Below are 57,177 nucleotides of genomic sequence, written 5' to 3' on the forward strand. Positions count from 1 at the left end.
GGTTCATCACCGGAACCGCCCGGGCGTAGGCCCGAGCAAAGCGCGGATGCTGCGGCGTCATGGGGCCGCCGATCCGGCACCAAGTAGGAACTCCAGCAGCACGCGGGCGTGGTTGACTTCAGGATCCCTGGCGCCGTAGAGCAGCGTCACACGCTTTTTCCCGGCGGCCACCTCCAGCAACTGCTCCACGGCGGGATTCTGTTCCAGTTCGGCGCGGTAAGCACGGCGGAAGTCCTCGAATCGCTCCTGCATATGGGCAAACTCAGTGCGCAGCGGCGTCGAGGGCGCTATTTCCTTGAGCCATAGATCCAACCGGGCCCGTTCTTTGGATATCCCTCGCGGCCAGAGCCGGTCCACCAGCACCCGGCAGCCGTCGTCGTCGGCCGCTTCGTCATAGATGCGCTTGATAGCCAAAACATCCTTGAGTTCCGTCATGGCCCGCATGCTACGGCACCCCCGCGTGCCACGGAACAAAGGGCGCCATGAAACAATTGGGCCATGGCTGATTCAACGCAGGGTACAGACACGCCCACCACCGCCCCCATCAACGTTCCCGACAAGCCGGCCCTTGAAGGCCTTGAGGCTGCGCTGACGAAGCGCTGGCTGGACGAAGGAACCTACAAGTTCAATCCGGACACCACCCGGGAGCAGGTCTATTCGATCGACACTCCCCCGCCTACGGCGTCCGGTTCTCTCCACGTGGGCCACATGTTCTCGTTCACGCAGACGGACGTCCAGGCGCGCTACATGCGCATGACCGGCAAGAACGTCTTCTACCCGATGGGCTGGGACGACAACGGCCTGCCCACCGAACGCCGCGTGCAGAACTACTACGGCGTCCGCTGCGATCCCGCCATCCCCTACAACGCCGATTACCGTCCCCCCGCAGAGCCTGCGAAGAATCAGCGCGACTTCGACGTCGTCTCCCGGCAGAACTTCATCGAACTCTGTGAAGAGCTTGCGGTTGAGGACGAAAAGGTCTTCGAGAACCTGTTCCAGACCCTCGGCCTCTCCGTCGACTGGGACCTGACCTACCGCACCATCGATGACACCTCGCGCGCGGTGTCCCAGCGCGCTTTCCTCGCGAACCTCAACGCCGGCGATGCCTACATGGCCGAAGCTCCGACGCTGTGGGACGTGACGTTCCGTACCGCCGTCGCGCAAGCCGAGCTGGAGGATCGCGAGGTTGCGGGCGCGTACTACCGCTACCCCTTCTTCACCGCCGACGGCGAGAAGATCTACATCGAGACCACCCGTCCGGAACTGCTCGCGGCGTGCGCCGCTTTGGTGGCAAACCCCGACGACGAGCGCTACCAGCCGCTGTTCGGCAAGACGGTCACCTCTCCCCTGTTCGCCGTCGAACTGGAGGTCAAAGCGCACCCGCTGGCCAAGGCGGACAAGGGCTCCGGCATCGCCATGGTCTGCACCTTCGGCGACCTGACCGACGTCACCTGGTGGCGTGAGCTGCAGCTGCCCACGCGCGCCATCATGGGCCGCGACGGCCGCATCATTGCCGAGACACCTGAGTGGATCACCACTGAGGCCGGCAAGGAAGCCTACGCTGCGATTGCCGGCAAGACCGCGTTCTCCGCCAAGGAAACCGTGGTGGATCTTCTCACGGCTGCCGATCTGCTGGACGGCGAACCGAAGAAAATCACCCACCCCGTGAACTTCTTCGAGAAGGGCGATAAGCCCCTCGAAGTTGTGACGTCACGCCAGTGGTATATCCGTAACGGCGGGCGGGACGAGGACCGCCGCGAACGGTTGATCGCACGGGGACATGAGATAGATTTCCACCCGTCCTTCATGCGCTCCCGCTACGAGAACTGGATTTCCGGACTGAACGGTGACTGGCTTGTTTCGCGCCAGCGTTTCTTCGGCGTGCCGATCCCGGTTTGGTACCCATTGGATGCCCACGGCAACCCGGACTACGCGAACCCGATCGTGCCGTCCGACGAGTCCCTCCCCGTGGACCCCGCAGCGGACGCAGCCCCTGGCTTCGACGAGTCCCAGCGCGAGCAGCCCAACGGCTTCATCGGCGACGCCGACGTTTTGGACACCTGGGCCACGTCTTCGCTGACCCCGCAAATCGTGGGTGGCTGGAGCCGTGACGAAGAGCTGTTCGGCAAGGTCTACCCCTTCGACCTCCGCCCGCAGGGACATGACATCATCCGTACCTGGCTCTTCTCCTCCGCCGTGCGGGCCGATGCCTTGCAGAACAGCGCACCGTGGAAGCACGCGGCCATCTCGGGCTGGATCCTGGACCCGGACCGCAAGAAGATGTCCAAGTCCAAGGGCAACGTGGTTGTTCCGACCGATGTCTTGAACGAGTTCGGTTCCGACGCCGTCCGCTACTGGGCTGCCTCTGCCAAGCTTGGCGCGGACACCGCCTACGAGATCGCGCAGATGAAGATCGGCCGCCGCCTGGCCATCAAGCTGCTGAACGCCTCGAAGTTCGTGCTGAACCTCGGTGCCACGGAAAACTCGGTGGTCTCCTCCACGGACCTTTCCGTTCTGAGCAATCCCTTGGACCGGGCGCTCCATGGCACAACTTTCCGATGTGGTGGCCCAGTCCACCAAGGCCTTCGAGAACTACGACTACGCCCGTGCCCTCCAGATCACCGAGTCCTTCTTCTGGCAGTTCACGGATGATTACGTGGAGCTCATTAAGGACCGCGCCTACGGTGCCGCTGGCGAAACGGAGCAAGCCTCTGTACTCGCGGCCCTCGCTACGACGCTCGATTCACTGTTGCGGCTGTTCGCACCGTTCCTCCCCTTCGCCACAGAAGAGGTTTGGAGCTGGTGGCGCGCAGGTTCGGTGCACCGCGCTGCGTGGCCGGCAGCCGTGGAAATCGTCGACGGCGACACCACCATGCTGGGCACCGTCGGCAATGCCCTGAGCGGCATCCGCAAGGCCAAGTCCGAGGCAAAGGTCAAGCAGCGCACCGAAGTTCTCTCTGCCACCATCAGCGCGTCCGAGTCCTTCGTTTCGCAGCTGGAAGCCGGACTGGGAGATCTGAAGGCCGCAGCCAACGCACAGGAAATCTCGTTGGTAGCCGCTGAAGGCGAACTGACCGTGAGCGACGTGGTCCTCGCACCTGCCGAGGAACCCGCACAAGCCTAGTCCTGAAATTTAGGGGAGTTCTGAATTATTTCGGGCAGCCCTTGATTATTCCGGGCAAAGGGGAAGCCCCATCAGCGTTTAGCCGTTGGTGGGGCTTCGACTCTTCGGCTGTCCGGTGACGCCTTGACAGTCTGGCGGAATCCTCGGACTTTCAGGTCTTCCTACCTCGTCACTGGTAGCTTGTATCCAACTTTGCCGAAGGCTGCGTCAGATGCATATCACTGAATCTCTGGTTTCCGTGTCCCTCTTCTTTCGAAGTGGGTAAGTTCTATTCTTGACCCGGATCCGGGTCAGCACAAGCCCTCCTCGGGAACTACTGGCCTGTAATTCGGGGCCTCATGGAATGCCTGTCGGGGTTCTGGCTGCCGGGTGCTTGTGGCACAGTGTTGCTATGCCAGAACTTCCCGAGGTGGCCGGGCTGACTGCCTTCCTGGGCAGGACCCTTCTCGGTGCCAAACTAACGAAAGTCCAGATCACTTCCTTCGCCGTGCTTAAGACGGCCGATCCGCCCTATTCGGACCTTGAGGGCCGGAAAATCGTCGGAGTGGGACGTTTCGGAAAGTTCGTCAGCCCTGGACGCCGAAGGGATCCATTTCATCTTCCACCTCGCCAAGGCCGGTTGGCTGCGCTACACAGAGCACCCCCCATCCACCCAGCTACGGCTGGGCGGCAGCAATATTGCCGCGAGGCTCAGCTTCACGAAGGGTGACGGATCAACGCACGTCGGCGTGGACTTGACTGAAGCCGGCACGAAGAAAAGCCTGGCCGTGTATGTGGTCCGCAACCCCCTGGATGTTCCCGGCATCGCGACCCTTGGCCCGGATCCGCTGAGCCCGGAATTCACCGCCGACATTTTGTCCGGCATCCTCGCCACCAGCGCGCAGCAGATCAAAGGACTACTCCGGAGCCAGAGCGTGATCGCGGGCATCGGCAACGCCTACAGTGACGAAATCCTCCACGCTGCAAGGATTTCGCCTTTTGCTATTGCCAAGTCACTGGATAGGGAGACCACCCAGGTCCTCTACGATTCCATCGAAACTGTCCTGGGTGAGGCCGTCTCGGCAGCCGTCGGAAAGGCCTCGAGCGAGCTCAAGGACACCAAGCGATCTGCCATGAAGGTTCATGGCAGAGCGGGGCAGTCCTGCCCGGTGTGCGGCACCATCATCCGCGAAGTGTCCTTTGCCGACACCGCGTTGCAGTATTGCCCGGGCTGCCAGACGAACGGAAAGATCCTCGCAGACCGCAGGACGTCGCGTTTCCTGAAGTAGCTCCCGTTTCCTGAATTAAGCCGGGCTGCTGTGACGAAGGAGCCAGGCCTAGTTGAATTCAGGGCTTTCCGTGCGGCTCCGCTTGAGCTCGAAGAAATGCGGGTAACCGGCCAATGTGACGGTTGCATCCCAGATCCGTCCGGCTTCTTCGCCTCGGGGAATTCGAGTCAGGACCGGACCAAAGAAAGCAGTACCGTTGACCGCCACCACCGGGGTGCCGACGTCCTGGCCTACTAGGGAGATGCCGGCTTCGTGGCTGGCCCGCAGCTGGACATCATATTCGTCGGAATCGGCAAAGCGGGCCAAGTCGGAAGGCAATCCTGTTTCCGCCAGTGCCTTCGAAATGACCTCAGCGAAGTCCTGGATGCCTTCGTGGTGGATGAGCGAACCCATCGCGTCGTACAGCGGCTTGATGAACTCGCTTCCGTGCAGCTCGCTTGCAGCAATGATGACGCGGACCGGACCCCAGCCGCCCTTCATTTTCTCGGCGTATTCGGCCGGCAGGTCGCGGCCCTCATTGAGCACGGAGAGGCTCATGACGTGCCAGTTGGTCTCGATGCCACGGACGTCCTCTACTTCACCAATCCAGCGGGATGTCACCCAGGCGAAAGGGCACAGGGGATCGAACCAGAAATCAACCTTGTTGGCGGTCTGCTCGGGCACAGGAATCTCCTTCAGATAAGACGTAAGGGGGGCACGGTCAACCCGACGGGGTGGGTCAGGCACCGATTATTCCAACTGCAGGCTAAGCAGACTTATTCCGCCGCTTCGCCACAACCTCGTGCGCGATCATGGTCGGTTGGCCCTTTTTGGAGACGGCGTCGGCGGTGATGACAACGCTCGCGATGTCGTCGCGGCTGGGCAGATCGAACATGACGGGCAACAGCACTTCTTCCATGATGGCGCGCAAACCACGGGCCCCCGTGCCACGTTCAAGCGCCTGGTCGGCAATCGAGTCCAGGGCGTCGTCCTCGAACAGGAGCTCCACGCCGTCCAGCTGGAACATCTTCTGATACTGCTTGATCAGGGCGTTCTTGGGCTTGGAGAGAATTTGAATGAGCGCCGAGCGGTCAAGGTTGGACACTGTGGTGATCACAGGCAGGCGTCCGATGAATTCCGGAATCAGCCCGAACTTGAGCAGATCTTCCGGCATCACCTCGCCGTAGCTGTCCACGTTGTCCTTGACTTCGTTGAGCGGGGCTCCGAAACCAATGCCCTTGCGGCCGGACCGTGAACCAATGATGTCCTCAAGGCCGGCAAACGCGCCAGCCACGATGAACAGCACATTGGTGGTGTCGATCTGGATGAATTCCTGATGCGGGTGCTTGCGTCCGCCCTGCGGGGGTACCGAGGCAACCGTGCCTTCGAGGATCTTCAGGAGGGCCTGCTGCACGCCTTCGCCGGAGACGTCCCGCGTAATGGACGGATTCTCGCTCTTACGCGAAATCTTGTCGATTTCGTCGATGTAGATGATGCCTTGCTCGGCCTTCTTGACGTCGTAGTCTGCGGCCTGGATGAGCTTCAAGAGGATGTTTTCGACGTCTTCGCCCACGTACCCGGCTTCGGTCAGGGCGGTGGCGTCGGCAACGGCAAAGGGGACGTTCAGGCGGCGAGCGAGAGTCTGGGCCAGGTAGGTCTTGCCGCAACCGGTGGGGCCGATCAACAGGATGTTGGACTTGGCGATCTCCACGTCCTCGTGGTGTCCGCCTTCGCCCAGCCCGGTCTTCGGCGCGTGGCCTGCCTGGATGCGCTTGTAGTGGTTGTAGACCGCGACGGCGAGGGAACGCTTCGCGGGTTCCTGACCGATGACGTATTCCTGGAGGAAATCGAAAATCTCACGCGGCTTGGGCAACTCAAAACTTCCCAGATCCGATACTTCCGCGAGTTCCTCTTCGATGATCTCGTTGCAGAGTTCGATGCACTCGTCGCAGATGTACACGCCGGGCCCGGCAATCAGCTTCCGAACCTGCTTCTGGCTCTTTCCGCAGAAAGAACACTTCAGCAGATCGGTGCTCTCGCCAATCCGAGCCATGTGGGATTCCCTTCGTTTCATGCGGGTGGTGCAGCCCCGCACCTATCTGCCATTTTCAGAAGATCGCAGCGGGGGCGCCACCATGACAACTTCCACTGTAGGACACAATGGGCTGCTTGGGTTGAAACAGAACGCCGATGCGGTCCATATTTCTGAACCGCATCGGCGTCGAGTTTTGGCCAGCTACCTGGCGATCGCTTGGGGCTTGATCTTGCGGGAATCGAGTACCTGGTCGATCAATCCGTAGTTCATTGCTTCCGCGGCGGTAAGGATCTTGTCGCGCTCGATGTCGTTGTTGACCTGCTCCGAGGTACGGCCCGAGTGGTGGGCCAGCGTGTCCTCAAGCCAGGTCCGCATCCGCATGACTTCTGCTGCCTGGATTTCGAGGTCCGAAGCCTGTCCGCCCTGGCCGCCGGACAGTGCCGGCTGGTGGATCAAGACGCGGGCGTTCGGCAGGGCGAGGCGCTTGCCCGGGGTACCCGCAGCAAGCAGCACGGCTGCGGCACTGGCGGCCTGGCCCAGGCAAACGGTCTGGATCTCCGGGCGGATGTACTGCATGGTGTCGTAGATGGCCGTCATGGCCGTGAACGAACCGCCCGGGGAGTTGATGTACAGGGTGATGTCGCGGTCCGGGTCAGTGGACTCGAGCACCAGAAGCTGGGCCATGATGTCATCGGCCGACGCGTCGTCCACCTGGACGCCGAGGAAGATGATGCGGTCCTCGAAGAGCTTCGTGTACGGGTCCTGGCGCTTGAAACCGTAGGGCGTGCGCTCCTCGAACTGCGGGAGGACGTAGCGGCTGGACGGGAGATTACCGGCAGACCATCCAAAGTTGTAGTTCATGTCAATTGCTCCTGATCTGAATGTTTCTGGTGCCGGTTAGTTCTCGGAGTTCGAGGCGTTGGCTGTGCCACCGCCGCCGGCCACCGAACCTGCGTGTGCGGCGATCTTGTCAAAGAACCCGTACTCAAGGGCGTCGACGGCCGTGAACCACTTGTCACGGTCGTTGTCCTTGAGGATGGTCTCGACAGTCTGCCCGGTCTGATCGGCGGTCAGCTCGGCCATGACCTTCTTCATGTGCAAGATCAGTTCGGCCTGGATCTTGATGTCCGAGGCCGTGCCACCGATGCCGCCGGAAGGCTGGTGCATCAGGATGCGGGCATTAGGTGTGGCGTAGCGCTTGCCCTTGGTGCCCGAGGACAGCAGGAACTGGCCCATGGAGGCCGCCAGGCCGGTGGCAACCGTCACGACGTCGTTCGGGATGAACTGCATGGTGTCGTAAATGGCCATGCCAGCCGTCACGGAACCACCAGGAGAGTTGATGTACAGGTAGATGTCCTTCCCCGGGTCTTCGGCCGAGAGGAGGAGGAGCTGGGAGCAGATCGCGTTGGCGTTCTCGTCACGGACTTCAGATCCGAGCCAGATGATGCGCTCTTTCAGCAGGCGGTTGTAGATGTAGTTGTCCTGGGCCGCTGGATCGACGGTTGCCATCGCTGGGTGCCTCTGCGTGCTGTGACATAAGTACTTACCTCTCGCTGGTGACAGGGCCATTGCTGAACTTGCCATCCCTGATCTTCACTACTTGGACACTAACCGTTTTCGATGGCGATTTGTTCTCCCAAATCGCACTGTTCGCTGACGGCGCACGATTGCGGAAGGGTGCCGCTTTCGACGCCGGCAGGGCTTAAACGAAGCCGCCCCCGGATCAAAGGATCCGGGGGCGGCTTGAGATGAAACTAGAACTTCACTGCTGCCGGGTCATCGCTCGGAACGACCGTAGCTTCTTCAGCTTCTTCAGCTTCTTCTACAGCTGCAGCTTCTTCACCGGCGGGGCGCACGAAGTCGCTGAGGTCAACCTTGTTGCCTTCGGAGTCGACAACCTCGGCCTGACCGAGGACAACCGCGAGAGCCTTGCGGCGGCGGACCTCGGAAACCATCATGGGAACCTGGCCGCTCTGGTCGATGACCTGGGCGAACTGGTTCGGGTCCATGCCGTACTGGCTTGCCGTGCTGACGATGTAGTCGATCAGCTCGTTCTGGCTGACGCCTACCTCTTCCTTGTCGGCAATGGCGTCAAGGATGATCTCGTTCTGGAAGGCGCGGGCGGTGTTCGCCTTGACCTCAGCGCGGTGTTCCTCGGTGTCGTGGTCGCCTTCGCCGTGTGCGTTCTCCGGGTTGAAGTGAGCTTCGAGCTGCTCTTCAACAACAGACTCCGGAACCGGAACCTCGATGAGCTCGACGAGCTTGTCAAGAACCTTGTCGCGGGCTTCGACGCCCTGCTCGACAACCTTGGATTCAGCAGCCTGCTTCGCGAGGTCTTCGCGAAGTTCGGCGAGGGTGTCGAACTCGGACGCCAGCTGGGCGAAGTCGTCGTCGGCCTCGGGAAGCTCGCGCTCCTTGACAGTCTTGACAACGGCCTTGACCTGCGCGGCTTCGCCGGCGTGCTCGCCGCCGACCAGAGTGGTGTCGAAGATCGTTTCCTCATCGGCGGAAAGGCCGGTGACGGCCTCGTCCAGGCCTTCGAGCATGGTGCCCGCGCCAACCTGGTAAGACAGGCCAGTGGCAGAGTCGATCTCTTCGCCGTCGATCGTGGCGGTGATGTCAATCGTCAGGAAGTCGCCGTCGGCGGCCGGACGGTCAACGGACTTCAGCGTGCCGAAGCGGCCACGGAGTTCGTCAAGGGCCTTGTCGATGTCGGCGTCAGAGGACTCGGCTGCAGCAACCTCGACCTTGATTCCGGCGTAGTCCGGCAGTTCAACCTCGGGACGGACGTCGATCTCGACCTGGAACTTCAGTTCGCCGTCGGTCGAGGACGGGTCCGGAACCTCGGTGATCTCAACCTCGGGACGGCTCAGCGGGCGAAGGCCGGCTTCCTGAACGGCGGCCTGGTACCAACCGTTGAGGCCATCGTTGATGGCGGTCTCCAGGACGTAGCCGCGGCCAACGCGCTGGTCAACCAGCTTGGAGGGAACCTTGCCCTTGCGGAACCCGGGAACCTGGATCTGCGAAGCAACGGTCTTGTAAGCGGCATCGATGCTCGGCTTCAGTTCCTCAAAGGGAACCTCAACGTTGAGCTTGACCCGCGTGGCGGTGAGGTTCTCGACAGCGCTCTTCACAGTCTAAGTACTTCCTGGTTTTGTGGGATGGGGTTCTGCCGCGTCCCGGATCGGGACAGGCACACAGAGTCGGGGTGACAGGATTTGAACCTGCGACTTCCTGCTCCCAAAGCAGGCGCTCTAGCCAAGCTGAGCTACACCCCGTTGAATGCACAGGACAGTCTACGGGCATCGCGCCCGAGAATGCACATTTGACACTTGGCCCCTGAATTAGGTTTAGTTATATCCGGCTTGAACAGCCGCCGGAAAGATGCACGGAAGACCTTCAGGGGTTCATGCGCTCTTGCCCGGGGACGTAGCTTAATGGTAAAGCCTCAGTCTTCCAAACTGATTACGCGGGTTCGATTCCCGTCGTCCCCTCCAGAACCAAGAAGGGCCCCTCGCTGAGGGGCCCTTCGTGTTTAACCTTCGGCCCAGGCGCGCTCCCTTCCTGACCTTCTTCGAACGAAATTTCTCCCGACGCGCCGGCGACACGCCATTTGGCGGGCCTGTTCTGATTCAAAAAGGGTCAGGACGGGAGGCCTCGACGGGCACGGCACCTCGTATTTGCACGCCAGCAGCCTTCAGTTCTGGCAACCAGGACACCAATAGAGCTTGCGCGCGCCGATTTCAGCCATCTGCACGGCTTCACCGCACCGCCGGCACGGCTGGCCCTGGCGCTTGTAGACAAAGTGCGCCTCGCCGTCGAGCGCTCCTGCTTTCCCACCGCTCCACACCGAAGAAGGCGTCGTAACAATCCGGCCGTCCCGGACGCCGTCGCTCATGGCTGCCGCGGTGTCTTCCCACAGGAGTCCGGCGGTTTCCGGGTCCAACGAGGAGCCCTGGAGTCCACGGATCGACCCTTTGGCGGAACAACACTTCCGCGCGATAGATGTTGCCCACTCCGGCCAGGACCGACTGGTCCATCAGGAGAAGCCCGACGGCGGTCTTGCGGCGCCGTATCCGCCGGATGAACTCCCCGCGGTCGCCTGGAAGGTTGTGAAGGGGATCGGGCCCGAGGCGCGCCTGGATCGCGGCCGCCTCTGCCTGCGTGATCGCAGCACACGTCGTGGCGCCCCGCAGGTCCGCCCAGCCATTTCTTGAGACAAGGCGAACCCGGACTGCACCCACTGGCTCGGGCGGTCCCGTGTAAAGGTTTTCCACGGCGCCCTGAGCCGGGTCCTGCAAAAATGTCTCGCGTTCGCCGATCCGCCGCGGCGCCCCGATGCTCGAGGCCCCGCGGAAGGATGCATCGCCGCCAAAGTTCCATGCGCCATACAGTCCCAAATGGACGTGCAGAAGCACGGCATGGTCAAACCGGAGGAAGAGTTGCTTGCCGTGAGCCGCCGCCTCAAGCAACTCATGGCCGTCCAATAGCGCAGCCCCCGCCGCGAAACGGCCCTGCGGGCTGGAAACCTCCAGCACGTGGCCGGAAAAGACATCCCGGAACTGACGTGCCAGGCGATGGATGGAATGCCCTTCAGGCACTATGCAACGATTTCGCCAGTGTTCTCATAGGTGGCGATTTTTCCGATGCGGCGCACGTGGCGTTCGTCGTTGCTGAACGGTTCTTCCAGGAAGGCCTCGATCAGTTCGGTCGCTTCCTCGACGGTGTGCTGGCGGCCGCCGACGGCAACCACGTTCGCGTCGTTGTGCTCGCGGGCCAGTTTCGCCGTGGACAGGTTCCAGGCCAATGCGGCCCGGGCACCCTTAACCTTGTTCGCGGCGATCTGCTCACCGTTGCCTGATCCGCCCAGGACGATGCCCAATGCGTGAACGCCGGCCTTTTGGTCCGCAACTACGGCGGCCGCAGCGGTGATGCAGAACGAAGGGTAGTCGTCGAGGGCGTCGTACACCTTGGGGCCGTGGTCAACGACGTCGTAGCCTTTGGCCGTCAAGTGGCTTACGAGGTGGGCGCTGAGCTCCATGCCAGCGTGGTCCGTGGCAATGTGGACGCGGGGTGTGGTCACAGGAAGTCCGTTCAGTCTGGCTCGCGAACGCGGCAAAGCCGGGCGCGGCGGTGAGGGATGCGGTTCCTAGGTTACTAGGGTCGGGCCGCTGCTCACCTCCTAAGACGCGGGCGGCTGCTCTCCGCGCTGGGCGCGCGCCGCAACCCTGTTGAGGATTCCTGCGAGCCGGTCCGCAGTGGCGGAGGTTCCAGCGCTGAACGCCACCCTGCGGCCGCTGACCTGCCGTACGACGACGGCGGGTCCGCTGCTCACGAGCATGGCAGTGGCTCCTCCGTGGTGCCGGAGTCCCCAGCCGCCAAAGTCAGCGGCCCTGACTTCCTGTGCAGCCGCTCCGGCGATGTCAACGGCCGGGACGGTCAGGACCTTCAGCACACCGGCGACAAAAATCTGTACCCCGCCGCGGTCTGCGCGAACCCGGACGAAGAGGAAACACGCACCGATGACCGCGGCTGCGGCTACTAAGGCGCCAAGCCACGGGACCGCAATGGCAATCAACATGGCGGGAAACAAGGTGGCCACGCAGATCATCACGAACACCGAGCTCCTCGCATGAACCCAAAGCAACATTGAATCCTCCGCGAGCGCAGGGTCTTCCCTCAGGATCCGTTCGCTCTCGAGTGCGGCTTCGTCCTCAGGCGTCCAGCGGGGGTCAGGCTTGAAAGCAAGCATCATGACGACGCCCAAGGGCAGCGCGGCCCCGGCACCGAGGGCGAGCACCGTGGCATCGACGTGGGAACTGCGGGCGTCAGCAAGGCCCGTTTGCCCCACGAGGCCGGCTGCCAGCACGGCGGTGATGAAGAGGCTCACCATGAGCCCCAGCCCCATCATGAACCGGCGCATGACTACAGGCCGGGCAAGGGGTGCCGCTTGGAGAAAGACCAACCATCCTGTCAGGACCATGAGACCGGTTCCACCGAACACGTAGGCGCCGAACGGGGCGAAGCTGGTTCCGCCGTCGGCGTTCCACGCAATGGCGACAGGATCCGGAAGATTGTTGCGCAACATCAGCGCGCAGACCGCAAAGGCGGCAGCCAACAGCAGCGGAAATGCCACAGCAAAGCGGAGTGCCCGGAGATCCAGCGAGTCGCGCATCTTTCCCATAATCCAACGCTACCCCCGCCGGGCGACACTGTGACGGCGCCTCCTTGCCAAGCCGGGATCCAGTGAAAGAATGACTTCACAGTGCCGGCGTTGGCTGAAGTCAGCCGGCTTCTCGCAACCCATTCTTGGAGGCACCACTTTGCCAGGCCTGAACCTGACGCGCGCCGAAGCTAGTCAGCGCGCAGAATTGCTTACCGTGACTTCGTATGACGTCACCCTCGATTTGACGAAGGGCGCCACGGTTTTCGGCTCCACCACGGTGGTGAGGTTCTCCGCCGTCGAGGGTTCCTCGAGCTTTATCGATGCGATCACTGACACCGTCCACAGCGTGACGCTGAACGGCGTCGAACTTGATCCAGCCGTTGTGTCCGACGGCGTGCGCATCCAGCTGCCGGAGCTCGCCGCCGAAAACGAACTCACGGTGGTTGCCGATGCCCCCTACATGAACACCGGTGAAGGCCTGCACCGGTTCGTGGATCCGGTGGACAACGAGGTCTACCTCTACACCCAGTTCGAGGTGCCCGATTCCCGCCGCATGTTCGCTGTGTTCGAGCAACCGGACTTGAAAGCAGCGTTCACTTTCACCGTCACTGCGCCCTCTCACTGGGACCTCATCTCCAACTCCCCCACTCCCTTGCCGGTGGAAACCACTCCAGGGGACGACGGCGGCGCGCGCTCCGTCTGGAATTTCACCCCCACCCCCCGAATCTCTTCCTACGTCACGGCGCTGATCGCAGGACCGTATCAGTCAGTCCGGGGCAAGGTCGCCAGCTCGGATGGCCGGATCATCCCGTTGGGCGTCTTCGCGCGGAAGTCCCTCATGCAATACCTGGATGCGGACAACATTTTCGAACTGACCCGCCAAGGCTTCGAGTTCTTCGAGGCCCAGTTCGGGTTCCCGTATCCCTTCGAGAAGTACGACCAGCTCTTCGTCCCCGAGTTCAACGCCGGGGCGATGGAAAACGCCGGCGCGGTGACGATCCTCGAGGGCTACATCTTCCGGAGCAAGGTCACCGATGCGCAGATCGAACGCCGCGCAATTACGGTGCTGCACGAACTGGCCCACATGTGGTTCGGGGCCCTGGTCACAATGCGCTGGTGGAACGATCTCTGGCTCAACGAGTCGTTCGCTGAGTACATGTCCCACCTGGCCGCCGCCGAAAACACGGAGTTCGTCCGGGCGTGGACCACTTTCGCATCCGTTGAAAAGTCCTGGGCATATCGTCAGGACCAGCTGCCCACGACGCACCCGATTTTTGCCGAAATCAACAATCTCCAGGACGTCGAGGTCAACTTCGATGGCATCACCTATGCCAAGGGAGCTTCCGTCCTGCGGCAGTTGGTTGCATGGGTGGGCCCGGAGCAATTCATGGCCGGCGTCCGTGAGTATTTCAAGAAGCACGCTTGGCAGAACACCGAGCTGGTTGACCTCATGACCGAGCTCGAAGCGGCCAGCGGCAGGGACTTGAACCAGTGGGGCAAGCTCTGGCTTGAGACTGCGGGGGTCAACACGCTCGCTCCCGAGCTTGACGTCGACCCCAACGGCATCATCACCTCGTTCTCGATCCTCCAGACAGCTATTGACGAGCAGCCCGTCCTCCGTCCGCATCGCCTCGCAGTGGGCTTCTACAACCTTTCGGCCGAAGGAAAACTTGAGCGCACCCACAGGGAGGAGCTCGACGTCGACGGCTCCCGTACCGATGTGGCCGCCCTGGTCGGGATGCCGCGCCCGGACCTGATCTTGCTCAACGACGACGACCTCGCCTACGCGAAGGTCCGCCTCGACCCCACATCCTTGGCCACCGCGAAAGACCACCTGAAGGACTTCGCCGGGAGCCTGCCCCGCACCCTGGTTTGGGGTTCGGCCTGGGATGCGGCCCGCGACGGCGAATCCCCCGCGAGGAGCTACGTCAGCCTGATCCTGGCCAACATCGCCTCCGAGACCGATTCTTCCGTTATCCAGACCCAGCTCCGCCAGCTGGCGACGACCCTGACGTACTACGTCGCGGCAGAACACAAGGAAGCGGCCACAAGGGCGGCCGCGGACAAGCTGTGGGAGCTTTCTTCCGCTGTTGCCGCTGGATCGGACGCCCAGCTCCAGTTCGTGAAGTCCTTCGCGCTGCTTGCCGCCAGCAGTTCCCAACTGGACACTGTCGAGTCGCTCCTGGAGGGTGCGACCGTCCTGGAAGGCCTCTCCGTCGACCAGGACCTGCGCTGGGAACTCCTCACCTCCCTAGTAGTGGGCGGCCGCCACGGGCAGGCCCGGATCGACACCGAACTTGAGCGTGACCACACTGCCAACGGCCAGAATGCAGCTGCCTTGGCGACGGCAGCACTGCCCACCGCCGAGGCGAAAGCCGATGCGTGGAACAAGATCGTTGCTACCGGCGAGCTTTCCAATGCCATTCAAAGCTCCGCAGTCACGGGTTTCACGCGCGTGCTGGACGCCTCCCTGCTGGAGCCGTACGCCGAAAAGTACTTTGAGGCCGTCCCTGAGATCGTCGCCAACCGCACCCACGCGCTGGCCCAGCAAATCGTCGTCGGACTCTACCCGGCGCAACTGACCACGCAGGCCACGGTTGACCGAACGGACGAGTTCCTGGCCGGCTTGCCGGCGGACAGCAACGCCCTGCGGCGCATGATGCTCGAAAACCGCGACGGCGTAGCCCGCGCCTTGAGGGCCCGCGAAGCAGACGCTTAGGCACCATCGCGTGACTCACGGTGAGGCGCCGGTTCCGCATTTCCTGGAACCGGCGCCTCACCGCGTGTTGGCCGTTATCAGCGCCACTAGACTTTCCACATGAGCCCTGGACGAACACCACTATTCACTGACCGTGCGCTGGACTGGAAATCTGGGCAGCGGCACTTCCACCTACCGCGGCTATAGCAGGGACCACGACGTCGAGATCCCCGGGTTGCCCGTCCTGAAGGGCTCCTCGGACCCCACCTTCCACGGCGACCGTAGCCGGTACAACCCCGAGCAGTTGCTCCTGACCGCCTTGTCCCAATGCCACATGCTTTCTTTCCTGCATGTGGCGGTTAAACACGGCGTGGTGGTCACGGACTACGTGGACCACGCGGAGGGCATGATGCGGCTCAACCGGGACGGCAGCGGCCAATTCGAGAACGTCACGTTGAAGCCGCAGGTCACGGTTGCCGATCCCGCCCACGTCTCCCTCGTGGACGAACTGCACCATGAAGCCAACCAGGTGTGTTTCATCGCCCGCAGCGTCAATTTTCCAGTCCTGCATAAACCCAGCACGACGGCGGCTGCTAGTTAGGGGGACCGCTTAGGGTTCCCGCCCGCCTTCACGGCGGGTTCCGTCAGTTCGCTGGCCGCCCGTAGTTGTTCGACCAACAGCTGTTCCCGCCCGGCAGTCAGGCCTGCCTTACGTCCCCTGCCCAGCCCGCGGGCCCGCTCGTCATCCAAAGTGTCACCCAGGGTTTCCTGCCAGGGACGCAAAGCCAAGCCGTGGGTGCGCGCGGCGGCATTTGAGCGGGTCGAAAAGCCTTCGTAGCCGGGCGGCAGCCAAAGCGGAAGGGAGTCGGGACCGGACCAGTACTGCACCCCGTGCTCCGCGAGCCAACCCGCGTCCGCCACAACCGTCTCCCCCAGCACCCCGGCCTGACGCCGTGATTCGTCGATGTATTCACCAAAAGGAACCACATCCCCGACGGCGTTGAAGGCACCCGTGAGTCCACCTTCCGCCGCTGTGAGTACCCAGGCCGCAAGGTCCCGGACATCGATGACCTGGGTGGGTTGGTCCGGGATGTCCGGCAGGAGCGCGGGATCCTGGGAGCCCGCAAAGCGTGCGGGCCAGTAGCCATACCGGTCTGACGCGTCATCCGGACCCGCAATCAAGCCGGGCCGGACAATGAACGCCATCGCCCCGGCGACGGTCAACGTCAATTGCTCAATAGCGGACTTCGACTCGCCATAGCTTTCGGGCGTCGCTGGAGTGCCCTCAGGCAACGGAGGGAGCAACTTTGCGTCCTCATCCGCTCCCGGTGTTGAATGGTCTGCGTAAACAGAACAGCTGGACACGAAGGTCCAATGGGCCGTCCGCGCACTCAGCGCTTCCAAGGCCTGCCGAGCTTGCTCCGGATCACGGGACACGTCCACTACTGCGTCCCAGTCGCCGCCCAGCCCGGCGTAGGCAGGCGCACCTTCGGTGCTGTCGGCGCGGACCCACGTGGCGCCGCCGGGCGGTTCGCGGGTTGTACCGCGTGCCAAGCACGTGACCTGATGCCCTGACGCGACGGCCTGCCGTGCAATTTCAGATGACAAGAAGGCTGTTCCGCCCAGAATCAGAATGCGCATGCAGCCACGCTACGGCGATAGGGTTGAGCGTGGACAGACTGTTCAGCGCCCGGCGAAAAAGGGGCCGGCGAACAATTGGATCCAGTGAGGAGAACCGCCGCAAATGTATATGACCCAGTCGACCGATACCATCGTGGCCGACGCAGCCAAGATCGATTACGCGTCAATCTTCGTGACAATCGGCATCGGACTGTTGTTCTGGGTCGTGGCCCGGTTCATTATCCTGCGGATCGCGCGCAGCGTCGCCGAGGGCACCACGCTCTTCAAGAAAGCGCATTTCCGTTGGGTCCAGCCTGCCTTCCGGGCCCTGGACCATGAACGACGCGCCCAACGGGCCCACACCATCGGCTCGCTCCTGACGAGCGTGCTGAGCGTGGTGGTGGTGGTCATCGTCATCATCTACGTCCTCAAATACCTGAATGTGGACATTGCCCCGCTGCTCACGAGCGTCGGTATTCTGGGTGTGGCCATTGGCTTCGGAGCCCAGCAGCTCATCCGCGATTTCCTGTCCGGGATCTTCATCACCATCGAGGACCAGTTCGGGATCGGCGACGTCATTGTGACCACCGAGGTGATCGGCACCGTTGAATCTGTGGGGCTCCGCATCACACGGCTCCGGGCCGAAGACGGCGCCATCTGGTACTTGCGCAACGGCGAGATCTTGAGGGTGGGCAACCGTTCGCAAGGCGACTACGTCCCCGAGGAACCAGCCGTACCGGACTGCGTTCCGCCTGCACCTCCCGGCACTGCGCCGGCCGAAACCGCTGCATCCGGTGCCCCTCAACCGTCAAAGGAAACCCTCAAAATTCGAGAGCAGAAAGCAGGTGAGTGACGTGAGCAGCCAGCAGGAATCCGCCGCACCACAGCCGGCCGAGCGGCGGCAGTTGATGCAGAACGATCCCTTCAGCCAGCCTGCCTACACCGACAGCTTCTATGAAGCCGTAGGGGGCCACGAGACTTTCGCTAAACTCATCGATGTCTTTTACGACGGCGTCGCCGGAGATCCATTGCTCCGGGCCATGTACCCGGAAGAGGATCTGGCGCCGGCAAAGCGCCGCTTCCTGATGTTTCTTGAGCAGTATTGGGGCGGCCCGGGAACCTACAGCGAAGAACGTGGGCATCCCCGCTTGCGGATGCGGCACATGCCATTTCAGGTTACACCTGAAGCCAAGGACCGCTGGCTCTTCCACATGCGCGCAGCAGTGGACTCCCTCGGTTTATCGCCACTGCACGAAGGCACGCTGCGGGACTACATGGAGCGGGCCGCCCTAACGATGATCAACAGCCCATCGGTCCAGCAGCCCTGAAAACCTAGCTGGGCTCAGAAAGCCCGGGTGCCGTGGGCCTGAAAGCCAAGGCCCGATCCAGAGCGTGCCAAAATGTGGCCCCGGGTCCCGCTGAGCCGGAACCACCGGCCGTTCCGGAAGAGGCGATGTTCCCCGTCACCAAGGAAACCGAGCATCAACGCCGCGAACGCGGCCCCCGCCGGCACGCCGTCGAGCCCGGGAATCTCCCGTCCCCACACCGCTGCCCGGGCGTTGTTGACGATCAGTGCGCCGGGCTGGTCCGGAACTATGCCGGCCACCTCGGTGATCCCCGCCTCCGCAACCGACTTGAGTTCGGCGTCGGGCACTGAACCCACCGGCTCCCAGCCGCTGCGCGGCGCCCCTACTCCGGCCCACGATTCGGAAACCGTCGACGGCGGGATGGGCAACTCGACATCCTCCGGACCGGAGCGCGCAAGGCGGTCCAACACTGACGAAAGAGTCACCGTGACGTCAGCGTGCGCGTCATCAGACAGGGCCATGGTGCGTAGCCCGAGGATGGTGGGCGTCGATTCGCCCAAGAGACGTGGCCTCAGGACACAGACATACGCCGCCAGAACGCGGCCGGACGCCTGCAAGCGGATGGCGCCGTCGTCGATGCTCTTGGCTCGCGTGACGTAGGTACGGAGATCCGCCAGATCACGCGGATCGACGAAATGGAAGGACTGGGTCAGGACATCGGACACATCTCGACTCTACCGGCATGTCCACGGTTGAGAGGGGTCGGGGTGGCGTCTAAAGTCGAACCATGACTGACGCGCACGCCGCCCTGGAACATCAGGTTGCCCTTGAGGACCCGACATCCACCCTGATCGAGCTGCTCTCCCTGGCCGATTTCGACGGCGCGAGGACAGCAGAGGACATCTTCCTGGGGCCCTCCCAGAAGCAACCGCGCCATCGGGTGTTCGGCGGACAGGTGCTGGCCCAATCGCTTGTGGCGGGCATGCGCACGGTGGAAGAGGACCGGACCGTCCATTCCATGCACGGCTATTTCCTTCGTCCCGGAGATGCCAACCAGCCCATTACCTTCAGCGTCGAACGGCTTCGCGACGGACGCTCATTCTCGGCGCGCCGGGTGCACGCCTACCAGGATGGCAAACCGATCCTGTCGATGATCGCCTCCTTCCAGACCGAGGCAGAGGGCGTTGAGCACCAAGCCTCCATGCCTGCCGGAATTCCGGACCCCGAATCCCTGCCGAGTACAGCGGAACTCCTTCAAAAGTACGACCACCCGCTCGCCCGCCACATGTCCTTCGAGCGGCCCTTTGATGTCCGCCATGTGCAGCCTGCGCTCTACGTTGAGGCACCCAAGGACCATGTGGCCAGCAATGCCGTCTGGATGAAGACCTTCGGCCCGATGCCGGACGATCCCAACCTCCATCTGGCCGCCCTGGCGTACGCGAGCGACTACACCATTCTTGAATCGGTTCTGCGCCAGAACGGACTGAGCTGGATGACGCCTGGCATGAGCGTTGCGAGCCTCGATCACGCCATGTGGTGGCATCGCCCTGTCCGGGTGGATGAATGGTTGCTATACGTCCAGGAATCCCCCAGCGCCCAGGGCGCCCGCGGACTGGCCACAGGTAAGATTTTCAGCCGCGACGGCCAGCATGTCGCCACCGTGGCGCAGGAGGGAATGCTCAGGATTCCTTCGTAGGCGCTCACATATTCGGCATCTTCGCAACAAATCTTCGCAACAAAGAAGGCCGGCGCTTCAGGGAACTTTCCCCGAAGCGCCGGCCTTCTCGCGTTTTCGTCGCTTAGTCTCGCGTCAGCTTGCGGTGCGTGACACGGTGCGGCTTGGCGGCGTCAGGACCGAGGCGCTCCACCTTGTTCTCCTCGTAGGACTCGAAGTTACCCTCGAACCAGTACCACTTCGACGGGTTCTCCTCGTCGCCTTCGTAGGCCAGGATGTGGGTGGCAACCCGGTCCAGGAACCACCGGTCGTGCGAGACCACTACGGCGCAGCCCGGGAACTCGAGCAGAGCGTTCTCAAGGCTGCTGAGGGTTTCGACGTCCAGGTCGTTGGTGGGCTCGTCAAGAAGCAGCAGGTTTCCGCCCTGCTTGAGGGTCAGCGCCAGGTTCAGGCGGTTGCGCTCACCACCGGAGAGCACCCCGGCCTTCTTCTGCTGGTCCGGTCCCTTGAAGCCGAAAGCCGCGACATAGGCGCGGGACGGCATTTCAACATGGCCGACCTGAATGAAGTCCAGTCCGTCTGAAACGACCTCCCACAGGGTCTTGTTGGGGTCGATGCCGCCACGGCTCTGGTCAGCGTAAGAGATCTTGACCGAGTCACCGATCTTGAGGTCGCCGCCGTCCAACGGTTCCAGCCCGACAATGGTCTTGAACAAGGTGGTCTTGCCCACGCCGTTAGGACCGATGACGCCGACGATGCCGTTCCGGGGCAGGGTGAACGAAAGCCCGTCGATCAGGGTCCTGTCGTCGAAGCCCTTCTGCAGGTTCTTCGCTTCCAGAACCAGGACCACCCAGGCGGGGTCCCGGCGGAATCTGGATTTCTTCGAAATCAAGCTTCCTGGTGCGGTCTGCCTCGGCCGCCATTTCCTCATAGCGGGCCAGACGAGCCTTCGACTTGGTCTGGCGACCCTTGGCATTGGAGCGGACCCACTCGAGTTCTTCAGTGAGTCGCCTGGCCTGCTTGGCGTCCTTCTTGCCTTGGATTTCGAGGCGGGCACGCTTCTTTTCCAAGTACGTGGAGTAATTGCCTTCATACGGGTAAAGGCGGCCTCGGTCCACCTCACAGATCCACTCGGCGACGTGGTCCAGGAAGTACCTGTCGTGGGTGATGGCGAGGACGGCGCCGGCGTAGGACGAGAGGTGCTGCTCCAGCCACAGCACGCTTTCGGCGTCCAAGTGGTTGGTGGGCTCGTCAAGGAGCAGGAGGTCAGGCTTCTGCAGCAAGAGCTTGCAGAGCGCTACTCGGCGGCGCTCACCACCGGACAGGACAGTCACATCGGAGTCGCCGGGTGGGCAGCGGAGTGCGTCCATGGCCTGCTCGAGCTGGGAATCGATGTCCCACGCATCCGCAGCGTCGATCGCTTCCTGAAGGTGCCCCATTTCCTCCAGAAGCGTGTCGTAGTCGGCGTCCGGGTTAGCCATTTCCTCGGAGATCTCGTTGAAGCGCTGGATCTTTGAGTAGATCTCGCCCACGCCTTCCTGGACATTGCCCAGGACAGTCTTTTCCTCGTTCAGGGGCGGCTCCTGCAGGAGGATGCCCACAGAGTAACCGGGGCTGAGGCGGGCTTCGCCATTCGACGGCGTGTCGATGCCTGCCATGATCTTCAGGATCGTGGATTTACCGGCTCCGTTCGGGCCGACGACGCCGATCTTCGCACCGGGGAAGAACGACATGCTGACATCGTCCAGGATAAGTTTTTCGCCAACGGCCTTGCGAGCCTTGGTCATCGTGTAAATGAATTCCGCCATGCCGTTAAATCTAATGGGTGGCACGGCATAACTCACATTCGGGCCGGCTAGCGGGAATTCCCGACGAAGCATCTGCCGCTGGCCAGCACCGGCAGCACCGACACTGAAACCTGGCCGTCCCTGATCTCGCCCATGACGCAGTCCTTGTCCAGTTTGGCCGCAGCCTCGATGGCATCGACGTCCAGCCCTGTCGGCGTTTTGCTCGCCGACACTTCCAGGCTCGAGTCGGGAATACCGGCGGACACGAGCTGAGATCGCAGTGCGTCTTGTGCGGGCTTGGGGTTTGAAGCTGCCAGCGCCTTCAACGCCGACTCCATGGTCTGTTTCAACGTCACTGTGGCCGCACTGGCCGCACTGGCCGAAGCCGAAGCCGAAGCGGAGGCTGGGGCCGCCGCCGGGTGAGAAACGGATGAGCTTCCAGCACCGGCCGTGGCAGCAGCTGGAGCGGCACTGCCGGTACTCGGCGGAGCAGCCGCAGGCGCGGAACAACCGGCCACCAGCGCGCCCACGAGGAGCGGCGCTGCAAGCAATAACGATGGACGTCCGGCTGGGCGGCGGAGTCTTGATGGTTTTCGTGGCGTTCCCCTGCTCATCACCCGGCCATTCTGCCATGCGGCGCACCACCTGTTGCGCCGCACGGCATCCGCAGGTGTCCACGGCGCCCCTTGTCCAAGCAAGGTTCAAACAAGCGCTTTCAAGCAACTGCGTCCACGAGTTCTCCGGTCTCGGTATCAATGAGAGCCGACTCGTCGCCTTCTCCGGCCGGAAGAATGACCTCCCGCTCAGTTGCAGCGCCGCCATCATCGTCGTCGCGTACGCCGGCTTCGCCTTCTTCCTCAGCGGAAGGCCACGGGGCCTCCGGCTCCGCCTCAGCGACCGCGGGCGCAGGCGTGCTCTGAGGGCCGGCGCCACTTACCGTCCGAGTGAAATTCGCCGAGCCCCACATGAGGTCATGGCCCACGGACTCGGCGACTATTTCGGCAACGTGGTAGATCTTCCCGTCGTGCTCCCATTGCCTCAACTTGAGTCTTCCGACCGCGATGATCCGTTGGCCCTTCTTGACGCTGCATCCGATATTTCCCGCGAGCTGCCGGAAGGCCTGGACAGTGAACCAGTTGGTGTTGCCATCAATCCAGACATTGTTGGCACGGTCGAACCTGCGCTCCGTGGAACCCAGGCGGAACGACGCAGTCCCGGTTCCGGCCGGCGTCGTCGACGTTCTGATTTCCGAGGCCACAAATCCCCGGACAGTGATGATGTCGTTCATGGTCTTGTCCTAACGTGAGTTGAGCTGCCAATGCGGCTCCTTCAGCTTCACGCGCCGTAGCAATCCGCGGCAGTACCCAAATCCCCTATGTGGATAGACCTGTCCATAAACGTGCTGTTGAGGACAAGTGGCACCGAAACATGGGAGCCCGGACGGAGACATTTTGGATATTCCTGACCCGTCGACTAAATTGGGGGTCGACCGCCCTGGTTTGGGGTTCTCTTGGGGGAAGAATTTTGAAAATAGCTTTGTCCAAAACCGCGTCTTACGCCGGTGCCCTGATCCTCCTCACCCTGCTGTCATTCTGGCGGATACCGCAAGTGGCGCAGGGCGTGGTGTGGGCGGAGGACGGTGCGGTATTCCTAACGGACGCTTTGAACCACCCCCAGGTCCTCACGCTGGTCCACCCTTACTCCGGCTATCTCCACGTGGTGCCGCGCCTCGCAGCGGACGTGGTGGTTCGGTTCTTCGCCCTTCGAGACTATGGCCTCGCGCTAAATGTCCTGGCATGCGCGGCTGTTGCGGTCGTCTCCCTGATGACTTACCACTGTTCGTCGGCAGTAACCGGCAGCAAATGGATCCGTGCCGCTTGGGCGGCCATTCCTATTTTCGTGAACGTCGGCGCAATTGAGACACTTGGCAACTTCGCGAATATGCACTGGTACCTGCTCTGGCTCGCGCCGTGGCTCTTGCTGAAACCGGCAAAGTCCAAGTTTGAAGGTAGCCTCCTCTTTGTTGTCGCTGCGCTGAGCTCCCTGACAGAGATCATCACGATTCTCTTTGTTCCGCTCTTCCTTTACCGGCTTCGAGACAAGAACCTGTGGGCTGCCCGGGCAGGCCTTGCCCTAGGTCTGGCTTGCCAGATTTACGCAACGCTCACCCATCCGCGGGGAGGCAGCGCAAGTTATCACCTGGACCCGCTGTCCGCCTTGTACGGATGGTTCCTGAACACCAGCGGACCGATCGTCTATGGCACCTCAACCAGGGTCATGCAGCAGATCATCAGTTTCGGGCCGGCTCCCATGATCCTTGCGGCCCTCCTTGTTGTTGCCGTCTTCGTGGCAGTGCTGATCCTGGGCTCGAAGCGGGATAAGTGGCTCGCGGGCCTCTTCCTCACCGCATCGGTGGTGATTTGGTGCGGCTGTGTCTTCTCCAACCCTGCTCATTATTTGGACTACGCCAGTTTTTCCGCCTCTGACTGGAAGACGATTTTCTTATTCGGCCGGTACTCCGTGGTTCCAACCATGTTCGTCCTTGCCCTGTTGCCATTGTTCGCGTCGGCCATGTCCAGATTTGGAAAGTCGGCACCGGCGGCCGTATTGGTGGCGTTCTCGCTACTCCTGGCGTCCATGTACTTCCCACCCTCCACATCACGGGACAACGGTCCTGTTTGGGCCGAGCAGGTCCTCATTGGGCGCAATCTGTGCGGGCAGGCGGCCGATACAAACTTCTACGACGTTCCCACCGCGCCAGCATTTTTCGAAGGCAAGGTACGCATTTCCTGCCCGGCACTGAAGGCCGGTTAGCCCGAATTGTTGGCTAGCCAAGCCCAGCGATACACTTGGGTGCGTCGCCAGCCTCGGTAGCTCAGAGGATAGAGCAGGAGCCTTCTAATCTCTTGGTCGGGGGTTCGATTCCCTCCCGGGGCACGCGAAAAGCGGTCCTGACCTGCGGAAACGTTGGTCAGGACCGCTTTGGGCTTCGTAGCCCAATGAGGCCCATCCACCGCTTGCCCACCGGAATCAACGCGGACGGAGATGTTGTTCTTGCTCCTCCCGCGTCTCGGCTGCCAGGAAGCCCTCCACCCTCTACAGCTGGAGGCGGTAGCCAATGAATTTAGTCTTGGGTGTGTAGAGGGCCTCATACGCCAAACCGAGACGCGGCTCCAGAAACGCATGCACTGCGCCATGCGCGTGCTCTGACATGCACGCTCCGATGGTCAGTCCAACGCACTGCTGCACGTACTGCCCGATCGCCGGGTGTAGATGGTGGGCGGCGGGGCCATAGACATCCTGTGAGCTCTCAGCCTTGTCCAGAAGGCGATCTCGAATCATCTTCCGCCGATCTTCGTAGCGGCGGAGAAATTCGGCATCATCAGAGCTTTGGTCGTTGAGTTGCGCTGCATCCAAAAGCATCGAACGTACCCCATCGAGCAGGTCAAGCAAGTCTTTCGCTCTGCGTGAGAACCTTTCGTTTCGGACCTGAAGCCTCGGTTTCAGAAAGAAATCAACAAAAAGAGCAACAAAAGCGCCGACGCCCTCGGTTCCCAGGACGGCCCATACATCCCACGCCGTCATTGTTGCCCCGAGAGCCGATGCCCAAAAGCCTGCAGGAGGCCGGTCATGTCGGGCGCCTCATGGGTCCTGTGCACATAGTGCCGGCTAGTTATCTGCTCACTGGAGTGACCCAATTGAGCCGACGCAGAGGCCAGCCCGATCGAGTTTGCCAGCAGCAGGGTACCAACCGATTTACGGAAGGTATGCGGCGTCACCCATTTGAATCCGAGTTCATCCCTTGCTGTCCGCCATTGCTTGCGAAAGTCGCCGGGGTCGCGAATCGTGCCTATCGAGGATGGGACAACGACATCCCACATGTTGGCTTCGAGTTGCTGGACTTGGCGACGGAAGAGCATCTTAACCGCGAAGGCAGGTAGGAAGGACCGCTGCCGAGAGTTGGTCGACTTCGGATGTTCCTGACACCCGGCTGAGAATTCAGCTCGCCTTCAATCTCAACCTGTCTGGCACTGGTCAACCGACTTGGGCAGCGGCAGCAGACTTTCGCGAAACGTCGCGAACTGACGGGCGAGGCGCCGCACCGTCCTTGAGTCCTAAGTCGGGGGCTACCTCAGATAGCGTCACGCCTCGTTGTGGGTGAACCGCTCAGGAGCGGTTCGCAAGAGGAGGCCCTCGAGCTCGCGCAGCTGTGCCGCTGCCCGTTCCTGCAGCACCGTCAACTGCTCCTGCGTGATGCGCGGCTCGGTCCGGGACACGAGCGCCAGAGTCTTCCAGAGCAGGGATTTGCCGGTGACGGCGCTGATGAGGGCTTCGAGTTCGAGTTGTTCGGCCGCACCGGTTCTCGCGTTCAGGGGGTTGACCGGTCCGAGGGAGCCCAGGAACTTACCGGCCCATGCGAACGGCTTTTTGTAAGCGGGGATGCCCATGCCAAGCGCTTCGGCGATTCCGTGTAGGGCGTCTTTGTCGGCGCGTACTTCGTCCCGGAGCCGGGCGATGCTTTCTCCCTCTACCGTGTCTTTCAGGTTTTGGCGGCGTTCCCGAACAGACGCTCACCCGCCGCAGCGGCGACCAAGTGGCTGTGCAGGTAGGAGGACCAGGAATCCTCTGCTTTCGCATGCTGTTGGATTTTCATGCTGAGGTACCTTCCGGGGCGGCGGGGGCGAGTTGCTGGCTGGTGACCGAGCACGACGCCGAAATGGATCGGCGTCCGTGCCTGCACCGATTCTAAGACCTGAAGGCGAACTGAACTCGACGGTAACGTCTCAGGCGGCCGGTTTGATGAGTTCAGGTCCGTTGTTCCGGACGTAATTGACCTTGTCGCTGACGACTCGCGGCACCAAGTGCGGCTCGGGCATGGCTTCGACCCAAAGCCGGTTCGACCGATCTCTATCAAGGAACGGTCAAGCTGTTTACAGCAGCCGGCTTCACGATAGTATCCACTGCGGTGCCGGGAAGGGCTGTCATGCGCATACAGCGCTGACTCCGGCAACTCTCGATCCCGACGCGAGCCGCTCACGGCAACGTCAAGATCTCCGGGCCCTCCGCAGTGATCGCAACGGTATGTTCGCTGTGCGCGGCGCGGCGGCCGTTGGCGGAACGCAGGGTCCACTGATCGTCGTCGTGGTAGTAGTCATCGCTGCCGCCCAGAATCAACATCGGCTCGATAGCGATCACCAGCCCCTCGACCAGCTTCACCCCGCGGCCCGGCCGGCCGATATTCGGCACGCTCGGTTCGGCGTGCATTGTCCGGCCAATGCCGTGCCCGCCGTGATCGGCAAGGATACCGTAGCCGCTGCGCTTGGCTTCCCCACCGATGGCGTACGCAAGGTCGCCCATCTTGTTTCCAATCCGGGCGGCTTCGATTCCGCGAGCAAGGGCGGCATGCGTTGCATCGATCAAGTCCTGGTCCACGGGGTCCGGGGTACCCACGATGAAACTGACGGCCGCGTCGCCGCACCATCCCTCCACGAAGGCCCCGCAGTCGACGCTCAACAGGTCGCCGTCCTGCAGCACATATCCGTCCGGGATGCCGTGCACCACGGCGTCGTTGACGCTCGTGCAGATGACCCCCGGGAAGGGCGTGGAGGCCCAGCGAGGACGGTAGTTCAGGAACGCCGGCTTGGCCCCGGCGGATTCGATGAATGCGGCAGCCACGTCGTCCAGTTCCTTGAGCGACACGCCGACCTCGGCTTGCGAACGGACCGTGGAGAGCGTGTTTGCAACCACCCTCCCGGCTTCTCGCATGAGTGCAATCTCGTCTTGCGTCTTGACAATGGACAAAGAAGCCTCCAAAGCATGAGAAGCCAGAGGCCCGGGCGGACCGCCTTTCACATCCACTCTAGGGGCGCCCGGATGCCAGTCAACACCTCGGTTGAACCTGGATCAGGGCTTGGGTTTGAGCTTCAAGATCCCCCGACGTGAGCGAAAGAGAACATGCGTCTTCTTGTCGTAGAACACCAGGTAGGCGATGAACAGGACCCCTATGGCAATAGCTACTCCGCGCACCACTGCGAGGGGAATCCACTGGAAGACACTTAGTTGGTCCGTGAGCGCGATCAGGGTGAAGAACGCCGTCAAATAGTAGACAGTCCGGAGCTGGGGTCCTTCCGCAATGCCCGTCACGGTAAAGAACACGAGCAGCCAGACCATGTACCAAGGCTGGATCACCGGCGCCAGGACCACGACGGCGGCAAAAGCCCAGGCCATCCGCCGAAGCACGGACTTGTTGAACCCGGCTTCGTCTTCGATCGGGGCCGGCATGCCGAACCCACGGCCGGGTGTGCGCACAGCCAGCCAGACAATCGCGAGCGCGGAGACTGCCGTTCCCATCGTCTGAATAACATCTGCCACGGAAACGCCGGGACCACCGAAGAGTCCGACGGCCATGCCTGCCGTATGGGCGAGCAAGCCCACGGGTGCATACCACATCCAGACGGCGCCCGGCGTTTGAAGCGCGCCAAGCCAACCAAATCCGAGGCCGTTGACAACGCCCGCGGCTGCCAATAGCGCAACGGAAAGGCCCAGCGTAGCGGTCCAGCAGATGATTCTGCGGCCCCACCCAGCGCGGGATCCGGCCCACAGCAGTCCAGCGAATGGCAACGCAATCAAGGTGATCGGTTTGATCGCGATCGATGCCGTGATCAGCAAAATTCCCAGCACGGGGCGTTTGACCGACGCGTAGTACACGCCGGCAACCACGAGCCCCAACATCAAAGAGTCGTTATGCGCGCTCGCAATGAAGTTAATCAGGAGAACCGGGTTGAGAACCCCAAGCCAGAGAGCCCTGTCCGGGTTCACCCCGTGGATCGCCGCCAGGCGCGGAACGTAGGTAGCCAGCAGTATGACCCCGGCAAGTGCTGCCAGGCGAAAGGGAATCAACGCAAACTCGGGAATTCCCGTATCTGAGATTCCCGAGGTCATCCACACCGCGCCCTGTTCAATCCACAGCCAGAGGGGACCGTAAGGCGTGGGCGCTTCAGTCCACAAGGTATCCGGTCCGAGCGAAAAGTAGTTGCTGAGGGCCGAGATGCCGTTGGTATATGGGTTAAGGCCTTGCAGCATCAGGCGTCCTTGGCCGATGTACGCGTATGCATCCCGGCTGAACAGCGGCAGCGCGAACATCAACGGCGTTGCCCACATCCACAATGCGCGGCGGAGCACAGGGTGTGAGGATGAGTCCCATCCACCGATCCGCTGCGCGATCCGGAGCCATGAGCGCAGGAGCAGGAGTGCGCCGAGGCAGAGCATCACCGTACACAGGATCACGGCCACCGGGGATGTCCGGGCCATGATGAACAAGGGCAGGCGGATCAGCACACCGCTGGTTGTTGCCAGCCAGCCGACGCCGATCGAGCCCGCCACCATGAGCAGGGAGCCGATGAACCCCTGAAGAATCGCGGTCCGTGCTGCCTTAGCTATAACAGCGCCGTGTACCGGGGGGTTGGAACCGTCAAACGCCTCTGGATGAGCCAACGAACTCCTCACCTCACGCTCACGAAACTTCGACGTCACCATCAAAAAAATCCTGTCCGGTTCCCTACGGCACCCGGGCCAAAGTTGTCGTGCCGGCTGCGGTGGATTATTGCAACTGTAGCATCGCCATCTGCGCCTCCCCGGGCCCGTACAGGCGACGGGTCGGCCCGTGAAACCGGCCTGGGATAAGATGAACAGGGCTCTGGTTTGATGCCGAAGGCCCACAGCCACGCCGGCTCCACACGAATTCCAGTGGGACCTCTGTTGTCTGGAGCGGCTCCGGCCACCACTGCTTGCGGCACCCTGTGACGATAACTACCTGACAAGGATCCTCCCATTTCCACGGACTCATTCTTCAGCGCGCTCACACGGTTCCGTCATCGTGTTCTTCCGTCTTCCTTGGAGGCACGGCTCAACTCCCCCAAAGGTCTGCTGGTGGGCTTCTGCGTTGTGCACCTGGTCTTTCCTGGTATTTGCCCTGATCGTCTCCCTTCGTGGCGAAGCGTTCAGCGACACCTTCATCTACCGGGATTGGACTATGGCCGGATTCCGGGACGAGAACCTCAGTGGCGGCCCAAGCCCGTGGGTCTACCCCGTCCTGGCCCTCGTACCGATGGCCATCGCCGGCATGGCCGGTCCAGGCCCGTTCTTCTTCTTGTGGGTACTGATGATCACGGTGCTCAACGGCGCAGCTATCGTCAAGCTCACTGGCTGGGGACGCCGGCGCGAGGCCATTCCGGCGGCATGGTGGTGGCTGGTCTTCGTCTTCATCATGGGTTGGCTGGGGTTCGCCCGCGTTGACGGGTTCACTGCGCCCATCGTGCTGATCGCCTTGGCCTATGGGGTTTCCTACCCTTTCATTGCCTCGACCCTTCTGAGCATCGCGACCTGGATGAAAGTCTGGCCAGCCGCCGTCATGCTTTCCCTGTTCACGGTGGTCAAGCAGAGAACCAAGGTAATAGCCGCCGGCATTCTGACCAGCGCATTGGTGCTCGCCCTCACCGCTGCTTTAGGCGCGCTGCCCAAGCTCCTTAACTTCCTGACCCAGCAGGGCGATCGTGGCATGCAGCTCGAGGCCACCTTCACCACTCCTTGGCTGTGGCTCTCGGTCCTCCATGTGGGCAACTCCCGGATGTATATGAACACGGACATCAACTCGATGCAGGTGGACGGCCCGGGTACGGCCTTCATGTCATTCCTGATGCAACCCCTCCTGGTCCTGGCCGCAGTCCCTGGTGGCTGCCCTGACCTTCTGGGCACTTCACAACGGCAAGCGGAGCGGCGGGGTGGACCGCACGGAGCTGCTGCTGGCCGGATCCTTGACTATGGCTACAGCCTTCGTGGTATTCAACAAGGTCGGATCCCCCCAGTTCATGGTCTGGCTGGCACCGGCAGTCGCAGTGGGGCTCGCCCACAGCTGGAAGGAATGGAGGCTCCCCGCGGCCATGCTCATTGCCATTGCAGTGGCCACCTACTTCATCTATCCCCTCTTCTACGACGCCCTCAGCCACAACAACCCCTTGATGGCCTTGGTTCTGACCGTGCGCAATGTCCTGCTGGTAGTACTGTTCTGCTGGTCCGTGCGCCGCCTGTACCTTTTGGGTAAAAAGATCCCGGCCAACAAGCCGGCCGCTGCTGCCAAGGAGTTCTGAGATTTCCGTTCGATTCTTTGACGGGCTGGTCCGCGTGCGCGACGCCGCCCTGCCGCCTGCCGCCGTCGCCTGGTTTGGCCGTCCATCCAGCGTTTGGTGGGGTTTCGCAGCCGTCCACGTCTACTTCCTCGGCTGGATGGCGAGCTTTTTCATCGTCGGGAACACCTTCAGCGACACCGAGCAATACCGCCAGTGGGCAATGAACGGATACAACCTGGCGGACCTTAACGGCTCTATCAGCCCTTGGGTGTATCCAGTCCTTGCCCAGATCCCGATCTTCCTGGCCAACATCGCAGGCCCAGGCCCATACCTGCTCGTCTGGACCCTGATCATCACTGCGCTCAATGCCGCAGGCTTGTTCATTTTGACCCGCGGACCTCGCAAAACTACTGGTGTTGCGCCCGCGTGGTGGTGGCTGTTCTTCACCCTGTTCATGGGTTACCTCAGTTTCGCCCGGGTGGAGGGCATCACCGCGCCCATCGTATTGGTGGCCCTGCTGTACGCCTCCACTCGCCCGGTAGCAGCCGGCATCCTCCTCAGCATCGCCACTTGGATCAAGGTCTGGCCTGCCGCTGTCGCTGGTACCCATCATCATCGCGAGCCGCCGCAGGCTAAAGGTCATGGCGTGCGGTGCCGCCGTGACCGCGGCCGTCGCCTTGGGCACGTACCTTTCGGGCGGACTCCCCCACATCCTTGACTTCCTCACCAACCAAGGTGAACGCGGCATGCAACTCGAAGCCACGTTTTCGACGCCCTGGGTCTGGCTCAGCGTGTTCCATGTGGGCGGCTCAAAAATCGCCGACAACGTCGCCATCAACTCCACCGAGGTCTACGGACCAGGAGCGAGTGTGGCCGCGTTCATGATGCAGCCCCTTCTGGTGCTGGCCGCCGTCGCCGGCTCGGTGATCCTGGTGTGGGCGCTCCGGCGCGGAGCCGAACCGGAAGAACTGTTCCTTGAAGGTGCCCTCCTGATGACCACGGCGTTCATCGTGTTCAACAAGGTGGGTTCACCGCAATTCATCATTTGGCTGGCCCCGGTTGTCGTCGCCGGCCTGACCCACGACTGGAAGCGGTGGCGTGTACCTGCAGCCCTCCTGATGGGCATCGCCGTCACAACATTTGTGATCTATCCACTGTTCTACACACCGCTCATCCATGCGAACCCCGTGATGGCAACAGTGCTCACCACACGGAATGTTCTTCTGGTTGTCCTGCTCTGGTGGTCGGTGCAGCGGTCCTTGGAGCTCGGGCGCAAATCTAGCAGGGCAACTGCTATGGGGAGCGTCTGAGCCGCTGCTCGAGCCTGCGGATCAGTTCCGCAGGGGTGGAGCTGATCAGCAATCGGCGCGTGTGAATGTCCAGCACCAACAGGTAGACAGTGAACCCCACGGCCACCACGAAGGCCAGGGAAGAGACCTTGACGTTCAGCTCGACAAAGGACAGCACTGAAATCTGGTCTTGCGCGCCGAAAGCCACGAAGAACGTGATGGCGACATACAGGGATTTGATCTGCCAATCGTTCCGGATTCCCGTGACTGCGAGCAGTGGAATGAACCAGAGGACGTACCACGGCTGAATGATCGGAGAAAGCATCACGACGGCGGCGAACGCCAGGCCCGCACGCCGCACCAGCCGCGAGTAATCTCCCCGGAACATCAGGACAACTACCAGTGCAATTCCCGCCCATTTCATGAGGACCCGGAGGCCGGTGGCCAGCGTGGGACCGGGCAGGCCCAGGAGATTCGCGATCACCTCGACCTGCTGGCCGAGAAACCCTGACGGCGAATACCCCGTATAGCCGGGAGTGGGATCGAGGATGGCCCAGACCCACCCAAAGCCGAGGTTGAACGGGATGCCGCTTACGGCCAGGACGCAGAAGCTGATGGCCGCCGTCGCGCCCCAGAACAGGAACTTGCGTGTCCAGCTCGCGGCGGGACCGGCCCACATGAGGCCGATGAAAGGCAAGAGAAGTACCGTGATCGGTTTAATTCCAATGGAAGCCGTGACCAGGAGAATCCCTGTAATGTGGCGCCCCGTGGCGGCGAAGTACATGCCTGCCACTGCCAGGCCCACCATGAGGGCATCGTTGTGGGCGCTCGCCACAAAGCTGATCAGGAAGAGCGGGTTGGCTACGGCGATCCACAGTGCACGGCCCGGAATGATCCCGTGCAGCTCGGCCAGTTTGGGGATATACAACACGCAAAGCAGCACGCCCACGGTGGCAGCAACCCGAAACAACAAGACGGAAAAATCGGGCTGGGCGTCGGTGATGCCCACCACCCATCTGGCAAGCCACAGGAAATACGGTCCGTAGGGAGTCTTGGCCTCCGCCCACGCGGGGTCCGCACCGAGGGAAAACCAGTTGCTCAGCGTCGAAATGCCTGAGGTGTACGGATTCTGCCCCTCCAGGACCAGCCTGCCCTGACCTGTGTAGGCGTACACATCGCGCGAATAAATGGGAACAGCAAACATCATGGGCGCCGCCCACGCCGCAACCGCGATGACCACCGATCTGAGCGAACCTGGTCCCCAGTCCTTGAGCCTCTGCCCAAGGCGCAACCAGGACCTGACGAGAAGCATGGCTCCAGCCGTTAGCAAGATGGTGGAGGTTGTCACGCCCCAGCCCTCGGTACGCAAGGCGATGACTACCGGGTGCCTGAACATTGGCGATCCGTTGGCGATCCACCCCGCGCCGATGGAACCCGCGAAGATCATGAGGGATCCAAAGAACCCTTGCCAGATGGCCACGTAGGCCTTGGCCCGGGGGGAAGCGCCGGAGGGCGAAACCTTCGGAGAAGAAGTGGCTCGTTCTACGGTCTTCCCCGACGGCGCGAGGGGTTCTCTTGCCTCATCCCGGCTATTTGAGGTGCTCACTCCCGATTCGCCTGCCGTCATGATATTCCAGTCCCTACGTACATTGGTCCAGCTCGTCGAGGCAGGCAACAACCGCTCGACAACGGCCCAGTTTACCAGCCGGAGTGCGCCGCAGACGCGGGATCGAGCGCCCTACCGTCCTTCTTGTGCGGCCGAACGGTAGGCTGGGCGGGTGCCTATTACTAATGAACGCATCGTCTGGATTGACTGCGAGATGACCGGTCTGGACCTGGAAAACGATGCCCTGATCGAGGTAGCTGCCTTGGTCACGGATTCGGAACTGAACATCCTGGGTGACGGTGTCGACGTCGTGATCAAGCCCGATGACGCCGCGCTTGAGCAGATGAATGACTTCGTCCGCGACATGCATACCCGCTCGAAGCTCCTGAACGAGCTCCCCGATGGCAAGACCATGGCCGAAGCCGAAGCGATCGTCCTGGAATACATCGAGAAATGGGTACCCGACCCCAAGAAGGCACCGCTCGGCGGTAACTCGGTCGGGACGGACCGGATGTTCCTCGCGCGCGATATGCCCAACATCGTTGAACACCTTCACTACCGGGTCGTCGACGTCAGCACCATCAAGGAACTATCGCGCCGTTGGTTCCCTCGCGCGTACTTCCAGTCGCCCGCCAAACACGGTGGCCACCGCGCACTCGGAGACATCAGGGACTCCATCGACGAACTTCGCTACTACCGCGAGGCTGTGTTCGTGCCGGCGCCCGGACCCGACACGGCAACGGCGAAACGGATTTCCCAAGGCATCGCAGCCAGCCCGGAAGCGCCAATCAGTACGTGATCTACGGCACGTTTGAGGGAATTTTCACCCAAATGGTCAAAAGTGGCAAAACCATCCCTCAAGACGGGGTATAGTTTTTGTCGTTGCCTTCGCAGCTGACGGGTCATACCGAAAGCGGCCAAAGGTGCATGGTGGGCGTAGCTCAGTTGGCAGAGCGCCTGGTTGTGGTCCAGGAGGTCGCGGGTTCAACCCCCGTCGCTCACCCTCACAGGATCGGTTGCAGTTTGCCGATCGCAGCTAAAGGCCGTACTGGTTATCCAGTGCGGCCTTTGCTTTTCCCCGGCCGTTTCCGGCCATCCTGCCGTCCCGATCCGACCCGACCCGACCCGACCCGAGAACCAGAGGAACACCTGACATGACCGTCCTGCCAGTCACCGTCTGGGGCGAGCCTGTGCTCCATCACCGGGCGAGCGAGGTGGAAGTGTTCGACGACGAATTGCGCACCCTGATTGCCGACATGTTCGAGACCAACCAGGCTGCCAACGGCGTTGGACTGGCAGCGCCTCAGGTGGGAGTGGGCAAACGTCTCTTCATTTACAAATACGCCAATGACGACGACGCACCGGATGAAGGCGTTCTTGTGAACCCGGTTCTGACGCTGTCCAAGATTTCGGGCGCCCTTCCGGATCCGGAAGAAGACGTGGAAGGCTGCCTGTCATTTCCCGGAGAGCACTACCCGCTACAGAGGGCCGAATGGGCGCGGGTCCAAGGCTTCGACGGCGACGGCAAGCCTGTGGACTTCGTGGCGACCGGCTGGTTCGCCAGGGTCATGCAGCATGAATTCGACCATCTCGACGGCAAGCTCTATGTGAACCGGCTCATTGACCGCTATGCCAGGAAGGCTATGAAGCAGGCCAAGAAGAACGGCTGGGGCGTTCCGGGCCTCACGTGGATGCCCGGCGTCGACCCGGATCCCTTCGGGCACTGACTGATGGCCGGCGTCGCGCAGGACGAATTGTTCATACTCCTCGACATCCATGGCGAAGACGCCTTGGAATGTGCCGCACTGCTGGCCTCGCCGCCCGCTGACGGAACGCTGCGGGCTCTTGCCGGTCGCTGGACGCCCGCCTGGGCACCTTTCCGGCCGCCTCCGCCCCGGCGGAAGGCTGCACGGAAATGGAGTGGATAGAGGCGCTCCTGCGTTTTGCACCCGTTGTCCACCGCCATCATATTTCCCTCGGCATCCCGCCCGAAGCGTCCACCGCAATCATGGCCGACGTGGGACTGAACCTCCGCATCAACCGCCGGGTTCACGGGCGTTTCGGACTAGACACGTGGGCCTGGCTGACGTTGCACATGGCCGGGAACATCTTCCGGGTAGGCCGATTGCAATTCCATCTTGTTCAGGGCCATGCCGAAGCCTCCATGCCGGCAGACGGCACGTGGGTGCTCGGCGTGCACATCCCCGAAGACGGCGGCCTCTCCCCTGCCCTCGTGGACAGAGCTTCGGTCAGGCCAGGGAGTTCTTCGACTGCTATTTCCCGGACAAAGCAGTTGCCGTAGCGAGCTGCGATTTCCTGGATGCTGGATCCCTATCTTTCGCGTAAGCTCCCGGACAGCAATATCGCGTCATTCGCAGGCCGTTTCACCCTGGACCGCTGTTCAGATGCTCCGAGTGACGCCGTCTACTTCACCTTCCGGCACCGGGACATGGCCCAGCTTGACGGGCTCCCCCGCGAAACATCGCTTCAGCGGGTAGTGCTGGAGCGCATCGACGACGGCGGGGTCTGGCAACTTGGGCACGGGCATTTGGTGCTTCCTCCCCTGCGCCACGACAACTGCGAGAACAGCCCCGCTACATCGCCCTGATGGTCTGCTGGCCGGGGCACGAGTCAAGGACCCGCCGCATCGCGTCTTTCTCTCCTGGGTGACCCAGAGCCGGTAAGCAGCCTTGACGGATATTTGCCGCGCCACGTAATGGCAGCGAAAGCCCTTATTCGCAGGCAGCCAGCTTGCGGCGTCGCTCGCGCTTTTCTTCACATTGGCGGGGCCGTCGACGGCAATGAGGTTGAGGGGATCGTTGGCGAGGCTCTGCCGCTGTTTCGCCGTGAGCTGCTGGGCGCCCTTCTGCCAGGCATCGCCGAGAGCCACGACGTGGTCAATCTGCACTGCCGCGCTGCTTTCCGAGCCCCTGCGGAAGTGGATGTCCCGCCCTATGTAGGGCTCACGAAGCTCTCCGGACGCGATCCTGCATTGGAAGCCCGCGGTGAACTCAACCGCCGTGAGGTCCCGCCTCAGGATGTCGTTCCGGGTATCGCAACCGTTCCTGTCGACGTCGAGCCAAGGTTGGCCGAACTCGTTGCGGTCGTAATTGTCTTTGGCGGCGCGCCCCTTCACGGGCAGCGCTTCCAAGGCTTCATCGGCTGGTCCGACCGGGATCGCTTGAACGGGCTGCACCGGCTTCATCCAGCTCGGATCGAAGACGGGCGCTTCCGTAGGTCCGTTGCCCGGGCCTTCGGCGACATCAAACTGGCCGTTGGTGAAAAACCACACCAAGCTGCCAGCCCCTCCAGCGAGCAGCAGGATCAGCAGTACCAGGCCTGACGGGAGCGGCGGCGGCCGCGTCGATACGCGGCCCAAGTGGTGCTCAAGGGGCGAAATCCTTTCGAAGGAGAATACGTCCCCTGAGACTAGATCAAGGCGCAGACAGCCAACGCCGATATCCACAGTGTGGAGGAAAAGTCACGGTGTCGGGCATGTCACGGCGCGGCTGGCTACTGCTCTGTGACCCTACTGCTCTCTGGTCACCCTTTTCAGGTCCTCGGCTGCCAGCTCCAAAAGTGACTCCAGTTGGATGACACGGTCTTCCGCAATGTCACCCGCGGCAAAGGCAGCCTTCGCCTCGTTGAGCAGGCGCTGGGCCTCCTTGTGATTGGCGCGCGCCACGTCCAGTGCGTGTTCCAGGGTTGTTTCATGGTCCAGAATTTTTTCGCGTTCCATACGTCCATTCTGGTCAGGTTTCCCGGCTGATACCAGCGCATCAGCCGGGAAAACCCCGTGTCTTTCATCGCTATGCCCCGGCCCGTACAAGAACAGGCCAGAACCGGGCAGAACCGGTTAGACCCCGGCCGGCACCAGCGGAGCGCCGGACTCAATGTCTACGGCGATGCTGCGTGCCGGGAACGACGGCGGGTTCACGCCAGCCATTTCTTCCATGACGCGCACTACCTGGCAGCTGTAACCGAACTCGTTGTCGTACCAGACGTACACCACGAGGTTTTTGTCGTTGGCGATGGTGGCAAGGCCATCCACGATGCCCGCACGGCGCGAGCCGACGAAGTCAGTGGAGACAACCTCGGGCGAATCGATGAAGTCGATCTGCTTGCGCAGCTCCGAGTGCAGCGACATCTCGCGGAGGTAGTTGTTGACCTCGTCCTTCGTGGTTCCCTTTTCCAGGTTCAGGTTCAGGATGGCCATCGAAACGTCAGGCGTGGGAACGCGGATGGCGTTGCCTGTCAGCTTGCCCTGCAGCTCCGGAAGCGCCTTCGCCACTGCCTTGGCGGCACCCGTTTCGGTGATGACCATATTCAGCGCTGCGGAACGGCCACGGCGGTCGCCCTTGTGGAAGTTGTCGATCAGGTTCTGGTCGTTCGTGAACGAGTGAACGGTTTCCACGTGGCCGTGGATGACGCCGAACTTGTCGTTGAGGGCCTTGAGCACCGGCGTGATGGCGTTGGTGGTGCAGGATGCGGCGGTGACGATCTTGTCCGTGTCCTCGATGGAGCTGTGGTTGATGCCGTGAACGATGTTCTTCAGCTCACCCTTGCCAGGGGCCGTCAGCAGGACGCGGGCAACGCCCTTGCTCTGGAGGTGCTGGGACAGGCCCTCGGCGTCCCGCCAGCGGCCCGTGTTGTCCACCACCAAGGCATTCTTGATGCCGTAAGCGGTGTAGTCAACGGTGGAGGGGTTGTCCGAGTAGATGACCTGGATCTGGACACCGTTGGCCGTGATGGTGTTGGCGGCCTCGTCCACCTTGATGGTGCCTTCGAATGAGCCGTGGACCGAGTCGCGGCGCAACAGGCTGGCGCGCTTGGCCAGATCGTTCTCGGCGCCCTTGCGCACCACGATGGCGCGGAGTCGCAGATCCGTGGCCGCCGCCGGCCTTTTCGATCAGGAGGCGGGCAAGGAGCCGGCCGATGCGGCCGAAGCCGTAGAGGACGACGTCGGTGCTGGTGCGGTCATCCGCGCCGCGGCGTCCCACGACGTCGGCAAGCTCGGCACGAAGGAAGTCTTCCAGGGGCGTTCCCGGAGCCTCGGCCTTGTACTTTTCCAGCAGTCGGGCGATGTCGATCGCAGCGGCCCCGAGCTCAAGTTCCGCCCAGGGTGTTGAGCAGCGGTGCCGTTTCCTCGAGCAAGAGCTCGGCGTTGCTCATCCGCCGCGCAAAGCGGTGGGCTTTCAGGATGTTCATGGACGACTTGTTGATGAGGCTACGCCCGTGAATGCTCGTGACCACGTTGTTTTCGCGGTACAGCCGGCCGATCACCGGGATCATGGCCTCGGCCAGCGCTTCGCGGCCCATCCACGTATCAAGACAAGAATCTGATGACTGGCTCACAGAATTACCTTCCTAGGGTCAACTACATACGTCCTCGTACATAGATGGCGGCCGCACGGAGTAATCCTGCGGCACTGGCATCGGCGGGTCTTCGGTCTGCCCGGACACCTCGAACGTTGCAAAGAAAAACCGCCGGCTGCGAACGCAGAACCGGCGGTGGAACTTCTACGTTCACTGTCCATTCTAAGGTCTGGCAAGGGAGGCTTAGGCAGCCGGAATGCGTGAATTCACTCACACACGGCTGAGGGATGGGTTGACCGGTACGCCGGGTTCTGTGCTCCCCTGCCGTTGCCGGCGAGGGAGTGGCGACCATCCATCTACGAACGCCGTTGCCGACGCCCTCCAGCGGCCTACCCGGACACTCGGGCGAGCAGCCCTCGATCGTGCCCTGTCTGGCCTTGCTCCGGGTGGGGTTTACCTAGCCTCCTGGTCACCCAGGGAGCTGGTGGTCTCTTACACCACCGTTTCACCCTTACCTGCTGGCTGCCCATGCGAGCACAAGCAAACGCAGGCGGTCTGTTCTCTGTGGCACTGGCCTGCGGGTTACCCCGAGTGGGCGTTACCCACCACCCCGCTCTATGGAGCCCGGACGTTCCTCGAGCCACTCACGTGGCGCGCGGCCGCCTAGTCAACCCATCCGCCCTCCAGTCTACCGGCGTCGGCACCTCGTCCGCGCATCGTGTGGACCCCGTGGATGGCGGCTGCACTACCGGTCATACAGCTAATATCGACTGGTGCTGATTCTGCTGCCGCCTTCAGAAGGCAAGACTCCCGCTGTCAAGGGCCCCGCCGTCGAATGGGAGTCCCTGAGCTTTCCGGAACTCAACAGCTACAGGGCCAAGGTGCTCGACGCCCTGGGCCTCGTCAGCGCGCACGAAGACGCCCTCGCCTTGCTGGGCGTCGGCGCGTCCCTGCGGGACGACGTCGAACGCAATACCCGGCTTCATGCCGAACCTGCCGCCCCGGCCCACCAGGTCTATTCCGGAGTTCTCTATGACGCGCTGGGGTACAAGACCTTGACGCCGGCTCAGCGGCGCAAGGCAACGGAATCAATTCTGGTGGTGTCCGCGCTCTGGGGCGCCATCGGCTTCGGCGACCGGGTGCCCGCCTACCGGCTGTCCATGGGAACGGCACTGCCCGACGTCGGACGCCTCGCCTCGTTCTGGAAGCCGCAGCTTACGCAGGCCCTCGCCTCGCGGGTGGAGGGTGAGCTGGTGGTGGACTGCCGTTCCAGCACCTACACGGCCGCGTGGGCTCCCCCTGCGGCTCAGACAGTATCCGTCAAAGTGTTTTCCGAGGCCAATGGCAAGCGCACCGTGGTCAGCCACTTCGCCAAGCACACCCGCGGCGAGCTGGCCCGGCATCTGCTGAGCCGTCGCGGCAAGGCGCCGGCAACACCCGAACAATTACTCAAGGCCGCCTCGGAAGCCTGGACCGCGGAGCTCGTCGAAGGCACCGCACGCAAACCGCACACCCTCAGCATCATCCTGCCTAGCTGAAAGGGGCCTTGGGCTAGTTCCACTCGGCGGAACGCACCAGGAATGCAGCCGGAATCCGGGCAAAACACGATCTCATCCTCGGCGGCGGCTTTGACCTCCGCCAGGTCACCTGGGCTCAGCATCATTCCCGAGCCTTCGGACTTACCATGGAACAGCCTGGCCGCCCCCACCCCGCGCTTGGCCAGGGTCTTCTCATAGATGGCCAGCATCCCGGCGTCGAGAGCTTCGGCGAATTCGGTCCGCTGCCCGCGCACCTCGGCCTCTTCTGCGACGATCTCAGCGATCGCGGCGTCCAACTCGGCACGGATACCGGAAAACGAACCTTGGATGTCATCGACGATCTGCTGCTGCGCTGCCTGCCGCTCCCGCAGCCCGTCCAAGCGCTCGAGGATCTCCAGTTCGACATCCTCAAGGTCTGAGCGGCGCTTGTTAAGGGACGCGATATCGCTCTGCAACGCTACGAGATCCTTGGAGAGCCCAGTCCCGCTGTTCAGCCTGGCTTCGTCGCGCTCAATGCGGCTGGCAACTTGCTCGACGTCGGCCTCGGACCGGCGCAGCTCGGCTTCGGCATCGTGGACGGCGAGCTTGGCGGTCCCCAGTGCTCCGTTGGCCACACCGAGAGCGTCCCTGAGATCGGTGATACGGGGATCGTTCTCCAAAGTACGGCGGCGGTTTGCCAGAGATTTGAGCTTCGCGTCCAACCCCTGCAGTTCGAGCAATTTCAACTGTTCCGCCGGTGCTGCCTTGGCCACGCTTACCTCCGCTTGATTGTGCCGGGCATGACATTCACTCCCGGCCAGGCCTTCGGGCCTGTTGTGTCTCGACTCTAGCGCCTAACGTTCTCCCCGGCCTCGCCTTGTCCCCACCGGCTCCCAAACCTCGCTGCGCTCGGTGTGGGTCCCTCGCCGGAGTGGGCCCTGTGACGGACCTCGCGAACCAGGCTTAGCCGGGAGTCAGAATGAAGTCCCAGGGATCGCTATTCGTTGAAGCGACCTGGATCTCGACGTCGTGGCCTTGGTCCGCAAGCACGTTGCCGAGGGCCTCGGCCGCGGCAGGCAGCCATAGCCATTCGCTCGCGAAGTGCGATACGTCAATGAGGTACGGCCTGCCGTCGACGGCCGCTTCGCGGGCTTCCGACGCCGGGTGGTGGCGCAGGTCCGCGGTGACGTAAATGTCCGCTTGGCTTGCCCGGACGGCGTCAAAGAGGCTGTCCCCCGCTCCGCCGCAAACGGCAACGCGACGCACCAGCCCGTCCTTATCCCCGGCCACGCGGACACCGCCGGCTACCGACGGCAGGATTTCGAAAACGCGCGCCGCGAAATCGCCCAGGGTCATGAGTTCCGGAAGGTCCCCCACCCGGCCGATGCCCTCTTCCGGCAAACCATGCAGCGCCGGCGCCAGCGGTACAACGTTGTCCAGTCCGAAGGCGTCGGCGAGGACGTCGGAAACTCCCCCGACGGCGGAATCCCCGTTGGTGTGCACAGTCAGGAGCCCGGTGCCCGACTCGATGAGCCGATGGACGGCGAGGCCTTTGGCACTTGTTGCCGCCACGGAGTTCACGCCTTTGAGGAGCAAAGGATGGTGGGTGACGAGGAGCTCAGCCCCCCATTCGATGGCTTCCTCGATAGCCGCAAGGGTGGGATCCACGGCAAACATGACCTTGGTGACGGTGGCGTTGGGCCGCCCGACTACCAGGCCGACCTCGTCCCAGTCCTCTGCGAGGGACTCCGGCCAGAGCTCCTCAACTGCCAACAAGACCTGGCCGAGCGTGGGAGTACCTGGCGTCCCGGTTGCATCGTCTTCCGGTTCTTCTCCGGATCCTGCATCTGCAACCGCGGTGTTCACAGCTTCCATGCATTACATTCTTGCGCATTCGGCGGCTATGACGCGCTTGTGGCATCCACGCTTTTGAGATTCCTGCGGTTGGCAAGGGCTGCGCCGTCACAGCCCCGTAAGGTTGTGCGGGAATCATTCAGGACTCCCGGCCATTGAAGAGATCATGAAAACTTTTGTACTTGGCGGAGGCTGCTTCTGGTGCCTTGATGCTGTCTACCAGAAAACCAAGGGCGTCAGTTCGGTGGTTTCCGGATACACGGGCGGGCACATCCGCAACCCCGACTACTACGATGTGTGCTCCGGAATGACGGGCCACGCGGAGGTTGTCGCGGTGACTTTCGATGAGGACGTCATCCCGGCAGAGGTCATCCTGGACATGTTCTTTGCCCTGCACGATCCCACCACGCTCAACCGCCAGGGCTACGACGTCGGAACCCAGTACCGCTCCTCGATGTTCTACACCACCACGGAAGAGAAGATTCTCTTTGAAGAGGCGATCCTCCGTAACCAGGAACTGTGGTCCAGGCCGATTGTGACCGAGGTGAGCAGGCTGCCGGACTTCTATGAAGCCGAAGACATCCACCAGAACTACTACGCCAAGTTCCCCGAGCAGGGCTATTGCCAGGTCATCATCAACCCCAAACTCGCCAAGGCCCGGAAATATTACTCCTCGTGGCTCCGCGCGTAGCAGCGTGAAGCACTGCTCGTTAGGCTGACCTCAGCAGTAGCTATTCAGCGAATCCAGAGAAAAGGGCATGAATACATGGCACGGATCTACGACGACGTCACCCAGCTAATCGGCGGAACCCCCTTGGTCCGCCTGAACCGGATCACCGAAGGCTTGGAAGCCACGGTTGCCGTCAAGCTGGAGTTCTACAACCCCGCAAACAGCGTCAAGGACCGTATCGGTGTGGCCATCATCGACGCCGCCGAGAAGTCCGGTGCATTGAAGCCGGGCGGCACCATCGTCGAGGGAACCTCCGGCAACACCGGGATCGCCTTGGCCCTGGTCGGCGCAGCGCGCGGCTACAAGGTCATCCTGACTATGCCGGAAACCATGTCCACCGAGCGCCGCGTCATGCTGCGCGCCTACGGTGCCGAAATTGTCCTGACTCCAGGTTCTGAAGGCATGCGCGGCGCGGTCGAAAAGGCCCAGGAGATCGTGGCCAACACGGAGAATTCCGTCTGGGCCCAGCAGTTCGCCAACGAAGCAAACCCCGCGATCCACCGCGCCACCACGGCCGAGGAAATCTGGGCAGACACCGACGGCGGAGTGGACATCTTCGTTGGCGGCGTCGGCACCGGTGGCACCATTACCGGCGTCGGGCAGGTCCTGAAGGAACGCAAGCCTGGAATCCAGATCGTGGCCGTCGAGCCCAAGGACTCCGCCATCCTGAACGGCGGCGCCCCCGGCCCGCACAAGATCCAGGGCCTTGGCGCGAACTTCATTCCGGAAATCCTAGACACCAACGTCTACGACGAGGTTCTCGACGCCACCCTTGAGGACTCCGTGGCCACGGCGCGGGCCCTCGGCACCCAGGAGGGCATCCTCGGCGGAATCTCCGCCGGTGCGGCCGTGTGGGGCGCCCTGGAAGTGGCAAAGCGTCCGGAAAACAAGGGCAAGCTGATCGTGGCAATCGTTCCCGACTTCGGCGAACGTTACATCTCCACCGTGCTTTTTGACGATATCCGCGGCTGATTGCGGACTCCGCGCAACCGCTTTCTTTCATTTCCTGTAGAAAGGTCTTTGTGAGCTTTTTCGCAAGACTTATGGAGGACCTCGAGGCCGCCCGGTCACATGACCCGGCGGCCCGAGGCTCCTTTGAGAACTTTTTTGCGTACTCCGGTCTGCACGCCATCTGGGCACACCGCGTGACGCACAAACTGTGGCAGAACCCCGATCTCCGCTTCCCGGCACGGCTCATCTCGCAGCTTGCCCGGTTCCTGACCGGAATCGAGATCCACCCCGGCGCGACGATCGGCCGCAGGTTCTTCATTGACCACGGCATGGGCGTGGTGATCGGCGAGACCGCCGAGATCGGCGAAGACGTCATGATCTACCACGGAGTGACGCTGGGTGGCCGCTCGCTGGCCAAAGTGAAGCGCCACCCCACCATCGGAGACCGGGTCACCATCGGGGCCGGCGCGAAGGTCCTTGGCCCCATCACCATCGGCGCGGACAGTGCCGTAGGTGCCAATGCCGTGGTGGTCAAGGATGCACCGCCCGAATCGATCATTACCGGCGTTCCTGCAACCTGGCGCCACCGCGACGCCAAGAGCGAAACCAAACCGGCAGTCGACCCCGCCGAGTACTACATCGAGTACCGAATCTAGCCGGCAAAGCGTTTGTAGGCGTTCCAAAAGACGGTGTCGAATGCCCTGTCCGGAAGCACCCGCCGCAACGCCAGAATTGTCCAGGCACCCTTGCCCACCGGGTAGCGGGTCCTGGGCCTTCGCGCCCTGGCAGCGTGGACAATCGCGTCCGCCACGATGCGCGGGTGGGTCGACAATGCGGTCCCCGACGTCGATGCCAAAGCGGCCGCGACCACGCCGGCCTGCTCGCGGTAGGGCCCATGGCCTGAGACCGTCAGCAGGCTCTCCCCCGCGATGGTTCCCCATTCGGTATCAGTACCGGCGGGCTCAATGATGGAGACATCGATGCCATGCGGCTTCAGCTCGAGCCGCAGCGAGTCGCTGAGGCCCTCGACGGCGAACTTTGTTGCGTGGTACCAGGCGCCCAGGGGTTCATACATCTTGCCTCCAATGGAGGAGACGTTGACGATTCTGCCGGAAGCGGCGGCGCGCATCACTGGAATGACGAGCTGGGACATGCGGGCCAGGCCGAAGACGTTGACTTCGAATTGGCGCCGCCCCTCGTCCAACGGCACCTCTTCCAAGGAGCCATAGGAGCCGTATCCGGCGTTGTTGACCAGAACGTCGATCCGCCCCTGCTCGGCCAGGACAAGGTCCACCGCAGCCTTCATCGAGTCTTCCGCGGTGACATCAAGGGACAACACCGTGATTCCATGGACTTTGAGGGGCTCCATCTTCTCCACCCTCCGTGCCCCGGCGTACACCATGAACCCGGCCTTGCTGAGTCTGATAGCGGCTTCGAAACCGATTCCGGTTGACGCACCTGTGACAAATGCGACGCGTTGCGGCATGGACTGCTCCTTGTGTGGCCGAATGGATTCCTGCCGGACCCGCATACGGCAAAAGCCGGCGCCTCCCACACTATCGGGGAAGCACCGGCCCTTGTCAGGAGCATAGTAGGGCAGCAGGGCCCCAATCCTTAGTGGGTGTCGACTGCCGAGATCTCCGACTTGTCTGCGCCCCAGAGGGTGTGGAAGGTACCTTCGGAGTCAACGCGGCCGTAGGTGTGTGCACCGAAGAGGTCGCGCTGTCCCTGGATGACGGCTGCAGCCAAGCGCTTGCGGCGAAGTCCGTCGTAGTAGGCCAGCGAGGAGGAGAACACGGGAACCGGGATGCCCAGCTGGACAGCCGTCGCCACCACGCGTCGCCATGCCGGAAGTGCCCCGGCAATCGCCTTGGTGAACGCCGGAGCGAACAGCAGGTTGGCCGGCTTCTCTTCAGCAGCGTAGGCGTTGGTGATTTCCTTGAGAAGCTCGGCGCGGATGATGCAACCGCCGCGCCACAGCGAAGCGATTTCATCGAGCTTGAGGTCCCAGCCGTATTCCTTGGCGGCAGAAGTCAGCATGTCCAGGCCCTGAGCGTAAGAAACCAGCTTGGAGGCGTAGAGCGCCTGGCGGACATCTTCAACGAAGTTCTCGGGGATCTCGACGGCGATTTCCTCGCCGGCGAGGAGCTCCTGGCCGATCTTGCGCTGTTCTGCCTGGGAAGACAGTGCACGTGCGAAGACGGATTCCGCGATGCCCGAAACCGGGGAGCCCAGCTCGAGCGCGGAGATGACCGTCCAGCGGCCCGTGCCCTTCTGGCCAGCTGCGTCAACGACGACATCAACGAACGGCTTGCCCGTCTTGGCGTCAACGTGGCCCATGGAACCTCGGCGGAGATTTCGATGAGGAAGGAAGCGAGTTCTCCCTTGTTCCATTCGGCGAAGATCTTGGACTGCTCGGCCGGCTCGATGCCCGCGCCGGAGCGGAGGAGATCGAACGCTTCACCGATGACCTGCATATCGGCATATTCGATGCCGTTGTGGACCATCTTGACGAAGTGTCCGGCACCGTCAGTTCCGATCCATGCGCAGCATGGCTTACCGTCAACCTTGGCGGAGATCTTTTCGAGCAGCGGGCCCAAAGCGTCGTAGGACTCCTTGGAACCACCCGGCATGATGGAGGGGCCGTTGAGGGCACCCTCTTCGCCGCCGGAAACGCCGACGCCTACGAAGTGCAGGTCCTTTTCCGCCAGGGCGGATTCGCGACGGCGGGTGTCCTCGTAGTGCGAGTTGCCGGCGTCGATCACGATGTCACCGGGCTCCAGCAGGGGAACGAGCTGGTCGATGACGGCGTCGACCGGCTTGCCGGCCTTCACCATGATCAGGACGCGGCGGGGCTTCTCAAGGGAGTCAACGAGTTCCTTGAGGGTTTCCGTGCGGATGAAGTCGCCGTCCGTGCCGTGCTTGGCCAGCAGGGCGTCGGTCTTTTCGACGGAGCGATTGTGGAGGGCGACGGTGAAGCCGTTGCGGGCCAGGTTGCGGGCCAGATTGGCGCCCATCACCGCGAGGCCGGTGACACCGATGTGTGCTGACATCAAAACTCCAATTCGTTCTTGTGCAATGAGTCCTGCGAGGAGCGAGGAAACGCTTTCTAACGCAGTAGCTGCAATAAACCATACGTATTCGAACCACGTCTGGGAAAGTTGGACCCCCCGTTTCGGAAACGTCCGCGTCACAAAGAGTCTATGTTGCGAGCTCCCGCCGCGGGGAGTTGCCGGGTGCGCCGGCTACCGATGCCGGTACGCTCATCGCCACTATGCTTACGACTATGTCAACCAGTCTGCACTTCCGCGCTGTCGAGCATCTTGGTACCCGGATCGTCGGCGGTAAGCTCCCCACCGGCCACGTCATGCTGGCCGAACACCTTGAGGAGGAGCTCAAAGTGTCACGGTCCGTGGTGCGGGAAGCCGTCAGGGTGCTGCAGTCTCTGGGACTGGTGGAAACCATCAAGCGCGTTGGCATCCGGGTCCTCCCCGCGCACCGCTGGAACCCTTTCGATCCGCTGGTCATCCGTTGGCGGCTGGCCGGAGAGGGCCGTGGCGCGCAGTTGCGCTCCCTCGCCGAACTCCGCTCCGCCGTCGAGCCCGCAGCGGCAGAGCTCGCAGCGGAAAACGCCCCCGAATCCCTGCGCAGCGAACTGCTGGAAATCTCCCTGGCCATGCGCGAGGCAGGCCGCGCGGGCGACATGCCCACCTTCCTGGACCTCGACATCCGCTTTCACGCGCTGGTGCTTTCAGGTTCCGGCAATGAAATGTTCGCGAACCTGATCGGTCAGGTCACGGAAACCCTCACCGGCCGGACGGTCCACGGGCTCATGCCCGAACACCCGAAAGAAGCGGCCTTGCAGTGGCACCTTGACGTGGCTGAGGGCATCAGCGCCGGCGACGCCGACAAAGCCCGCGAGGCCGCATCCAACATCATGCGAGAGACCATCGCGGACTTGTCGGCCAGTTGGGAAGGCCAGCCGCGGGTCTTTGTTCCCGTCGAGCGGCACTGACGGCTGACCGCCAGTACCGCTCTCAACGGCTCGCCAGAGCGGCTATGCCACAGGCTGGAAGTTCAGGAGGACTTTCCCGGATTCGGCCGAGTTCCTGGCCATTTCAAAGGCCTCCAGACCTCGGTCCACCGTGAATTCGTGCGTCACCACCGGGTCCACGTAGAGCGAACCGTCCGCGAGCGCAGCAATGACGCTATCGATCTCGTCGTTGAAACGGAATGAGCCGAGCAGTTCGAGTTCGCGGGTGATGGCCAGCGAGATAAAGACCGGCTGCGGGCCCGAGGGCAGCAACCCGACCATGACCACCTTGCCGCCGCGCACGGCGCCCTTGATGGCCGATGCCAGTCCGTGGTGGCTGCCTGAGGATTCGATGACGACGTCGGCCTCTACTGCGGCGATTTCCTCGGCCTGATCGCCCTTGAGTACCTCATCCGCACCGACGGCGCGGGCGATCTCGAGGGGTTTGTCGTGCATGTCGACGGCCACAATCCGGGTTGCCCCGGCACGTTTGAGGACCGCGACGGCGAGGGCGCCGATCGGCCCGCTTCCTATCACCAGTGCGGTCTTGCCGGCGACGTCTCCGGCGCGGGCGACCGCGTGCCACGCAACGCTGGCAGGTTCCACGAGCGCTGCCGTTCGCAGGTCCAACGTGGCAGGAAGGGGCCGGAGCATGCGGGACGGCAGGGTGGCATACCGGCTGAAAGCGCCGTCCGTGTGGGGGTACCGGGCCGCGCTCCCGAGATACGTGCAGCCCGGGGAAAGGTTGGGCCGGTCCTCCGGATATTTGGCGGCCCCCGGAGCGGGGCTCGCCGGGTGGACGGCGACGGCGGTCCCGGCTGCGGGGCCGCTGCAGTCGGCGGCTTGCTGGACAACGGTGCCCACGATTTCGTGACCGAGCACCATCGGAGCCTTGAGGATTGATTCGCCCGCTGCGCCGTGGAGCCAATAGTGCAGGTCCGAGCCACAGATGCCACCGTAGGCAATCTCGACGACGGCCTGGTCAGCGGCGGGGAGAACCAGGGCTATGTCCTCGATGCGAAGATCGCCGGCGGCGTGGGCCACGACTGCAGGCGCAGAGGCCGGAAGCTGAAAGCCAGCTTGCTGGAAGTCGCTCATCAGACAACCACCGTCATTCCGCCGTCGACGAAGATCGTCTGGCCGTTGACGAAGTTGGATGCCTCCGAGGCGAGCCACACCGCCGGACCGGCAAGATCGGCCACCGTGCCCCACCGATGCGCGGGTGTGCGGCCCAGGATCCAGGAGTTGAAGTCGGGATCGTCAACGAGGTTCTGGGTCATTTCAGTGTGAATGTAACCCGGGGCGATGCCGTTGATCTGCAGGCCCGAAGCCGCCCACTCAGCGGTCATGGCGCGGGTGAGGTTGCGCAGGCCGCCCTTGGCAGCCACGTAAGGGGCGATCGTGGGGCGGGCGAGATCCGTCTGCACGGAGCAGATGTTGATGATCTTGCCGCGGCCTCGCGGGATCATGTGCCGGGCAGCTTCCCGGCCTACTAAGAAGGCGCTCGTCAGGTCGGTGGTGATGACCCGTTCCCAGTCCTTCACATCGAGGTCCAGCATGGGGACCCGGTGCTGAATACCGGCATTGTTGACCAGGATGTCCAGCGGGCCGACGTTCTCCTCGACCCAGGCCACGCCGCGGGCAGCTTCGGAGTCGCTCGTGACATCGAACGCGCAGCTGTGGATGCGGCCGGGACCGAAATCCGCCGCCATGGCCGCTTCGGCAGCCTTGAGCCGTTCGGTGTTGATGCCGTTGAGAACCACCGTGGCTCCTGCGTCGGCCAATCCGCGGGCCAGCGCGTTGCCGATGCCCCTGCTGGAGCCTGTCACGAGCGCTACGCGCCCGGTGAGATCAAAGATTCCACTCATGGTTGTTCCTTACTTGGTGGTAGTCGCGTACAAGTCGCTGAGATTGGCGATGGCCTGGCGGACGACGGCAAGGTCCTGATCCCCCAGGCCTTGATCGATCAACTCCCGGTAGAGTTCGACGCCCGCAGCTGCCATCGGAACGGCAGCACCGGCCGCTTGGGCGCTTTCGAGCACGAATTTGAGATCCTTGTGCATGAACTTCGCGGGGCCAGTGGGCGCGTAGTCCTTGGCCGCCAGACGAGGGCCAACGATCTCCAGGACACGGCTTCCGGCAAGTCCGCCGGCGAGTACGTCGAACAAAGCAGCGGCGTCCATGCCCGAGCGCTCGGCAAGTTCGGCGGCTTCGGCGAGCGCCGCCGTCGTGGTCCCGACGATCAGCTGGTTACAGGCTTTTGCCAGTGAACCGGAACCGAGCGCACCCATGCGCCTGACGGTGGTTCCCATGGCTTGCAGAACTGGCAGCACTCGCTGGAAGTCTTCATCGCTGGCACCGGCCATGATGGCCAGCGTGCCGTCTTGGGCACCTTTGGTGCCACCGCTGACCGGAGCGTCGACGACGACGGCGTTCCCGCTGCTTACGCTATGGACCGTCCGGCCGAATTCCTGCACGGCGGTGGGAGACACGCTGCTCATGACGACGACGGTGGTTCCCTCTACGGGCGGGACCGCACGCCACGATTCGAGGAGCGGAGCTGCGGCATCCTGGATGTAGGAGAGATCCGGGAGCATAAAGATGACGACTGGCTGGTCCCTGAGTGCGGCGACCGACTCCGACCGCTTTCCGCCAAGTTCCTCAAGCTCAGTCAGGGCACCAGCGGAACGGTTCCATGCAGTGACCTCCCAGCCGTTGGCGAGTAGATTGGCTGCCATGGGGAAGCCCATGAATCCGAGTCCTACAAAACCTGCAGTCTTGGCGGTCATCTTTCGCTTGCTCCTCACTTCTTTGTGGTTAATCTTTCAAAAACTGTTCAATATCCTAGCCGCAATTCAGTATGATGAACACTATGACGACTGATGAACTCACCATCGCGATCGCAGTCCCGCTCGAAGTTGAGCATGTGGAGCGTATCCGAGCAGTAGATCCACGCATTACGGTGCTCTACGAACCCGATCTGCTCCCGCCGGAGCGTTTCCCGGCCGATCATTCCGGCGATCCGGACTTCAAGCGGACCCCCGAACAAGAGGAACGCTATTGGTCCATGCTGAACAAGGCGCAGGTCCTCTACGGTTTCCCCAACGAGAATCCGGCCGGCCTCGCGCGCATCGCCGAAAGCAACCCGCACCTGCAGTGGATCCATGCCATGGCCGCGGGTGCCGGTGGCGCCGTCAAGGCGTCCGGCCTCGACAGCGAGACGTTGCAGAAGTTCAAGGTCACCACCTCCGCAGGCGTGCACGCCCTTCCGCTGGCGGAATTTGCGGCCCTCGGCATCCTCAACGGTTTCAAGCGGAGCGCTGAACTCGCGCAGGACCAGGCAGCCAAGGTCTGGCCCGAGCTGCGCACCCCCACCAAACTTGTGAACGGTTCCACGCTGGTCATCACGGGCCTTGGCGAAATCGGGCTAGAAACCGCTCGCATCGCCCGCGCACTGGGCATGAAGGTCAGCGGAACCAAGCGGAACGTCGAACAGATTGACGGAATCGACGAAGTGGCCGACAACTCGGGCCTCGCAGCACTGCTGGCCGACGCAGACGCCGTCGTCAACACCCTCCCGGGCACCCCTTACACCGAGAAGCTCTTCAACCGTGAAGTCTTCACGGCAATGAAGCCGGGCACGGTGTTTGTCAATGTTGGCCGCGGAACCGTCGTGGACGAGGATGCGCTCCTCGAAGCCCTGGACAACGGGCAGGTCTCATACGCCTGCCTGGACGTGTTCGCCGTCGAGCCGCTCCCCCAGGACAGCCCGCTGTGGAACCACCCGAAGGTGATGGTGTCCCCGCACACGTCGGCGCTCAGCGCCGCGGAGAACCGCCTCATCGCTGAGCGCTTCATCAGCAACCTGCGCACCTTCCTCGACGGCGGGGAACTCCCCCACCTCGTGGATACGGTTCACTTCTACTAAACCGCCAAGTTCCCGGCGCCATCCTGGCGGCCCCTCCGGGTTTCCGGAGGGGCCGCTTTGCTGTGAAGCGCTTTTGCGGCGCGGGGGCGGTTCGCCCGCGCCGTCGTGACCTTCTTTGAACTCTGAAAGCGCTTGCGACACGGCGAGCCGCGTCATTTCGGGACCAAGGTGCGCCAAAGAAGGTCAGGAAGGCGCGGGACCCATTGCAAAGCGGCGGCCCCCTCCTGATCCGGAGAGGGCCGCCGCTGCTTGCGTACGTTGGAGTACGGGGAATTGCCTACTTGGCTCTACTTGGCGTCTTCGAACAGGTTGAGGTCACGGCCTGCCGTCTCCGGCGTAAAGAACGTGGTCACGAAGGAAATCAGGGCCAGGACGAGCGAGTACACCGCGAGGACCACCCAGGAGTTACCCGTCGCGGCAAGCAAGATGGCACCGAACACGGGGACCAACCCACCGGCAAGGACAGCAGAGAGTTCGCGGCTCAGGGCGACGCCCGTGAAACGGTACTGGGATCCGAAAAGCTCTGGCAGCAACGGGCACTGCGGGCCAAGCATCGACTGCACACCGAGGGCGATGCCCACCACCATGACAGCCCAGACCAGGGTGACGTTGCCAAGAGTCACCAGGTAGAACGCGGGAATAGCGAAGATTGCCTGGAACAGGGCGCCGTAACGGTAAACCTTCACTCGACCAATTCGGTCAGACAACGCGCCGAAGGCAACCACCATGACGGCAGCGAACCCTGCCGCGATCAAGAGGCCGACCGGGCCGATGAACTTGTCGCCCGGGAAGACGCCTTCCTTGACGGACATGAAGGAGATGAGCAGCGCCGAGTAGATCGAGGAGTTGCCGTTCTCGCCCATGCGGAGGCCAATTCCGATGAGCACGTTCTTCTTGGAGTGCTTCCAGATCTCACTGATCGGGTTCTTAACCACATTCTTGTGCTTCTCCAGCTCCTGGAACACCGGGGTTTCCTTCAGCCTGAGACGGATGAACAGTGCCACAACGATCAGGACGAAGCTGGCGAGGAACGGTACGCGCCAGAGCCAACCTTCCAGGACGCTCTTGTTGGCCATCCCGATAAGCGTGAAGGTTCCGGCTCCGAGAAGCGTGCCCAGCTGAATGCCGACGAACGGCAAGGAGGCGAAGAAACCACGACGGCGGGGCGGTGCCACTTCCGAGATCAGCGTGGTGGCGCCTGCCTGCTCCGCCCCGGCGCCGAGGCCCTGGACGATGCGGAGGATGACCAGCAGGATAGCGCCGAGCATGCCCGCTTGGTCGAATGTCGGCAACAAACCGATGGCGAAGCTGGCCAGACCCATCATGCCGATGGTCAATAGCAGAACCACCTTGCGGCCATAACGGTCCCCGATAAAGCCGAAGAACACGCCCCCAAACGGCCGGGCCAGGAAGCCAACGCCGTAGGTTGCGAACGATGCGATCAATGCGCCGCTTTCGCCCAAGGGCTTGAAGAACAGCGGTCCGAAGATCAGGGCCGAAGCCAGACCGTAAATGTAGAAGTCGTAGTACTCCAGAGCGGATCCTACGGAGCTGGCAAGAGTTGCCCTTCGCAGCTGTCCCGGCTCAACTACCGCGCCGTCCATATCAGCAAGCTTTGTCTTAGTACGAGTTGTCACAAGCACTCCCTCAAGAACACTCCAGACCCCCGTTGGCCTGGCGAGATAGCGTCAGCCACCATGGCGTGAATCACTATAGTGAACAGAGTACAGCAGCTTGAACAGCTTTCAAGGGTTGTAATCGGATTTATTTACTGACGCCGGAATTGTGACTTCGGGCACTCTCAGGTCGACTAACCCATGGGATTGCCCAGCGAGTGGGCCAGTTCCTTCAGCTCCTTCACCATGAGGGCAGCCTGCTCTTCCGAGTAGGTAGCCTTCAGGGCGGTGACCGAGAGGCCGAGGCTGGGTCCGTGCGCCCCGTGAGTAGGAACCGCCACGGCAAGGCACACCACGCCAAGGGTGGATTCCTCGTCCTCCAGGGCATAGCCCTGCTTGCGGATTGCAGCCACTTGGGACTTCAGCTCGGCTGCGCTGCGGAGGGATTTGGGAGTCATGACAGGAAGTTCCACGTCGTCGGGGAACATCGCCTCGATGTCGTGGTCATGAAGCTGAGCGAGAAGCACCTTCCCGACCGCGCTCAGGGACAGCGGCATTTTGTCGCCAATGTTGGAGGTGAGCCGGACTGCGGGGTGCCCTTCGTAGCGCGCCAGGTAGATCACATGATCGCCGTCGATCATCGCGATTCGTACGGTTTCGCCCGAAAGCGTCGGCGCCTGTTCGCAGAACTTGTAGAACTCCTGGACTTCGTCGAGCCGGCTGAGGTACGCGGCGCCAAGCTCAACCAGTTTCCGGCCCAGCGAAAAGTCGGCGCCTTCGCGGGTAATGAGGCGTGCTTCCTCAAGGGCAAGCAGCAGGTTCGAGGTGGAGGATTTCGGAATTCCGAGCTCCCTTGAAAGATCACTTAGCGTCAGCCGGCCCGAGGGGGCCTCGGCCAGGGCGTCAAGTACCGCTGCTGCGCGGGTAACGGCCGGAGCCGGCGAGGAGCTCCCCAGCCCTTCGGAAGAGCGGGAGGTGCGGGAATCGGCCATGATTCTCCTTCGCAATCGTGCGTCTGAAAGTGGGCGCGTGCCGGGCAGGAACGCTGCCCGGAGGCAGCGGAGTTCGCGCTTGTTCATTCCACTGAACAACTACCATCATAGTGGCTTCGGGCTCGGATGGGACGCGCCGGACGGAGAGTGGCTTCCTTTCCATATCCAGAAATTCTCTGTATATTCATCTTTGAGCTCTCCACCGCGGCATCCCCCAATAGTCGCGGTGGAGAGCTTTTCCAATCCCTGTGGCACTTGGCCCGGATACAACAAAAAACCCGCCGATCCAGACTCTTGTCATGGAACGACGGGGTTTTATTTGGTGGGTCCTACCGGGATCGAACCGATGACATCCACGGTGTAAACGTGGCGCTCTACCAGCTGAGCTAAAGACCCAAACACTGATTTCAACGCTCTCAGCGCTTCAACCAACGAACATGTACTCTACCGGATCAATTGCCCGGAACACCAATCGGCTCGTCTGGAGGCAGCAGATCGGGAAGTTCGGTGGCCAGCCAGGCAAGGGCTCCGCTGACTCCGGCCTCCACTTTGAGGCTTGCAAACTCGTCTCCCCGGGTGGGACCTCGGTTGATGATCACCACCGCTTTGCCGAGTTTGGCTGCATGACGTACGAACCTGAGCCCGCTCATCACCGTCAAAGAAGAACCCGCTACCAGCAGCGCACCCGCCTCGTCCACCATGGAATAGGCGCGCTGCACCCGTTCCTTGGGCACATTTTCGCCGAAATACACAAAGTCAGGCTTGAGCGTTCCACCGCAGACCGGGCACACGGCGACAACGAACGACCGGATTAGTTCAGGATCCTCCACGGAGGCATCGGCGTCGGGCGCCATTTCCACCGCCCCGGACGCTTGGGCGGCCTCCAGGAATCCTGGATTGATTTCCTCCAGGATGGACGCCACGAGGCGCCGGGTGAAGACGTGGCCCTGGTCAAGGCAGATCACGCGATCGTAGCGGCCATGCAGGTCCACCACATTCACACTTCCGGCGTCCTCATGCAGCCGATCAACGTTCTGGGTGATGAGTCCCGTGATCAGGCCCCGCCGCTCGAGGAGCGCGACGGCGGCATGCCCGGCGTTGGGGTCCGCGTGCCGGAGATGCGACCAACCGAGATGGTTCCTCGCCCAGTAACGACGCCGGTTGGCAGAGCTACCGACGAACTCCTGGAAGTCATGGGATTGCGCGGTGCGGAACCTGGACCCCTGTAGTCGGGGATGCCGGAGTCTGTACTCAGGCCGGCGCCCGTCAGAACAGCGAGCCGCTTGCCTCCGAGAATCCCGGCGGCTTGGCGGAGGACCACCAACTCGTCGGCATCCAAGTCAACCGTGGACGCCGGCGGCAGAATGGCGAAGCCGGTCATTCCGACGCCGGGCCGTGTGGTGCTCATGAGCCCTGAAGCCTGGCCAAGCCCGGACAATGCCTCGCGATATTCCGCTAGCTCGCGTGCCTGGCCCCGCGGATTGACCACCACATAGCGGATAATCCCGGCCTCATCGATGATGAAAGTGCCGCGCAAGGACATGCCAGTGGAGGAATCAAACACGCCATACTTCTCAGCAACTGCACCGTGAGGCCAGAAATCGGCCAAGAGATCGAAGTCGTAGCCTTCCTTGTCCGCGTACGCACGCAAAGCAAACTTGCTGTCCACCGATACCCCGAGGACCGTGGCATTGGCGTGTTCGAAGATGCCCAGGTTGTCCCGGATCTCGCAGAGTTCTCCAGTGCAAATTCCGGAAAAGGCGAAGGGATAGAAGACCACAACCACGTTGCGGCCGCGGAGCCCCGACAAGCGAACCGGCTCACCATATTGGTTGACCAGCACAAAATCCGGGGCTTCCTGGCCCACGACGGGAACACCGGGATGCAACCCGGCAGGGTCCACCTTGGTGTGTGTCACTTGTTCTTCTTGCGTGCAACCAACCTCGTAGCGCTCCAGTCCTTGGAGACACCGGCGGAGGTAGTGCAATGCAGGCCGGCGGTGGGAGCGGCATCCTGGATTTCCGCGGGAGAAACGTAGTTGTCGCGTCCCGACTTAGGGGTCAGAACCCAGACCACGCCTCCTTCACCCAGTGTCGTCAGTGAATCAACGAGTGCGTCGACAAGGTCTCCGTCGCCATCGCGCCACCAGAAAATGACGGCGTCCACTACTTCATGATCGTCTTCGGCGAGCAGTTCGGAACCCGTGAATTCCTCAATGCCATCACGCAAATCGAAATCGACGTCATCGTCGTAACCGAGTTCCTGAATCAGATCCCCATCTTTGAAACCCAATCTTTCCGCCACATTTACCGATGTGGCGGCGTCGGCCTCGCTCACGTTTCCTCCTCTTGAAGTGATTTCGATTACTACAAGCCAACACCCTTTGGGCGTGGGCTTCAAGCTATTGTCCCGCGTTCCAGCATATTCCGCGCACCAGCCGCGTTTGCGAAGGCGAAAGCACCAGCGCTTGGCGGCCATGTAACAGCTTGAGTGTGACATACAACGCCTTCACGGCACCGCGGCTACGCATCCCGGCTCGTACAAAGCTACAGTGGCCCTTG

General features: G+C 62.3%; 43 protein-coding genes, 5 tRNA genes, 1 other RNA gene and 13 pseudogenes (1 of these 62 running past the window's edge). 23 read left to right on the forward strand and 39 right to left on the reverse strand.

Translation table 11 applies throughout. The features are described from left to right. Positions 1–61 carry the beginning of a class I SAM-dependent methyltransferase gene (locus ACF0H6_RS03455; protein ID WP_395248475.1) on the reverse strand. The gene continues 578 nt to the left of window position 1, outside the view, so the window shows 61 of its 639 coding nt (coding positions 1–61); its start codon is at positions 59–61; its stop codon lies beyond the left edge, outside the window. Continuing rightward, a complete protein-coding gene (locus tag ACF0H6_RS03460) occupies positions 58–435 on the reverse strand; it encodes a DUF488 domain-containing protein (RefSeq protein ID WP_395248476.1) in 378 nt (125 codons plus the stop codon). The genes ACF0H6_RS03455 and ACF0H6_RS03460 overlap by 4 nt, the downstream gene beginning before the upstream one ends. A 63-nt stretch (positions 436–498) precedes the next feature. On the opposite strand from ACF0H6_RS03460, the pseudogene valS reads away from it, so the two are divergent. Both valS and ACF0H6_RS03470 read left to right on the forward strand, forming a co-directional pair. Next, positions 499–3,124 (forward strand): annotated as a pseudogene (gene valS, locus ACF0H6_RS03465) (valine--tRNA ligase). 391 nt (positions 3,125–3,515) lie between these two features. Continuing rightward, positions 3,516–4,392, forward strand: a pseudogene (locus tag ACF0H6_RS03470) (Fpg/Nei family DNA glycosylase). A 48-nt stretch (positions 4,393–4,440) separates the two neighbouring features. On the opposite strand, the gene ACF0H6_RS03475 reads toward ACF0H6_RS03470, so the two are convergent. The 6 genes from ACF0H6_RS03475 to ACF0H6_RS03500 all read right to left on the reverse strand — a co-directional run bounded on the left by ACF0H6_RS03475 (position 4,441) and on the right by ACF0H6_RS03500 (position 9,684). Further along, positions 4,441–5,055 carry a disulfide bond formation protein DsbA gene (locus tag ACF0H6_RS03475; RefSeq protein ID WP_395248477.1) on the reverse strand — a complete coding sequence of 205 codons (615 nt, stop codon included), beginning with the start codon at positions 5,053–5,055 and terminating at the stop codon, positions 4,441–4,443. Positions 5,056–5,137: 82 nt separating this feature from the next. Further along, entirely contained in the window at positions 5,138–6,424 is a 1,287-nt protein-coding gene (clpX, locus tag ACF0H6_RS03480) for an ATP-dependent Clp protease ATP-binding subunit ClpX (RefSeq protein ID WP_395248478.1), read from the reverse strand. A 183-nt stretch (positions 6,425–6,607) separates the two neighbouring features. Further along, positions 6,608–7,267, reverse strand: coding sequence for an ATP-dependent Clp protease proteolytic subunit (locus tag ACF0H6_RS03485; protein WP_018777832.1), 660 nt, complete (start codon positions 7,265–7,267; stop codon positions 6,608–6,610). A gap of 36 nt (positions 7,268–7,303) precedes the next feature. Next, complete coding sequence (locus ACF0H6_RS03490) at positions 7,304–7,915, reverse strand: ATP-dependent Clp protease proteolytic subunit (protein WP_395248479.1); 612 nt, start codon at positions 7,913–7,915, stop codon at positions 7,304–7,306. Between the two features lie 245 nt (positions 7,916–8,160). Continuing rightward, a complete protein-coding gene (gene tig, locus ACF0H6_RS03495) occupies positions 8,161–9,540 on the reverse strand; it encodes a trigger factor (protein ID WP_395248480.1) in 1,380 nt (459 codons plus the stop codon). A 69-nt stretch (positions 9,541–9,609) separates the two neighbouring features. Further along, positions 9,610–9,684: transfer RNA gene (locus ACF0H6_RS03500), tRNA-Pro, on the reverse strand. 145 nt (positions 9,685–9,829) lie between these two features. Here ACF0H6_RS03500 and ACF0H6_RS03505 point away from each other — a divergent pair. Beyond that, positions 9,830–9,903: transfer RNA gene (locus ACF0H6_RS03505), tRNA-Gly, on the forward strand. Between the two features lie 200 nt (positions 9,904–10,103). Here the strand turns inward: ACF0H6_RS03505 and ACF0H6_RS03510 are convergent. The 3 genes and pseudogenes from ACF0H6_RS03510 to ACF0H6_RS03520 form a co-directional block, all read right to left on the reverse strand. Then, positions 10,104–11,007 (reverse strand): annotated as a pseudogene (locus ACF0H6_RS03510) (Fpg/Nei family DNA glycosylase). Then, positions 11,007–11,489 carry a ribose-5-phosphate isomerase gene (locus tag ACF0H6_RS03515; protein ID WP_395248481.1) on the reverse strand — a complete coding sequence of 161 codons (483 nt, stop codon included), beginning with the start codon at positions 11,487–11,489 and terminating at the stop codon, positions 11,007–11,009. The pseudogene ACF0H6_RS03510 and the gene ACF0H6_RS03515 overlap by 1 nt, the downstream one beginning before the upstream one ends. A 99-nt stretch (positions 11,490–11,588) precedes the next feature. After that, on the reverse strand, positions 11,589–12,590 hold the full coding sequence (locus tag ACF0H6_RS03520) for a hypothetical protein (RefSeq protein WP_395248482.1): 1,002 nt from the start codon (positions 12,588–12,590) through the stop codon (positions 11,589–11,591). Between the two features lie 139 nt (positions 12,591–12,729). On the opposite strand from ACF0H6_RS03520, the gene pepN reads away from it, so the two are divergent. Together pepN and ACF0H6_RS03530 are read left to right on the forward strand one after the other, a co-directional pair. Then, positions 12,730–15,291: an aminopeptidase N gene (pepN, locus tag ACF0H6_RS03525; protein ID WP_395249868.1), complete on the forward strand. Its 2,562-nt coding sequence runs from the start codon at positions 12,730–12,732 to the stop codon at positions 15,289–15,291. A 133-nt stretch (positions 15,292–15,424) separates the two neighbouring features. After that, positions 15,425–15,871 (forward strand): OsmC family protein, encoded by a 447-nt coding sequence (locus tag ACF0H6_RS03530; RefSeq protein ID WP_395248483.1) that lies wholly within the window; start codon positions 15,425–15,427, stop codon positions 15,869–15,871. Here the strand turns inward: ACF0H6_RS03530 and ACF0H6_RS03535 are convergent. Further along, complete coding sequence (locus ACF0H6_RS03535) at positions 15,868–16,911, reverse strand: NAD-dependent epimerase/dehydratase family protein (protein WP_395248484.1); 1,044 nt, start codon at positions 16,909–16,911, stop codon at positions 15,868–15,870. The two genes, ACF0H6_RS03530 and ACF0H6_RS03535, sit on opposite strands and share 4 nt — an antisense overlap. A gap of 103 nt (positions 16,912–17,014) precedes the next feature. Here ACF0H6_RS03535 and ACF0H6_RS03540 point away from each other — a divergent pair, with 103 nt between their 5' ends. Both ACF0H6_RS03540 and ACF0H6_RS03545 read left to right on the forward strand, forming a co-directional pair. Continuing rightward, positions 17,015–17,743, forward strand: a complete 729-nt coding sequence (locus ACF0H6_RS03540; protein WP_395248485.1) for a mechanosensitive ion channel family protein — start codon at positions 17,015–17,017, stop codon at positions 17,741–17,743. A gap of 55 nt (positions 17,744–17,798) precedes the next feature. Then, positions 17,799–18,218 carry a globin gene (locus ACF0H6_RS03545; protein WP_395249869.1) on the forward strand — a complete coding sequence of 140 codons (420 nt, stop codon included), beginning with the start codon at positions 17,799–17,801 and terminating at the stop codon, positions 18,216–18,218. A 14-nt stretch (positions 18,219–18,232) separates the two neighbouring features. Here ACF0H6_RS03545 and ACF0H6_RS03550 read toward each other — a convergent pair whose 3' ends face one another. Beyond that, a complete protein-coding gene (locus ACF0H6_RS03550; protein WP_395248486.1) occupies positions 18,233–18,922 on the reverse strand; it encodes a hypothetical protein in 690 nt (229 codons plus the stop codon). Positions 18,923–18,984: 62 nt separating this feature from the next. Here ACF0H6_RS03550 and tesB point away from each other — a divergent pair, with 62 nt between their 5' ends. Continuing rightward, the gene (gene tesB / locus ACF0H6_RS03555; RefSeq protein ID WP_395248487.1) at positions 18,985–19,893 is read left to right on the forward strand and encodes an acyl-CoA thioesterase II; all 909 of its coding nucleotides are present in this window, start codon (positions 18,985–18,987) and stop codon (positions 19,891–19,893) included. Between the two features lie 103 nt (positions 19,894–19,996). Here tesB and ettA read toward each other — a convergent pair. Both ettA and ACF0H6_RS03565 read right to left on the reverse strand, forming a co-directional pair. Next, positions 19,997–21,680 (reverse strand): annotated as a pseudogene (ettA, locus tag ACF0H6_RS03560) (energy-dependent translational throttle protein EttA). Between the two features lie 47 nt (positions 21,681–21,727). Continuing rightward, on the reverse strand, positions 21,728–21,997 hold the full coding sequence (locus tag ACF0H6_RS03565; RefSeq protein ID WP_395249870.1) for a DUF6993 domain-containing protein: 270 nt from the start codon (positions 21,995–21,997) through the stop codon (positions 21,728–21,730). Between ACF0H6_RS03565 and ACF0H6_RS03570 the strand changes: the two genes are divergently transcribed. Then, positions 21,957–22,082, forward strand: a complete 126-nt coding sequence (locus tag ACF0H6_RS03570) for a hypothetical protein (protein ID WP_395249951.1) — start codon at positions 21,957–21,959, stop codon at positions 22,080–22,082. The genes ACF0H6_RS03565 and ACF0H6_RS03570 overlap by 41 nt on opposite strands. A gap of 292 nt (positions 22,083–22,374) precedes the next feature. Here the strand turns inward: ACF0H6_RS03570 and ACF0H6_RS03575 are convergent, their stop codons facing one another. Further along, on the reverse strand, positions 22,375–22,947 hold the full coding sequence (locus ACF0H6_RS03575) for a single-stranded DNA-binding protein (protein ID WP_395248488.1): 573 nt from the start codon (positions 22,945–22,947) through the stop codon (positions 22,375–22,377). 248 nt (positions 22,948–23,195) lie between these two features. On the opposite strand from ACF0H6_RS03575, the gene ACF0H6_RS03580 reads away from it, so the two are divergent. Together ACF0H6_RS03580 and ACF0H6_RS03585 are read left to right on the forward strand one after the other, a co-directional pair. After that, entirely contained in the window at positions 23,196–24,473 is a 1,278-nt protein-coding gene (locus ACF0H6_RS03580; protein ID WP_395248489.1) for a hypothetical protein, read from the forward strand. Between the two features lie 50 nt (positions 24,474–24,523). Beyond that, a tRNA-Arg gene (locus ACF0H6_RS03585) sits at positions 24,524–24,596 on the forward strand. 159 nt (positions 24,597–24,755) lie between these two features. On the opposite strand, the gene ACF0H6_RS03590 is transcribed toward ACF0H6_RS03585, so the two are convergent. The 5 genes from ACF0H6_RS03590 to mptB (ACF0H6_RS03610) form a co-directional block, all read right to left on the reverse strand. Then, on the reverse strand, positions 24,756–25,244 hold the full coding sequence (locus tag ACF0H6_RS03590; RefSeq protein WP_395248490.1) for a hypothetical protein: 489 nt from the start codon (positions 25,242–25,244) through the stop codon (positions 24,756–24,758). Next, positions 25,241–25,579 carry a tyrosine-type recombinase/integrase gene (locus ACF0H6_RS03595; RefSeq protein WP_395248491.1) on the reverse strand — a complete coding sequence of 113 codons (339 nt, stop codon included), beginning with the start codon at positions 25,577–25,579 and terminating at the stop codon, positions 25,241–25,243. The genes ACF0H6_RS03590 and ACF0H6_RS03595 overlap by 4 nt, the downstream gene beginning before the upstream one ends. Before the next feature lie 222 nt (positions 25,580–25,801). Then, positions 25,802–26,107, reverse strand: a complete 306-nt coding sequence (locus ACF0H6_RS03600) for a hypothetical protein (protein WP_395248492.1) — start codon at positions 26,105–26,107, stop codon at positions 25,802–25,804. A 586-nt stretch (positions 26,108–26,693) separates the two neighbouring features. Beyond that, a complete protein-coding gene (map, locus tag ACF0H6_RS03605; protein ID WP_395248493.1) occupies positions 26,694–27,461 on the reverse strand; it encodes a type I methionyl aminopeptidase in 768 nt (255 codons plus the stop codon). Positions 27,462–27,563: 102 nt separating this feature from the next. Beyond that, positions 27,564–29,153 carry a polyprenol phosphomannose-dependent alpha 1,6 mannosyltransferase MptB gene (mptB, locus tag ACF0H6_RS03610; protein WP_395248494.1) on the reverse strand — a complete coding sequence of 530 codons (1,590 nt, stop codon included), beginning with the start codon at positions 29,151–29,153 and terminating at the stop codon, positions 27,564–27,566. A gap of 336 nt (positions 29,154–29,489) precedes the next feature. Here mptB (ACF0H6_RS03610) and ACF0H6_RS03615 point away from each other — a divergent pair. Next, positions 29,490–30,805 (forward strand): annotated as a pseudogene (locus ACF0H6_RS03615) (glycosyltransferase 87 family protein). 34 nt (positions 30,806–30,839) lie between these two features. Further along, a pseudogene (locus ACF0H6_RS03620) lies at positions 30,840–32,094 on the forward strand (glycosyltransferase 87 family protein). Here the strand turns inward: ACF0H6_RS03620 and mptB (ACF0H6_RS03625) are convergent. Beyond that, positions 32,078–33,679 (reverse strand): polyprenol phosphomannose-dependent alpha 1,6 mannosyltransferase MptB, encoded by a 1,602-nt coding sequence (gene mptB, locus ACF0H6_RS03625; protein ID WP_395248495.1) that lies wholly within the window; start codon positions 33,677–33,679, stop codon positions 32,078–32,080. The pseudogene ACF0H6_RS03620 and the gene mptB (ACF0H6_RS03625) sit on opposite strands and share 17 nt — an antisense overlap. Before the next feature lie 172 nt (positions 33,680–33,851). On the opposite strand from mptB (ACF0H6_RS03625), the gene orn reads away from it, so the two are divergent. The 4 genes and pseudogenes from orn to ACF0H6_RS03645 all read left to right on the forward strand — a co-directional run bounded on the left by orn (position 33,852) and on the right by ACF0H6_RS03645 (position 36,287). Further along, complete coding sequence (gene orn, locus ACF0H6_RS03630) at positions 33,852–34,478, forward strand: oligoribonuclease (RefSeq protein WP_395248496.1); 627 nt, start codon at positions 33,852–33,854, stop codon at positions 34,476–34,478. A gap of 131 nt (positions 34,479–34,609) precedes the next feature. Next, positions 34,610–34,682: transfer RNA gene (locus tag ACF0H6_RS03635), tRNA-His, on the forward strand. Between the two features lie 151 nt (positions 34,683–34,833). After that, positions 34,834–35,406 carry a peptide deformylase gene (gene def / locus ACF0H6_RS03640; protein ID WP_395248497.1) on the forward strand — a complete coding sequence of 191 codons (573 nt, stop codon included), beginning with the start codon at positions 34,834–34,836 and terminating at the stop codon, positions 35,404–35,406. Between the two features lie 188 nt (positions 35,407–35,594). Then, positions 35,595–36,287 (forward strand): annotated as a pseudogene (locus ACF0H6_RS03645) (acyltransferase domain-containing protein). Here ACF0H6_RS03645 and ACF0H6_RS03650 read toward each other — a convergent pair. From ACF0H6_RS03650 to rnpB, 4 genes and pseudogenes are all read right to left on the reverse strand, one after another. Continuing rightward, positions 36,274–37,069: pseudogene (locus ACF0H6_RS03650) on the reverse strand (HNH endonuclease family protein). The pseudogenes ACF0H6_RS03645 and ACF0H6_RS03650 sit on opposite strands and share 14 nt — an antisense overlap. Positions 37,070–37,208: 139 nt before the next feature. Then, positions 37,209–37,418, reverse strand: a complete 210-nt coding sequence (locus ACF0H6_RS03655) for a hypothetical protein (protein ID WP_395248498.1) — start codon at positions 37,416–37,418, stop codon at positions 37,209–37,211. Between the two features lie 117 nt (positions 37,419–37,535). Next, positions 37,536–38,998, reverse strand: a pseudogene (locus tag ACF0H6_RS03660) (glyceraldehyde-3-phosphate dehydrogenase). Between the two features lie 281 nt (positions 38,999–39,279). Beyond that, positions 39,280–39,670: RNase P RNA component class A (gene rnpB, locus ACF0H6_RS03665), an RNA gene on the reverse strand. 98 nt (positions 39,671–39,768) lie between these two features. Here rnpB and ACF0H6_RS03670 point away from each other — a divergent pair. Next, the gene (locus ACF0H6_RS03670) at positions 39,769–40,533 is read left to right on the forward strand and encodes a YaaA family protein (protein WP_395248499.1); all 765 of its coding nucleotides are present in this window, start codon (positions 39,769–39,771) and stop codon (positions 40,531–40,533) included. Positions 40,534–40,546: 13 nt separating this feature from the next. Here ACF0H6_RS03670 and ACF0H6_RS03675 read toward each other — a convergent pair. Both ACF0H6_RS03675 and ACF0H6_RS03680 read right to left on the reverse strand, forming a co-directional pair. Continuing rightward, positions 40,547–41,285: pseudogene (locus tag ACF0H6_RS03675) on the reverse strand (zinc ribbon domain-containing protein). A gap of 190 nt (positions 41,286–41,475) precedes the next feature. Beyond that, positions 41,476–42,387, reverse strand: a complete 912-nt coding sequence (locus ACF0H6_RS03680) for a Nif3-like dinuclear metal center hexameric protein (RefSeq protein ID WP_395248500.1) — start codon at positions 42,385–42,387, stop codon at positions 41,476–41,478. 145 nt (positions 42,388–42,532) lie between these two features. On the opposite strand from ACF0H6_RS03680, the gene msrA reads away from it, so the two are divergent. The 3 genes from msrA (at position 42,533) to epsC (ending at position 44,703) form a co-directional block, all read left to right on the forward strand. Continuing rightward, the gene (gene msrA, locus ACF0H6_RS03685; RefSeq protein ID WP_395248501.1) at positions 42,533–43,057 is read left to right on the forward strand and encodes a peptide-methionine (S)-S-oxide reductase MsrA; all 525 of its coding nucleotides are present in this window, start codon (positions 42,533–42,535) and stop codon (positions 43,055–43,057) included. 75 nt (positions 43,058–43,132) lie between these two features. Beyond that, positions 43,133–44,068, forward strand: coding sequence for a cysteine synthase A (cysK, locus tag ACF0H6_RS03690; RefSeq protein ID WP_395248502.1), 936 nt, complete (start codon positions 43,133–43,135; stop codon positions 44,066–44,068). Between the two features lie 50 nt (positions 44,069–44,118). Beyond that, positions 44,119–44,703 carry a serine O-acetyltransferase EpsC gene (epsC, locus tag ACF0H6_RS03695; protein ID WP_395248503.1) on the forward strand — a complete coding sequence of 195 codons (585 nt, stop codon included), beginning with the start codon at positions 44,119–44,121 and terminating at the stop codon, positions 44,701–44,703. Here epsC and ACF0H6_RS03700 read toward each other — a convergent pair. Continuing rightward, complete coding sequence (locus ACF0H6_RS03700) at positions 44,700–45,533, reverse strand: oxidoreductase (protein ID WP_395248504.1); 834 nt, start codon at positions 45,531–45,533, stop codon at positions 44,700–44,702. The two genes, epsC and ACF0H6_RS03700, sit on opposite strands and share 4 nt — an antisense overlap. 128 nt (positions 45,534–45,661) lie before the next feature. Continuing rightward, a pseudogene (gene gndA, locus ACF0H6_RS03705) lies at positions 45,662–47,100 on the reverse strand (NADP-dependent phosphogluconate dehydrogenase). A 233-nt stretch (positions 47,101–47,333) separates the two neighbouring features. On the opposite strand from gndA, the gene ACF0H6_RS03710 reads away from it, so the two are divergent. Continuing rightward, positions 47,334–48,062, forward strand: coding sequence for a FadR/GntR family transcriptional regulator (locus ACF0H6_RS03710; protein WP_395248505.1), 729 nt, complete (start codon positions 47,334–47,336; stop codon positions 48,060–48,062). Between the two features lie 42 nt (positions 48,063–48,104). On the opposite strand, the gene ACF0H6_RS03715 is transcribed toward ACF0H6_RS03710, so the two are convergent. Genes ACF0H6_RS03715 through ACF0H6_RS03725 form a run of 3 tightly spaced genes read right to left on the reverse strand, consistent with a single transcriptional unit; the run spans position 48,105 to position 50,869 of the window. After that, the gene (locus tag ACF0H6_RS03715; protein ID WP_395248506.1) at positions 48,105–49,178 is read right to left on the reverse strand and encodes an L-idonate 5-dehydrogenase; all 1,074 of its coding nucleotides are present in this window, start codon (positions 49,176–49,178) and stop codon (positions 48,105–48,107) included. Beyond that, positions 49,178–49,948 carry an SDR family oxidoreductase gene (locus ACF0H6_RS03720; RefSeq protein WP_395248507.1) on the reverse strand — a complete coding sequence of 257 codons (771 nt, stop codon included), beginning with the start codon at positions 49,946–49,948 and terminating at the stop codon, positions 49,178–49,180. Before ACF0H6_RS03720 ends, ACF0H6_RS03715 begins: the two co-directional genes overlap by 1 nt. 9 nt (positions 49,949–49,957) lie before the next feature. Beyond that, positions 49,958–50,869 carry an NAD(P)-dependent oxidoreductase gene (locus ACF0H6_RS03725; protein WP_395248508.1) on the reverse strand — a complete coding sequence of 304 codons (912 nt, stop codon included), beginning with the start codon at positions 50,867–50,869 and terminating at the stop codon, positions 49,958–49,960. A 71-nt stretch (positions 50,870–50,940) separates the two neighbouring features. On the opposite strand from ACF0H6_RS03725, the gene ACF0H6_RS03730 reads away from it, so the two are divergent. Next, positions 50,941–52,008: a D-2-hydroxyacid dehydrogenase gene (locus ACF0H6_RS03730; protein WP_395248509.1), complete on the forward strand. Its 1,068-nt coding sequence runs from the start codon at positions 50,941–50,943 to the stop codon at positions 52,006–52,008. Positions 52,009–52,295: 287 nt separating this feature from the next. Here ACF0H6_RS03730 and ACF0H6_RS03735 read toward each other — a convergent pair whose 3' ends face one another. From ACF0H6_RS03735 to ACF0H6_RS03760, 6 genes and pseudogenes are all read right to left on the reverse strand, one after another. Then, on the reverse strand, positions 52,296–53,651 hold the full coding sequence (locus ACF0H6_RS03735; RefSeq protein WP_395248510.1) for an MFS transporter: 1,356 nt from the start codon (positions 53,649–53,651) through the stop codon (positions 52,296–52,298). Between the two features lie 167 nt (positions 53,652–53,818). After that, the gene (locus ACF0H6_RS03740; protein WP_395248511.1) at positions 53,819–54,616 is read right to left on the reverse strand and encodes an IclR family transcriptional regulator; all 798 of its coding nucleotides are present in this window, start codon (positions 54,614–54,616) and stop codon (positions 53,819–53,821) included. 320 nt (positions 54,617–54,936) lie between these two features. Continuing rightward, positions 54,937–55,012, reverse strand: a tRNA-Val gene (locus ACF0H6_RS03745). 56 nt (positions 55,013–55,068) lie between these two features. Further along, positions 55,069–56,024, reverse strand: a pseudogene (locus tag ACF0H6_RS03750) (NAD-dependent protein deacetylase). A gap of 12 nt (positions 56,025–56,036) precedes the next feature. Continuing rightward, positions 56,037–56,519 (reverse strand): annotated as a pseudogene (locus ACF0H6_RS03755) (peroxiredoxin); the annotation flags it as partial. Positions 56,520–56,530: 11 nt separating this feature from the next. Further along, complete coding sequence (locus tag ACF0H6_RS03760; protein WP_395248512.1) at positions 56,531–56,953, reverse strand: DUF3052 domain-containing protein; 423 nt, start codon at positions 56,951–56,953, stop codon at positions 56,531–56,533. Between the last annotated feature and the right edge of the window lie 224 nt (positions 56,954–57,177).

Source organism: Arthrobacter sp. NA-172, from assembly GCF_043952055.1.
Lineage (GTDB): Bacteria > Actinomycetota > Actinomycetes > Actinomycetales > Micrococcaceae > Arthrobacter.

Bases quoted from the DNA above. Each gene is read 5' to 3' on its own strand.
- tesB (WP_395248487.1), top strand. From the start codon at position 18,985: ATGACTGACGCGCACGCCGCCCTGGAACATCAGGTTGCCCTTGAGGAC.
- ACF0H6_RS03490 (WP_395248479.1), bottom strand. From the start codon at position 7,915: ATGGCAACCGTCGATCCAGCGGCCCAGGACAACTACATCTACAACCGC.
- ACF0H6_RS03600 (WP_395248492.1), bottom strand. From the start codon at position 26,107: ATGGGCATCCCCGCTTACAAAAAGCCGTTCGCATGGGCCGGTAAGTTC.
- def (WP_395248497.1), top strand. From the start codon at position 34,834: ATGACCGTCCTGCCAGTCACCGTCTGGGGCGAGCCTGTGCTCCATCAC.
- ACF0H6_RS03700 (WP_395248504.1), bottom strand. From the start codon at position 45,533: ATGCCGCAACGCGTCGCATTTGTCACAGGTGCGTCAACCGGAATCGGT.
- ACF0H6_RS03595 (WP_395248491.1), bottom strand. From the start codon at position 25,579: ATGCTCTTCCGTCGCCAAGTCCAGCAACTCGAAGCCAACATGTGGGAT.
- ACF0H6_RS03720 (WP_395248507.1), bottom strand. From the start codon at position 49,948: ATGAGTGGAATCTTTGATCTCACCGGGCGCGTAGCGCTCGTGACAGGC.
- ACF0H6_RS03545 (WP_395249869.1), top strand. From the start codon at position 17,799: ATGCAGAACGATCCCTTCAGCCAGCCTGCCTACACCGACAGCTTCTAT.
- ACF0H6_RS03535 (WP_395248484.1), bottom strand. From the start codon at position 16,911: ATGCGCATTCTGATTCTGGGCGGAACAGCCTTCTTGTCATCTGAAATT.
- cysK (WP_395248502.1), top strand. From the start codon at position 43,133: ATGGCACGGATCTACGACGACGTCACCCAGCTAATCGGCGGAACCCCC.
- ACF0H6_RS03730 (WP_395248509.1), top strand. From the start codon at position 50,941: ATGATGAACACTATGACGACTGATGAACTCACCATCGCGATCGCAGTC.
- ACF0H6_RS03540 (WP_395248485.1), top strand. From the start codon at position 17,015: ATGTATATGACCCAGTCGACCGATACCATCGTGGCCGACGCAGCCAAG.
- ACF0H6_RS03575 (WP_395248488.1), bottom strand. From the start codon at position 22,947: ATGAACGACATCATCACTGTCCGGGGATTTGTGGCCTCGGAAATCAGA.
- ACF0H6_RS03565 (WP_395249870.1), bottom strand. From the start codon at position 21,997: ATGGAGTCGGCGTTGAAGGCGCTGGCAGCTTCAAACCCCAAGCCCGCA.
- ACF0H6_RS03680 (WP_395248500.1), bottom strand. From the start codon at position 42,387: ATGGAAGCTGTGAACACCGCGGTTGCAGATGCAGGATCCGGAGAAGAA.
- ACF0H6_RS03710 (WP_395248505.1), top strand. From the start codon at position 47,334: ATGTCAACCAGTCTGCACTTCCGCGCTGTCGAGCATCTTGGTACCCGG.
- clpX (WP_395248478.1), bottom strand. From the start codon at position 6,424: ATGGCTCGGATTGGCGAGAGCACCGATCTGCTGAAGTGTTCTTTCTGC.
- msrA (WP_395248501.1), top strand. From the start codon at position 42,533: ATGAAAACTTTTGTACTTGGCGGAGGCTGCTTCTGGTGCCTTGATGCT.
- ACF0H6_RS03740 (WP_395248511.1), bottom strand. From the start codon at position 54,616: ATGGCCGATTCCCGCACCTCCCGCTCTTCCGAAGGGCTGGGGAGCTCC.
- ACF0H6_RS03590 (WP_395248490.1), bottom strand. From the start codon at position 25,244: ATGACGGCGTGGGATGTATGGGCCGTCCTGGGAACCGAGGGCGTCGGC.
- ACF0H6_RS03655 (WP_395248498.1), bottom strand. From the start codon at position 37,418: ATGGAACGCGAAAAAATTCTGGACCATGAAACAACCCTGGAACACGCA.
- ACF0H6_RS03485 (WP_018777832.1), bottom strand. From the start codon at position 7,267: ATGAACTACAACTTTGGATGGTCTGCCGGTAATCTCCCGTCCAGCCGC.
- ACF0H6_RS03460 (WP_395248476.1), bottom strand. From the start codon at position 435: ATGACGGAACTCAAGGATGTTTTGGCTATCAAGCGCATCTATGACGAA.
- ACF0H6_RS03715 (WP_395248506.1), bottom strand. From the start codon at position 49,178: ATGAGCGACTTCCAGCAAGCTGGCTTTCAGCTTCCGGCCTCTGCGCCT.
- ACF0H6_RS03725 (WP_395248508.1), bottom strand. From the start codon at position 50,869: ATGACCGCCAAGACTGCAGGTTTTGTAGGACTCGGATTCATGGGCTTC.
- ACF0H6_RS03520 (WP_395248482.1), bottom strand. From the start codon at position 12,590: ATGGGAAAGATGCGCGACTCGCTGGATCTCCGGGCACTCCGCTTTGCT.